We start from the raw sequence: 57,671 nt of genomic DNA on the forward strand, positions 1-57,671 counted from the left end.
GAGCAGAGCGCTGCTCCGACAGGTTGTTGGTAGGTGTCGACCTTGGTCGACACATCTGTCAGACATCGAAATCCATCTGGGATCAGAGCCCGTTGCGGAGCAACGGAATCCGACCCCTGTGTCGACCAAGGTCGACACCTACCAGAGCAGAGCGCTGCTCCGACAGGTTGTTGGTAGGTGTCGACCTTGGTCGACACATCCATCAGACATCGAAATCCACCTGGGGTCAGAGCCCGTTGCGGAGCAACGGGGTCTGACCCCAGAACGCCGTTCCGACAGATCGCGGAAAACTGTCGAAGGCGGGGTGGGTCCGGTTGCGGGGGTGTCCGCGGCATGGATGCCGCGGCCAAGCCTACAAGGACGTACTTGCGGCGTCCCCCGCAACCGGACCCGCCCCGCCAACCCACGGATAGCCCGCTCTTGAATTTGACGTTGCCGTTGCTTCGGCAGGTGCAGGGCTGCAAGCCCTGCAAAAGAGAAACCCCACCCTACGCCTGCGTCGGTTGTGCAATCGCCCCCCGCGCACTACGATCCTGCGGTTCGCGTGCGCCCGCGTGCGCCGCATCTGCCAACCCGAGGTATCCATGGTCATCAAACCGCGCGTCCGCGGCTTCATCTGCGTCACCACCCATCCGACCGGCTGCGAGGCCGCGGTCAAGCAGCAGATCGACTACATCCGCGCCCGCCCGCCCATCCAGAACGGCCCCAAGCGCGTGCTGGTCATCGGCGCATCGACCGGCTATGGCTTGGCGGCACGCATCACCGCCGCCTTCGGCAGCGGCGCGGCCACCCTGGGTATCTTCTTTGAGCGCCCGGGCAGCGAAACCAAGCCGGGCACTGCCGGCTGGTACAACTCGGCCGCCTTCCACAAGTACGCCGACGAAGCCGGCCTGTACGCCAAGAGCATCAACGGCGATGCCTTCTCCGATGAAGTGAAGGCCAGGACCATCGAGATGATCAAGGCCGACCTGGGCCAGGTCGACCAGGTTGTGTACAGCCTGGCCGCGCCGCGCCGCAAGCACCCCAAGACCGGTGAGATCATCAGCTCCACGCTGAAGCCGATCGGCGAACAGATCACCCTGCGCGGCCTGGACACCGACAAGGAAGTGATCACCGAAACCACCCTGCAGCCGGCCACCCCGGAAGAAATCGCCGGCACCGTGGCGGTGATGGGTGGCGAAGACTGGCAGATGTGGATCGACGCTCTGGCCGATGCCGGCGTGCTGGCCGACGGCTGCACCACCACCGCCTTCACCTACGTGGGCGAGGAGATCACCCAGGCCATCTACTGGAACGGCTCGATTGGTGCCGCCAAGAAGGACCTGGACAACAAGGTGCTGGGCCTGCGCGAATCGCTGGCAAAAATTGGTGGCGACGCGCGCGTTTCGGTGCTCAAGGCCGTGGTGACTCAGGCCAGCTCGGCCATTCCGACCATGCCGCTGTACCTGTCGCTGCTGTTCAAGGTGATGAAGGCGCAGGGCACGCACGAAGGCTGCATCGAGCAGCTCGATGTGCTGTACGACATCCTGTACGGCGGCAAGGCTGACGGCGTGGCCGTCGACCGCCTGCGCCACGATCTGGTCGATGGCCAGGGCCGCAAGGTTACGCTGGTGGACGAGGAAGGCCGCCTGCGTGCCGACTACAAGGAAATGGCGCCGGAAGTGCAGGGCAAGGTGCTGGAACTGTGGCCGCAGGTGACCAACGAGAACCTGTACGAGATCAGCGATCTGGCCGGCTACAAGGCCGATTTCCTGCGCCTGTTCGGTTTTGGCGTGGAAGGCGTGGACTACGAGGCCGACGTCAATCCGGACGTGAAGATCGCCAACCTGGTCGATCTGACCTGAAATCGAAGGTAACGCCGGGCCATGCCATGCCCGGCGGATTCCTACCGGTCCAGCTCTAACGGTAGCGCCGGGCCACGCCCGGCGCATGCCGCTCAACCGAACTCGAAATTCATCACCGGCAGGGCAGGGCCGACGAAATCACCCTGCACGTAATCCACGCCCGCACTGAACAGCAGGGTCATGGAATTGGCGTCGCTGACGAACTCGGCGACGGTGCGGATGCCGGCTTCCTGCGCACGCGCGGTGATCTGGCTGATCAGGTCGATGTTCTCGCGGGTCGACACCAGGTCGCTGGTGAAGCTGCGGTCCAGCTTCAGCACCTGCGGCTGGAAGTGCGCCAGCAGCTGGAACGAATCCAGCCCCGAGCCGAACTGTTCCAGGCCGATGCGGCAGCCCAGTGGGGCCACCTCGGCCAGGAACTGCTGTGCGGCGCGCAGATGGGTGAACACCTTGGCCTCGGGCGCGTGCAGCCACAGGCGCTCGCCCGGCACCCCGTGCGCCTGCAGTTCGCGGCGCAGGGTAGCGATCATCTTCGGATCATCGAAGGATTCGGGCGTCACCTTCACCAGCATCTGCGTGGCATGGCCCTCGCGCGCGCGCGCGCCGAGCACGCTGATCGCGCGTGACACCACCCAGCGGTTGATGTCGGCCAGCAGGCCATGTTCCTCGGCGATGCCGAGGAAGGCCGTGGGGCTGAGCAGCTCGCCGTTGTGTTCCAGCCGCAGGTAGGCCTCGTACAGTTCCAGCGATTCACCCTGCAGGTTCAGCACCGGCTGGTAGTGCAGCTGGAAGCCTTCACCGGCCAGTGCTTCGCGGATGCGCGCCACCCAGCGCTGCACGCGCTCTTCTTCAACGCGGTCGACAGCAGCCGGGTCGAAGATGCGGCAGGTATTGCCCAGCGCGGCGGCGGCCTGGGTGCATTCGCTGGCGCGGGCCAGCACCTGGCCGATGCTGGCGATCTTCTCGCCCACCTGCACGCCGCCCACGCTGACCGTGACCGTGGCCGAGCGCGCACCAATACTGAACACATGCGCGGCATAGGCGGCGCGGATGCGTTCGGCCAGCGCTTCGGTGTGCGCATACGGGCCCGACTGCAGCACGGCAAAGCTGTGTTCGCCGAAGCGCGCCAGCTGCGCCTGGTCACCCACCACCTCGGCCAGCAGCCCGGCCAGGGCGCCGATCAGGGTGTCGGCCGAGTCCAGGCCGATATCGGGGATCAGGCGGGCGTAGTGGTCCGGCTCGACCAGCAGCAGGCCGAACTGGCCTTCGCTGCGGCCGGCCTGGGCCACCGCATCTTCCACCTGCAGCATGAACGTCGGGCGGTTCAGCAGGCCGGTGACCTGGTCGCGCTGGCGCAGGTCTTCCACTTCGCGCGCCAGTTCGGTGTCCAGTTCCAGGCGGCGGCGGAACACCACCTGCAGGCAGGCCTCGCCTTCATAGGTGGCGGCGGTGAATTCCATGGTGGCCGGGAATGCGCTGCCGTCCTGGTGACGGGCATCCAGCTGGTACTGCGGCGGCGGTGCTTCGCCGCGGCTGAGCGACTTCAGCAGCTGCTTGAAGCCATCCACGTGCTGTGCGGCCACCATGTCCAGCAGCGAGATGCCTTCGATATCGTCGAATTCGTCGTAGCCGAACATGCCCAGGTAGGCGTCGTTGGCGCGGATGTGCATGCCTTCATGCACGTAGGCGATGGGGTCGCGGGACGAGGCGATGAGCGCGTCGCAGCGGCGTTCGGTCTCGCGCATCTGTGCTTCGATGCGGCGCAGGCCGCGCCGTGCCTGCAGGTCCACCCACTGGTCACGCACCACGGCCAGCAGGTGCTCGTTGCGCTGGCGCAGGGCCAGGGCCCGCACGCCGTTGCTGCTGGCCTGAACCAGTTCGTCTTCGTCGATGCGGTCGGCCAGCAGCACCAGCGGAATGTCCTTGCCGCTGGCGGCAATGTGCTGGGCCACCAGCGGCAGGGGGATGCCCTGCGACGGCGAGGCCAGCACCAAGTCGATGGCCTGGCTGGCCAGCACCTGGGATAGTTCGGCCGAATCCTGTGGGCGCCACGGGCGAACGGCAATGCCGCTGTTGCGCAGGGTGCTGACGATGGCTTCTGCGTTTTCGCCGCTGTCGTCCACGATCAGCAGGCGGATGGTGATGTCGTTCGCGTTCTGCATGCACTGCTCCCCAATCTGCGAACCTAGATACACGATGCGCGGCGGCACGTCCATGCGCTGGCCCCGGGCGAGCGCCGAACGGCGATGCGGTTCACACCACGCTGCCGGCGGCGTGACCGCTGGCCCAGGCCCACTGGAAGTTGTAACCGCCCAGCCAGCCGGTCACATCCAACACCTCGCCGACGAAGTGCAGGCCGGGCACGCGCTTGGATTCGAACGTGGAAGACGACACTTCGGCCGTATCCACCCCGCCCAGGGTGACTTCGGCGGTGCGGTAGCCTTCGGTGCCGCTGGCCACCAGCGGGAACGCGCCCAGCACCTGCGCGGCCTGGCGCAGCACCGGTTCGTCGAGCTGGCGCACCGGCCGGTCCGGCAGCCAGTGCTCGCACAGGCGCTGCGCCAGCCGCTTGGGCAGTACCTCGCCCAGCACCGTGCGCAGTTCGGCCGCAGGGCGCTCGCGCTTCATCTGCCGCAGCCACTCGCCGGCGTCCTGGCCGGGCAGCAGGTCGATTTCCAGGGTGTCGCCGGGCTGCCAGAACGAGGAGATCTGCAGGATGGCCGGCCCGCTGACGCCGCGATGGGTGAGCAGCATGAAGTTCTGGAAGCTCTTGCCATTGCAGCGCGCCTGCACCGGCAAGGCCACCCCGCTCAGCTCGGCCAGGCGTTCCTGGTGCTTGCCGCTGAGGGTGAGCGGCACCAGGCCTGCGCGGGTGGGCAGCACGTTGTGGCCGAACTGGCGGGCCAGTTCGTAGCCGAAGCCGGTGGCACCCAGGCTGGGAATGGATAGCCCGCCGGTGGCCACCACCAGCGATGCGCAATGGAACAGCCCCTGCGTGGTGTGCACGCGGAAGCCATCGCTGCCGTGTTCGATGCGCTCGATGCTGCACTGGGTGCGGATCTGCGCGCCGGCGGCCTGGCATTCCTCCACCAGCATCTTCACGATCAGCTTCGATGAGACATCGCAGAACAGCTGGCCCAGTTCCTTTTCGTGATAGGCGATGCCGTGCTTCTCCACCATGTCGATGAAGTGCCACGGCGAATAGCGGGCCAGCGCCGATTTGCAGAAATGGGGGTTGGCCGACAGGAAGTTGGCCGGGGTCGTACCCGTGTTGGTGAAGTTGCAGCGGCCGCCACCGGACATCAGGATCTTCTTGCCCACCTTGTTGGCGTGGTCGAGCACCTGCACCTGGCGCCCGCGGCGGCCGGCGGTGAGGGCGGTCATCAGCCCGGCGGCACCGGCGCCGATGACCACCACGTCGCAGCGGGTGATGCTCATGCCTTGGCGCGCTTGCGCCAGCTGGGAATCACGTCCAGCTGGATCTGGTCGTTGAGGATCTGCACTTCGCCATCCTGGATGAGTACGCTGAAACGCATGGCGCGCTGGATCTGCTGGCCCCACTGTTCAACGAAGGCGCCGTCCAGGTCGACCACCGACAGGTTGTCGAAACGGGCCAGACCCTTGCCCTGCTTGTTCCACCAGATATCGGACGCGTTGCCGCCGTAGTTCACCACCTGCACCGAACGGCTGCGGTTGCTGGCCTTGCGGATGCGCGATTCGTCGGGGTGGCCCAGGTCGATCCATTGCAGGATGTCGCCGGTGTAGTCGTGCTGCCACAGGTCCGGCTCGTCGTCGGTGCTGAGGCCGCGGCCGAACTCCAGGCGGTCGTCGGCGTTCACGGCGAAGGCCAGCAGGCGCACCATCAGGCGCTCGTCGGTTTCGGACGGGTGCTGGGCCAGGGTCAGGTTGTGGGTCGCGTAGTAGCCGCGGTCCATGTCGCTGATCTGCAGTTCGGCCTTGCGGATGGTGGCGGTGAGGGCCATGGGCGTTCCGGGGGCAAAGACCGCCCATGATAGAGGTTTGCTGGCGGGGTGTCCGTGGCAGGGGTGTCTGCGCGGTGTCAACGATGGCACTCTGGCTTCGTCTTTCCTTCATGTGTGTCCGATGAGCCTGCCCAGCCGCCTGCAGCTGCCCCCCGGTGACTGGCCGAGCCTGCTGGACGGCCTGTGCGCGCGTTTTCCGCGCATTGACCGCGGCCAGTGGCGGGACCGTTTCGCACGTGGGCGGGTGCAGGATGTGCAGGGCAGGGCGCTTGCGGCCGACCAGCCGTGGCAGGTCGGGCTGGAGATCGTCTATTTCCGCGAAGTCTGCGATGAGCCGGTCATTCCGTTCAGCGAGACCGTGCTGTACCAGGATGCGCACCTGCTGGTGGCTGACAAACCGCACTATCTGCCGGTCACCCCGGCCGGGGGCTACGTGCGCGAGACCCTGCTGGCACGCTTGGTGGCACGCACTGGTAATCCCGACCTGGTGCCCCTTCATCGGCTGGATCGGCTGACGGCCGGGCTGGTGCTGTTCTCGCAACGGCCCGATTCGCGCGACGCCTACCAGCGCCTGTTCCGTGAACGGCGCATCGAAAAGATCTACGAGGCGCTGGCGCCGGCCTTGCCAGGCCTGCCGTTCCCGCAGCAGCGAGCGAGCCGGATCGTGCCGGGTGAGCCCTTCTTCCGCATGGCCGAAGTGGCGGGCGAGCCGAATGCGCGCACGCAGGTGGAGGTGATCGCCGACGATGGCGCGGTATGGCACTACCGGCTGCGCCCGCAGACCGGGCGCAAGCACCAGCTGCGCGTGCACATGGCCGCGCTGGGGGCGCCGATCCTGGGCGATGACCTGTATCCACGGCTGCAGCCGTCGACCGACCCGCTGCAGCCGCCGCCGCTGCAACTGCTGGCGCGGGCCTTGGCCTTCCAGGATCCACTCAGCGGGGAGCCGCGTGTGTTCCGCAGCGAGCGTTCGCTGCACTGGTCGGCCGACCCGGTGCCCGGCGCCTGATCAGCGCGGCCTGGTCACCGTGACTTGGTCACCGTGGCTTGATCACCGTGGCTTGGCCCGGGCCAGCCAGCGATCCAGTTCCGCGGCGAACAGCTGCCGGTCGCGCGCGCCCAGCGGCGGTGGGCCACCGGTCTGCACGCCTGCACCGCGCAGTTCCTCCATGAAATTGCGCATGGACAGGCGCTCGGCCATGTTGTTGGTGGTGTACAGCTGGCCGCGCGGGTTCAGCGCCACGGCCTTCTTATCCAGTACCAGCGCCGCCAGCGGGATGTCCTGGGTGACTACCAGGTCACCGGCGGCCACCCGTTCGACGATGGCGCTGTCGGCCACGTCCAGGCCCTGCGGCACCTGCAGCGAGCGGATCCAGCGCGAGGGTGGGGTGCGCAGCCACTGGTTGGCGACCAGGGTCAGCTCCAGCCCGACCCGTTCGGCGGCCCGGAAAAGGATGTCGCGAATGACCGTCGGGCAGGCGTCGGCATCGACCCAGATACGTGGGCGGGCGTGTTCAGCGGGGGTTTCAGCTTCAGTCATCAGCCCAGTGTAGGGTAGGAAAAACCTGAATAGGGACTCGGGTTTAGCCCCGATCTGGGCCCAGCCCTTGTCACGCCTGGCGGGCGGGGCCCTGCCGCTGAATGCCGGGGCTATCGCTTTTTGCTGAAAACACGCGTATCGTTCGATCCACTGTGTTTGCTAGGGTCACCGTGAATCGTGGCCTGGTGCAGTTGATCTCACGATCCGCTCATCGATCCGCTTTACCAACGCCTGCAACTCAGTCTCGGCCCCGATTCCCGGTGGCTGCGATTTTTTCAACATGTGTTTCAGGAGTTAGTCAAATGTCTGATCGTCAGACCGGCACCGTCAAGTGGTTCAACGACGCCAAGGGCTTCGGCTTCATCACCCCGGAAAGCGGCCCGGACCTGTTCGTGCACTTCCGTGCCATCCAGGGCACCGGCTTCAAGACCCTGCAGGAAGGCCAGAAGGTTACCTTCATCGCCGTCCAGGGCCAGAAGGGTATGCAGGCTGACCAGGTGCAGGCGGTCTAATCCGTCTGCTACCGTTTGGTAGCCAGAACGCCGGAAGCGAAAGCTTCCGGCGTTTTTTTTGCTTGTTGTAGAGTCGAGCCATGCTCGACTGCCCTTCGCATTGCGCCAACAGCAGTCGAGCATGGCTCGACTCTACAATGGGTCATGTCCCTCAGGAGTCTCCGCATGCGCACCGTCCACCACCTGGAAAACTCGCGTTCGCTGCGTGTGCTGTGGATGCTGGAAGAACTCGGGCTGGACTACGAACTGCGGCGCTACCCGCGCGATCCGAAGACGCTGCTGGCGCCGCCGGAGCTTCGGCAGATCCATCCGCTGGGCAAGGCGCCGGTGCTGCAGGACGGTGACCATGTGCTGGCCGAATCCGGCGCGATCCTGGACTACCTGGTCGACCGCTACGACACCCAGCGCGTGCTGTCGCCGTCGCCGGTGCCGGCCGACAGTGCCGAGCGCATTGCCTATCGCTACTGGCTGCATTACGCCGAAGGGTCGGCCATGCCGCCGCTGCTGCTGACCCTGGTGGTCGGGCGCATCCGCAGTGCGCCGATGCCGTTCTTTGCCCGGCCGATTGCACGCAGCATCGCCGACAAGGCCGAGCGCAGCTTCATCGGCCCGCAGCGCCGCCTGCACCTGGACTGGATGGAGCGGCGCCTGGCCGAAAGCCCGTGGTTCGCCGGTGAACGCTTCAGTGCGGCCGATATCCAGATGAGTTTCCCGATCCAGGCTGCTGCCGCCCGTGGCGGCGGGCTGGACGACAAGCCGGCGTTGCGGGGCTTCCTGGAACGCATCGGCCAGCGCCCGGCCTACCAGCGCGCCGAGGCCCATGGTGGCGCACTGCAGGCCCTGCGCGGCGATTGAGGCCGGGGCCGACCGCCCCCATCCTGCTGGCATGGATACCCACGCCCCCCGTTTCGACAACCGCCTGTTGACCGCCCTGCCGGGCGACCCCGAATCCGGCCCACGCCGCCGCGAGGTGCGCGAGGCGGCATGGTCATCGGTGCTGCCGACCCCGGTCGCGGCGCCGACCGTGCTGGCCTGGTCGCCGCAGGTTGCCGCGCTGCTCGGCTTTGATGCCGCCGATGTGCAGGGCGCCGACTTCGCCCAGGTGTTCGGCGGCAACGCGCTGTACGACGGCATGCAGCCGTGGGCGGCCAACTACGGTGGCCACCAGTTCGGCCATTGGGCCGGGCAGCTGGGCGACGGGCGCGCGATATCGCTGGGTGAGCTGGTGGCCGCCGACGGGCGCCACTGGGAACTGCAGTTGAAGGGCGCGGGGCCCACGCCCTATTCGCGCGGCGCCGATGGTCGCGCCGTGCTGCGCTCGTCCATCCGCGAATTCCTGTGCAGCGAAGCCATGCATCACCTGGGCGTGCCGACCACGCGTGCGCTGTCGCTGGTCGGCACCGGCGAAGACGTGGTGCGCGACATGTTCTACGACGGCCACCCGCGTGCCGAGCCCGGCGCGATCGTCTGCCGCGTGGCGCCGTCGTTCATGCGCTTCGGTACCTTTGAACTACCTGCCTCGCGCGGGGAGACCACGCTGCTGAAACAACTGGCCGACGTCTGCATCGCCCGCGATTTCCCTGAACTGCAGGGGGAAGGTGAGGCGCTGTACGGCGACTGGTTCGCGCAGATTGCCGTGCGCACTGCCGAACTGATGGCGCACTGGATGCGCGTCGGCTTCGTGCACGGGGTGATGAACACCGACAACCTGTCCGTGCTCGGTCTGACCATCGATTACGGCCCCTACGGCTGGGTGGAGGATTACGACCCGGACTGGACGCCCAACACCACCGACGCGCAGGGGCGCCGCTACCGCTTCGGCACCCAGCCGCAGGTGGCGTACTGGAATCTCAACCGGCTGGCGCAGGCACTGTCGCCATTGTTCGCCGATGTGCAGCCGCTGCAGGCGGGGCTGGCGGCGTTCCAGTCCACCTTCGTGGCCTGCACCCGGCGTGATGCGGCGGCCAAACTGGGGCTGGCTGCGGCCGACGATGAGGACCTGCAGCTGTACCTGCGCTGGCAGCAGCTGCTGCAGGAAGGCGGCATGGACATGACCCTGGCGTGGCGTGCGTTGATGCAGGTGGATGTGGCCGCGCCGGACGTGGCCGCGCTGGGCGATGTGTACTACGACCAGGCGCGCCGGCAGGCGGTGCAGGCGCCGTTGCAGCGGTGGCTGCAGGACTACGCGGCGCGGTTGCGTGTGGACCCGCTGTCGGCCGAAGCGCGGCGGGCGAAGATGGCCGCAGCCAATCCGCTGTACGTGCTGCGCAACTGGCTGGCGCAGGAGGCCATCGAACGCGCCGAGCAGGGCGACCTGGGGGGCGTGCATGCGCTGCAGGAGGTCCTGCGCGATCCGTACACGCAGCGGCCGGGGCTGGAACATTACGCAGGCAAGCGGCCGGCCTGGGCCGAGCACCGCGCCGGCTGCTCGATGCTGTCCTGCAGTTCGTAGGGGTGTTCTTTTGCAGGGCTTGCAGCCCTGCACCCGCTCAATGCAACGGCAACGGCAACGGCAACGTCAAAAGCGGCATTCCGTGGGATGGCGGGGCGGTGTCGGATCGCGGGGACGCCGCAAGTACGTCATTGTAGGCCTGGCAGCCGCATCCATGCGGCTGACACCCCGCAATCCGACACCGCCCCACCTTCGACAGTTTGCCGCGATCTGCCGGTACTGCACGGGGTCGGATCCCGTTGCTGCGCAACGGGTTCTGACCCCGGATTTATTCGATATCCGACACATTCATCCACGCATGGCGTGGATCTACTGTGTCGACCAAGGTCGACACCTACCAACAGCCGGCGCCGACCCCGGAATTGCTTCGGTATTCGTCAGTAAATCCACGCCATGCGTGGATGATTCATTCGATCCGTATACGCAGCGGCCGGGGCTGGAACATTTCGCGGGCAAGCGGCCGGCCTGGGCCGAGCACCGCGCCGGCTGCTCGATGCTGTCCTGCAGTTCTTAGGGGTGTTCTTTTGCAGGGCTTGCAGCCCTGCACCCGCTCAACGTCAAAAGCGGGCTATCCGTGGGATGGAGGGGCGGTGTCGGATCGCGGGGACGCCGCAAGTACGTCATTGTAGGCCTGGCAGCCGCATCCATGCGGCTGACACCCCGCAATCCGACACCGCCCCACCTTCGACAGTTTGCCGCGATCTGCCGGTACTGCACGGGGTCGGATCCCGTTGCTGCGCAACGGGCTCTGACCCCGGATTTATTCGATATCCGACACATTCATCCACGCATGGCGTGGATCTACTGTGTCGACCAAGGTCGACACCTACCAACAGCCGGCGCCGACCCCGGAATTGCTTCGGTATTCGTCAGTAAATCCACGCCATGCGTGGATGATTCATTCGATATCTGACAGATGTGTCGACCAAGGTCGACACCTACCAACAGCCGCGCGGAACAAGGGGCGCCGTTACCAACAGCCGCGTGAACCTGTCGAAGGCGGGGCGGTGTCGGATTGCGGGGTGTCAGCCGCATGGATGCGGCTGCCAAGCCTACAAGGACGTACTTGCGGCGTCCCCGCAATCCGACACCGCCCCGCCATCCCACGGAATGCCGCTGTTGCTGTTTGCTTTCGCCGTTGCCGTTGCATTGAGCGGGTGCAGGGCTGCAAGCCCTGAAAAGACCCCCTACAACCAACGTATTACCTGTTCAGTGCGATATTCGCACGCGTAGTCGATTACCGCACTTGAATGGTGCAGTGCGATAAACCTAATTTCACTTCCGCAGTTTCATAGCAGTCCAAGCGATCCACCCCTGGCGGGGCGAGGGCAGCATCGGCAACGGTGTTGAAGCCAGGTGCAGGGGAAGACCGTTGGATCTCTTTCACCTGTGCGGAGTGATCGCATGTGCCGTCGTCTGTCTGTCGTTTCCCTGTCCCTGCTTGCCGTGCTGCCGTCGCTGGCGCTGGCCTACCAGGCCGAACCGCCGCGTGAAGCGCTGCAGGTGCTGCGTGTCGATCGCTACGCCGACGACAGCAACGCCGGCTCGCTGCGCTGGGCCATCAACACCGCCAACGCCACGCCGGGCCGCTACCGCATTGAAATCGATGCGGTAGGCGCTGCGCCGTACGTGATCAAGCCGGCCTCGCCGCTGCCGGAAATCAAGGGCCCGGTGCAGATTGTCGGCACGCCGTGGGCACGCGACGGCCAGTTCGTGGCCATCGATGGCTCGGCCTACGTGACCGGCACCGGCACCGATGCCTGCCCGGGCGCCGAGCCGGGCCAGTCCGGCACCAATGTGCGCACCACCACGCTGCCAGGCCTGGTGCTGCGCGATACCCAGGGCGTTGAACTGGCCGGCCTGGAAATCCGCAACTTCTGCATCGGCGTGCTGATCAACCGCGCCAGCCACAGCGAAATCCATGACAACCGCATCGTCGCCAACAAGGGCGGTGCCGGCATCATGCTCACCGGCGACGATGGCAAGGGCCAGTCCACTGCCACCACCACGGTGCACAACCGCATCGTGCGCAACGTGTTCCTGGACAACGGCGATGGCCTGGAACTGACCCGCGGCGCGGCCTGGAACCTGGTGGCCGACAACCTGTTCCAGTCCACCAAGGCCAACCCGGAACCGTCGCAGGGCATCGAAATCCTGTGGGGCAACGACAACAACGTGGTGCACAACCGCTTCGTCGATTACTCCGATGGCCTGCAGATCAACTGGGGCAACCGCAACTACATCGCGGCCAACACCTTCACCGGCAACTCGATCGGGCTCAGCATCACCGGCAGCGGCAACGTGGTCGATGGCAACACCATCACCGGCAACGGCATCGGCATTGGCGTGCGCCCGCAGCCGGTCAGCGCGCCGAACCGCTTCAGCGCCAACCGCATCTTCGGCAACGGTCTGCCGATCGAGCGCTGCGAAGCCGGCGGTGCCTGCGTGAAGGGCCAGCTGCGCGGCGCCATCGTGTTCGGTGTGCCGGGGCTGGAACATGCCAGCTTCGTCGGCTCGCGCGGGCGCGGCGTGGACACCGATCCGGCCAAGCGTGCGCGCATCTGCAGCGCCGCCGGCCAGGCCGACTGCCAGCCGCTGGCCAACCTGGGCCAGGCGGCGCCGCAGCTGATGGCGGTGCAGGGCAAGGGCGCACAGCGCGCCGTGACCGGCAGCTTCCACGGCCAGCCGGACAGCCACTACCAGGTGGAAGTGTTCGGCAACCGTGCGGCCAACGGCAGCGAAGCCGAGCGCGTGCTGGGCACCGTGCAGGCGCGTACCGACAGCCAGGGCAACGGCACCTTCACCTTCCCCTTGGGCAATGGCGCCGATGCTGCGGATCTGGGCGGTGTGACCGCCACGGTCACCTCGCCGCAGGGCGCCACGTCCCCCCTGAGCGCGCCGCTGTCGCTGCGCTGATCACCTTTCCGAGACCCTGACCATGATTCCTGCAAAGCCTGTTTCCCTGACCGTGCTGGCCGCGATGGCCCTGCTGCCGGCCGTCGCCAGCGCGCAATCCAGCAACCGCTATGCGGGCAAGACCCTCACCGGTGACTGGGGCGGTACCCGCACCGATCTGTACGAGCGCGGCATCGCCTTCCGCGGCGACTACGTGGGCGAGGCCATGGGCGTGGTGGACGGCGGCTACGGTGAAACCGGCGCGCGCTACGCGCAGCAGGTGCGAGTGGGCATGGACCTGGACATGGGCAAGCTGGCCGGCTGGGACGGCGGTGCCTTCCACTTCACCCTCAACGACCGTCGCGGCCGCAGCACCTCGGTGGACTTCGTCGGCAACCGCTTCCCGATCCAGGAAGCCTACGGCGGCCAGTACACGCGGCTGACCGAACTGAGCTACGACCAGACCTTCAACGGTGGCCAGTCGTACTACAAGCTGGGCTACTACGCGATGGGCAACCAGTTCGGCCTGCACAGCCTGCTGACCCATTTCGTCAACGCGGCGTTCTGCGCGCACCCGCTGGCGATGTCGGGCAACAGCGGCTGGTACAACTACCCGGTGGCGCGCTGGGGCGGTGAAGTGGCGCAGCAGGTCAGCCCGGCGTTGAACGTGCGCACCGGCTGGTTCCAGGTCAACCCGAACCTGGGTGGCAACATCGAACGCAATGCGTTCCGCCCGTTCGCTTCGGGCACCACCGGTTCGCTGTTCCCGGTGGAAGTGACCTGGACCCCGGCCAAGGGCAGCCGCTACGCCGGCGTGTACAAGTTCGGCGGCTACTACGACACCTCGCGCGTGGACCAGCGCGGCCTGGATACCTCGCCCACCACCGGACGCCACGGCGCCTACGTGCTGGCCGAGCAGCGCCTGACCCAGGAGTCGGCCGACCCCAGCCGCGGCCTGACGGCCTTCGCACAGTACATGGTGTCCGACGCCGATACCGCGCAGATCAAGCGCTGGTATGCCGTGGGTGGCGTGTACCAGGGCATCGGTTCGCGCGCGCAGGACAGCATCGCGCTGGGTTACGTGGGCGCCGATATCAACGACCGTCTGGTGGATGCGCGCCGCGCCTCGCTGGCCGCCGGTGGCGTGCCGGTGGATTCGCCGCTGTACAACCTGAGCCAGGCCGAGGAGCTGTTCGAACTGTCCTACAGCTTCCAGGTCAACCCGTGGCTGATGATCCGCCCCGACGTGCAGTACATCGTCAATCCCGGCACGTTCAATTACAGCGGCACCGACAACGCATGGGCCGTGGGTGTCCAGGCCAAGGTGACCTTCTGATGGCCGCGCGCTCCTTCCACGCCCTGGTGACCGCCATGCGTCTTCCGTTTGCTTCCTTTGTCCTCGCCGGTGCGCTGTGCACCTCCCCCGTACTGGCCCTGGCCGCACCTCCGCCGGCGGTGCTGCAGGTGGGCTCGCTGCGCATCGGCGAGGGCAGCCCGCGCACCATCGTGCCGATCACCGGTGCCAGTGCCGAACTGGCTCTGCAGCAGGCCGCGGCCATCGCCGCCAGCACGCACACCGACCTGGCCGAATGGCGCATCGACTACCTGGATATCGCCACCGATGGCGGCAAGCTGGTGGCGCTGGGCAAGCGCATCCAGGCCACGCTGGGCGGCAAGCCGATGATCGTCACCTTCCGTACCAAGGCCGAAGGCGGTGCGAAGGCGATCAGTGACCGCGACTACGGTGCGCTGTACGCCACGCTGCTGCGCGGTGGCTTTGCCCAATTGATCGATGTGGAAATGTTCCGCGACCCGAACGTGGTGCAGGCGCTGGTGGCGCAGGCGCACAAGGCGGGGGTGAAGGTGGTGATGTCCAACCACGATTTCCAGGCCACGCCGCCGCGCGAGGAGATCGTCGCGCGCCTGCTGAAACAGCAGGCGATGGGCGCGGACGTGCTGAAGATCGCGGTGATGCCGCGCGACGCCGGCGATGTGCTGGCCCTGCTCGATGCCACCTGGCAGGTGCGCCAGCGCAGTGACAAGCCGCTGCTGACCATGTCGATGGGCGGCACCGGCGTGGTCTCGCGTCTGGCCGGGGAAACCTTCGGCCAGGCCCTGACCTTCGGCATGATCGGCACGCCGTCGGCGCCGGGCCAGGTTGAAGTCGAACAACTGCAGGACGTCCTGCAGGTCATCCACGCTTCCAGCCAGGCCGGTCGCTGAGACCACCCCGCCGGATGTTCCGCCGCTTCACGCTGTTGCAGGAAACCGCACCATGAGCCACGCCTCCGCCGCCGCACCGCCGCTCGTCCTGGAACGGATGAGTCCCTTCCAGTGGACTGCCATCGCCATCTGCGTGCTGCTGAACATGCTCGATGGCTTCGACGTGATGGTCATGGCCTTCACCGCGCCGCACGTGTCGGCGGACTGGGAACTGTCGGGCAAGGTGCTGGGGCTGATGCTCAGTGCCGGCCTGGTCGGCATGGCGCTGGGCTCGTTCCTGCTGGCGCCGCTGGCTGACCGCTGGGGCCGGCGCCCGATGATCGTGTGCTGCCTGCTGATCCTGACCACGGGCATGGCGCTGTCGGCGCTGGCCGGCAACGCGTGGCAGCTGGGCGCGCTGCGGGTGTTCACCGGCATCGGCATTGGCGGCATGCTGGCCGGTGTGGGGGTGATCACCGCCGAATATGCCAACGCCAAATGGCGCAGCACCGCCGTGGCCCTGCAGGCAACCGGTTATCCCATTGGCGCCACTGCCGGTGGCGTGCTGGCGGCGTGGATGCTGCAGCACTGGTCCTGGCACAGCGTGTTCCTGATCGGCGCTGCAGCCTCGATGCTGTGCATTCCGCTGGTGCTCAAGTGCCTGCCCGAATCGCTGGATTTCCTGGTGGCACGGCGCCCGGCCGATGCGCTGCCGCGCTTGAACGCGCTGCTGCAGCGCATGCAGATGCCTGCGCTGCAGGCGCTGCCGCCGGCACCGGTGCGTGAGGGTCAGCCGCAAGGCTACGCCGCGCTGTTCGTGGGTGATCTGCGCCGGGTCGCGCTGCTGATCGCGCTGGCGTTCTTCCTGCACATGTTCGCGTTCTACTTCGTGCTGAGCTGGACCCCGAAGCTGCTGGTGTCTGCGGGTGTTTCGGCGCAGCAGGGCATTACCGGTGGCGTGCTGCTGAACCTGGGCGGCATCGTCGGCGGCAGTCTGTTCGGCTGGCTGGCCTCGCGCTGGTCGCTGTCCCGCCTGACCGCCGGCGCACTGCTGTTGGCGATGGTGGCAATGCTGGGCTTCGCTGCGTTCAACACGCAGTTGAACGTGGCCTTCCCGTTGGCATTCGTGATTGGCGCCGCGCTGTTTGCTGCCATGGCAGGGCTGTACGCCGCCGCACCGGTGGTGTTCGCCGCACAGGTGCGCACCACCGGCCTGGGTTGGGCCATCGGCATCGGCCGGGTCGGCGCCATTCTGTCGCCGCTCACCGTGGGCGTGCTGGTGGATGGCCATTGGCCGCCGTCGGCGCTGTACGTGCTGTGCGCACTGCCGCTGCTGCTGGCCGCCTGGGCGTGCCTGGGCCTGCGCGTGGGCGTGGGCCAGAACCGGCGTTGAACCGCCTCCCGTAGCAATGCAGGCAATGTGCGATTATCGGATTGAATGGCCGAATATCGGATTGACCGGGCAGGGGCCTGTGCGCACCATGTCCACGTCAAGTTTTCCCGTCGCAGTGGCCGTGCGCCGCGCTGGTCGGTACCAGCGAAGGGCAGGGCAAGGAGCAATGCAGTGATCAACAAGACCGTGGCCAGCGCCGAAGCAGCGGTGGCCGATATCCACGATGGGGCCACCGTGATGATCGGTGGCTTCGGCACCGCCGGCATGCCCGACGAGCTGATCGATGCGCTGATCGCGCAGGGCGCGCGCGAGCTGACCATCATCAACAACAATGCGGGCAACGGCGATACCGGCCTGGCCGCGCTGATCAAGCACAAGCGGGTGCGCCGCATCGTCTGTTCGTTCCCGCGCCAGTCCGATTCGCAGCATTTCGATGCGGCCTACCGCGCCGGTGAAATCGAGCTGGAACTGGTGCCGCAGGGCAACCTGGCCGCGCGCATCCACGCGGCCGGTTCCGGCCTGGGTGCCATCTTCACCCCCACCGGTTACGGCACCGAACTTGCCCAGGGCAAGGAAACGCGCGAGATCGATGGCCGCCACTACGTGCTGGAATATCCGCTGCCCGCCGACTTCGCGCTGATCAAGGCCGACCGCGGCGACCGCTGGGGCAACCTGGTCTACCGCAAGACCGCGCGCAACTTCGGCCCGCTGATGGCGATGGCCGCGCGCTGCGCCATCGTGCAGGTGCGCGAGGTGGTGGCGCTGGGCGAACTGGACCCGGAAGCGGTGGTGACGCCCGGCATCTTCGTGCAGCGCGTGGTGCCGGTGGCCGCAGCAGGAGTGCAGGCATGAACAAGCTCAGCCGCGAACAGATGGCCGCGCGCGTGGCCCGCGATATTCCCGAAGGTGCCTACGTGAACCTGGGCATCGGCCTGCCGACCACGGTGGCCAACTTCCTGCCGGCCGACAAGGAGATCTTCCTGCAGTCGGAAAACGGCCTGCTGGGCATGGGCCCGGCGCCGGCCGCCGGCCAGGAAGACCCGGACCTGATCAACGCCGGCAAGCAGCCGGTCACCCTGCTCACCGGTGGCTGCTATTTCCACCATGCTGATTCGTTCGCGATGATGCGCGGCGGCCACCTCGACATCTGCGTGCTCGGCGCCTTCCAGGTGTCGGCGCACGGTGACCTGGCCAACTGGAGCACCGGTGCGCCCGACGCGATTCCCGCCGTGGGCGGCGCGATGGACCTGGCCATCGGTGCCAAGCAGGTCTTCGTGATGATGGACCTGTTCACCAAGAAGGGTGAGAGCAAGCTGGTGGCCGAATGCAGCTACCCGCTGACCGGCCTGCGCTGCGTATCGCGCGTGTATACCGATGTGGCCGTGTTCGACCTCGGCGCCAACGGCGCCACCGTGCTGGAAATGGTGGAGGGCATGGACATCGCACAACTGCGTGAACTGACCGGCCTGCCGCTGGCACTGGCCGAAGGAGCCTGAGATGAGCCTGCACGAGACCTACATCGTCGATGGCATCCGTACCCCGATCGGCCGCTACGGCGGCGCGCTGTCCGGCGTGCGTGCCGATGACCTGGGCGCGATTCCGCTGAAGGCCCTGCTGGCGCGGCATCCGCAGCTGGACCCGGCGCTGATCGAGGATGTCTACCTGGGCTGCGCCAACCAGGCCGGCGAAGACAACCGCAATGTGGCGCGCATGAGCCTGCTGCTGGCCGGCCTGCCGGTAAGCGTGCCGGGCAGCACGATCAACCGCCTGTGTGGTTCGGGCCTGGATGCGATCGGCACCGTGGCCCGCGGCATCGCGGCTGGCGAGCTGGGCCTGGCCATCGCCGGCGGCGTCGAATCGATGTCGCGCGCACCGTTCGTGATGGGCAAGGCGGCCTCACCGTTCGCCCGCGACCAGCAGATCGAAGACACCACCATGGGCTGGCGCTTCATCAACCCGCGCCTGCGTGAACTGCATGGCGTGGAAACGATGGGCCAGACCGCCGAGAACGTGGCTGAGCGCTACGGCATCAGCCGCGACGACCAGGATGCGTTCGCCCTGCGCAGCCAGCAGCGCACTGCCGCGGCGCAGGCGCGTGGCTTCTTCGACGGCGAGATCGTGGCGGTGGACGTGCCGGGCCGCAAGCGCGGCGAGACCGTGACCGTCGACCGCGATGAACACCCGCGCGGCGATACCACCGCCGAAGCACTGGCCAAACTGAAGCCGTTGTTCCGCCAGCCGGGCACGGTGACCGCCGGCAACGCGTCGGGCATCAACGATGGCGCGGCCGCACTGCTGCTGGCGTCGGGCGCACAGGTCAAGGCGCTCGGGCTGACCCCGCGCGCGCGTATCCTCGGCTTCGCCAGCGCGGGCGTGGAGCCGGCCATCATGGGCATGGGCCCGGTGCCGGCCAGCCAGAAGCTGATGGCACGGTTGGGCCTGTCGATCACCGATTTCGATGCCATCGAACTGAACGAAGCCTTCGCCTCGCAGGGCCTGGCCTGCATGCGCCAGCTGGGCCTGGCCGACGATGCCGCACATGTGAACCCCAATGGCGGTGCCATCGCGCTGGGCCATCCGCTGGGCATGAGCGGCGCGCGCCTGGCGCTGACCCTGCTGCGCCAGCTGGAAGCCAGCGGCGGCCGGCGCGGCCTGGCCACCATGTGCATCGGCGTGGGGCAGGGCGTGGCCCTGGCCATCGAGCGCGTGTGAGCCCTCGCATTCCGTAATCTGCCCGTAACCAGCATGACAGCCGCGGCCCTCGGGCCGCTCGCCAACAGGAGTACGCCATGAGCGATCCCACCGAACTGCGCGGCTACCGCAAGCCGTATCCCGGCAGCCAGCCGCCGCGCATCCACCTGCCGTACGCCAGCACCGCCAAGCGCGGCCCCGGCACCGACCCGATTGCCATTCCGGTCACCCTCTCCGAAGTGACTGGCCCGAGCATCAACCGCATCACCCTGGGCGCGCATGCTGCCGATCTGACCGCTGGCTTCCCCGGCCAACCGCAGGGTGAGCGCATCATCGTCAGTGGCCGCGTGCTGGACGAGAACGGGCGGCCGGTGCGCAATTCGGTGGTCGAGGTGTGGCAGTGCAACGCCGCCGGGCGCTACCTGCACAAGGGCGACCAGCACGACGCGCCCCTGGATCCGAACTTCAAGGGCACCGGCCAGGTGCTGACCGACAGCGAAGGCCGCTACCGCTTCACCACCATCAAGCCGGGTGCGTACCCGTGGCGCAACCACTACAACGCCTGGCGCCCGGCGCATATCCATTTTTCGCTGCATGGCGAAGGCATCGGCCAGCGCCTGGTCACGCAGATGTACTTCCCCAATGACCCGCTGCTGGCGTTCGATCCGATCTACAACTGCGTGGATGACGCCAAGGTCCGCGAGCGCATGGTGTCCTCGTTCGACTGGGAAACCACCGCGAATGAATTCGCGCTGGGCTATCGTTTCGACATCGTATTGCGCGGTCGCAAGATGACCGTGTGGGAGTAAGACCATGAGCTTCCAATCCACTCCGTGGCAGACCGTCGGCCCGTACTACCGCCTGGGCCTGGAACCGCTGTACCGCGTCGAGATCGCGCCGGCGCAGGCGCAGGGCGAACGCGTGCAGGTGCAGGGCCAGGTGTTCGATGGCGAGGGCGTGCCGGTGTCCGATGCCGTGCTGGAAATCTGGCAGGCCGACGCGCAGGGCATCTACGCGCACGCCGAAGACCCGCGCCGCGACGACCACGATCCCAGCTTCGATGGCTGGGGTCGCGTGCCGACCGACGACCAGGGCCGCTTTGCCTTCACCACCGTCAAGCCGGGCCGCGTGCCCGGACTGCGCGGTGAAGCGCAGGCGCCGCACCTGGTGGTGCTGGTGTTCATGCGCGGCCTGCTGCAGGCCACCCGCGGCCGCATCTACTTCAGTGACGAAGCCAGCAATGGCGACGATGCCATCCTGGCGCTGGTGCCGGCCGAGCGCCGCCACACCCTGGTCGCGCAGGCGCAGGGCCAGGGCGTGTACCACTGGGACGTGCGCATGCAGGGCCCCGATGAAACCGTGTTCTTTGCCTACTGAACGCCCGGGCTGTCGCTTGCCCACGCCGGTCACCGCCGGCGCGGGTAAGCTGGTGCAACCCCGGAAGGATCTTCCTTGATGAACCAGACTCCTTCGCTGCTTGGCGGCCTGTTCGGCGAGCCTGCCGTGGACGCGGCGTTCACCGATGCGGCGCGGCTGCAGGCCATGCTGGACGTGGAAGCAGCGCTGGCACGCGCACAGGGGCGCTGCGGGGTGATTCCGCAGGCGGCAGTAGCGCCGATCGAGGCGGCCTGCAATGCAGCCCATTACGATGTGAGCGCGCTGTCGGCTGCCACCGCGCTGTCCGGCAACCCGGCCATCCCGCTGGTGAAGGCACTGACCGCGCAGGTCAAGGCGAACGACGCCGAGGCGGCGCGCTGGGTGCATTGGGGCGCGACCAGCCAGGACATCATCGACACCGGTGCGGTGCTGCAGTTGCGCGCCGCGCGTGAGCACGTGCTGTCGCGCCTGCAGACGCTGTGTACGGCGCTGGTGCAGCTGGCCGACGCCGAGCGTGGTACCGGCCTGCCGGGCCGCACCTTGTTGCAGCAGGCGGTGCCGGTCACCTTCGGGCTGAAGGCCGCCGGCTGGCTCGATGCCCTGCAGCGCAGCCAGCGCCGCCTGCAGGCCTTGGGCGAAGAAACCCTGGTGCTGCAGTTCGGTGGTGCCGCCGGCACCCTGGCCTCGCTGCAGCACCGTGGCCTGGACGTTGCCCAGGCGCTGGGCGAGGAACTGCAGTTGCCGGTGCCGGCACTGCCCTGGCACACCGCACGCGATCGGGTGGCCGAGCTGGGCAGCGCGTTCGCATTGCTGACCGGCAGCCTGGGCAAGATCGCCACCGACATCGTGCTGCTGATGCAGTCCGAAGTGGCCGAAGCCTTCGAGCCGGCAGGCGAGGGCAAGGGCGGATCGTCGGCCATGCCGCACAAGCGCAACCCGGTGGGCTGCGTGGCCGCCATCGCCGCTGCCACTCGTGTGCCGGGCCTGCTGTCCACGCTGTACAGCGCCATGCCGCAACCGCACGAACGTGCGGCCGGGCAGTGGCATGCCGAATGGGAAACCGTGCCGGAGATCGTGCGCCTGTGTGCCGGCAGCCTGGCCCAGGTCACCGTGGTGGTGTCGGGGCTGCAGCTGGATCGCGCGCGCATGCTGCAGCACCTGGACAGCCATGGCGGCCTGCTCTACGCCGAAGCCGTGGCGGTCACTCTGGGCGAGTGCATCGGCAAGGCCGCCGCGCATGCGCTGGTGGAACAGGCGGCGCAGCGCGCGCTGGGCCAATCGCAGCACCTGCGCACGGTACTGGCGCAGATGCCCGAGGTCACCGCGCAGCTTTCCGCTGCACAACTCGATGCCTTGTTCGCCGCCGACAGTTGGCGTGGCATGGCCGATACCTGGATCGACCGCGTGCTTGCACGCGCCTGATCCCCACGCACTTCGCTGGAGCCAGCATGCCGTTTCTCGAGCTTCCGCAGCATCGACTGCACTACCAGACCGAGGGCCGTGAAGACGGCCCCTGGCTGACCTTCTGCAACTCGCTGGGCACCGACCTGGGCATGTGGGCGCCGCAGGTACAGGCGCTGTCGGCGCAATACCGCATCCTGCGCTATGACCGTCGCGGCCATGGCCAGTCCAGCGCGCCGCCCGGCCTGTACAGCGTGGCCGACCTGGGCGCCGACGTGCTGGCGTTGTGGGATCACCTGGGTATCGAGCGCAGCCACTTCTGCGGGCTGTCCATCGGCGGGCTGACCGGTCAGTGGCTGGGCGTGCATGCCGGCAACCGCCTGCGCACGCTCACCGTGGCCGCCACCGCCGCGAAGATCGGCAGCGCCGAAAGCTGGCAGGCGCGCATCGCCCAGGTGCAGCACGACGGCCTGCTGCCGCTGGTCGACGGTACGCGCGAGCGCTGGTTCACGGCCCGCTTCGCGCAGACCCATGCCAGCCTGGTGGAAGACATCCTGCAGCGCTTCCTGGCCACGTCGGTGGAAGGCTATGTGGGCTGCTGCAACGCGGTGGGCACTGCCGACTTCCGCGAGGTGCTGGCGCGCATCCAGGTGCCGCTGCTGGCCGTCGCCGGGGATGACGATCCGGTCTGCGTGCCGGCCGATCTGCAGGCCATTGCCAGCGGCGCAGCGCAGGGCGCGTATGCGCAGGTCGCCGGCCGGCATATCTGCAACCTGGAATCACCGCAGCCCTTCACCGACGCATTGGCCGCGCATCTGGCGCAGGCCACGCACTGACACTTGCACAGGTAGACGACGATGGACGAACAGGAACGCTACGAAGCCGGCTTGGCGGTACGCCGGCAGGTGCTGGGCGAAGCCCATGTGGAACGCTCGCTGCAGGCGCGCACGGACTTCACCACTGAATTCCAGGAATTCATCACCCGCACGGCGTGGGGCACGGTGTGGACCCGCGACGGCCTGCCGCGGCACACCCGCTCGCTGCTGACCATCGTGATGATGGTGGCGCTGGGCCACGACGAAGAGTTCAAGCTGCATATCCGCGCGGCACGCAACAATGGCGTCACGCCGGAAGAGATCAAGGAAGTGCTGCTGCAGGCGGCCATCTACTGCGGCGTGCCTGCGGCCAACCACGCCTTCGCGCTGGCCAAGCCGATCCTGGAAGAGCAGGCGGCCGACTGAGGGCGGGGTCGGATCCCTTTGCAACGCAAAGGGCTCTGCCCCCGCTCACGACTGGGGTCAGAGCCCTTTCCTGCGGAAAGGAATCCGACCCCGGGGCTTGGCTCAATGCAGCAACGACCCCAGCTGCTGCGCGGCCTCGCGCAGGCGCGGCAGCAACTGCGACTGCATCACGCCCAGGTTCACGCGGCCGGCCTGGGTGCCGATGTTCAACGCGGCAATCACCTCGCCACTGCGCGAACGCACCGGCACGGCGATCGAACGCAGGCCGATCTCCAGCTCCTGGTCCACCAGCGAAACGCCTTCGCGGCGGACCTTCTCCAGCGTTTCCAGGAAATCATCCATGCGGGTGATCGTGCGCTCGGTGCGCGGGCGCAGGGGCGTGCGTTCCAGATAGCCTTCCAGCGTGTCGCGCGGCAGGGCCGCCAGCAGCACCCGGCCCATCGAGGTGCAGTACGCCGGCAGGCGGCTGCCGGCACGCAGGCCGATGGACATGATGCGCACGGTCTCGGCACGCGCGATGTACAGGATGTCATCGCCATCGAGCACGCCCAGGGAACACGATTCGTGCACGTCGTCGCGCAGCGCATCCAGCACCGGCTGTGCGGCGGCGGTCATCGACGAGGACGCCACGTAAGCGCCGCCCAGGCCCAGCACGCGCGGCAGCAGCACATACCCGCGGCCCTGTTCGCCCACGTAGCCCAGCTTTTCCAGCGTGTACAGCACGCGGCGCACCGCCGCACGCGAGATCCCGGTGTCGCTGCTGATCTGTGACATGGTCACTTCGCGCGGATGCTGCGAAAACACGCTCAGCACGGCCAGGCCGCGGCCGAGCGACGTCATGAAATCCGGATCGCCCTGGTTGCCCTGGATCTGCTGCATCAACTCATGGGCCAGCCCGCGCTCCTGTGGCGGGGCCGGGGAACGCTTGGGGCGGCGGCTGGGAGGAACAGCAGGCATGGCAACCGGTTTCATCTACGTAAGCCCTGCATGGTAAGCGCTGGGCAGCAGGATCGGTACCCGCACGCCGTGGCCACGATGGGCCACGGCGTGGGCACGGTTCACTTGCTCTGCGGCAACGCGTAGGCGATCACGTAATCGCCGCGGTCCGGCGACTGGCGCGCGCCACCGGCGGAAATGACCACGTACTGGCGGCCGGTCTTCGGCGAGACATAGGTCATCGGCGTGCCCTGGCTGCCCACCGGCATGCGGGCCTTCCACACTTCCTTGCCGCTGCGGCTGTCATAGGCGCGCAGGTAGTAATCCTGGGTGCCGGCGAAGAACAGCAGGCCCGACTGGGTGGCCAGCGAACCGCCCAGCGTCGGCATGCCGATCGGAATGGGCAGGTGCATCTTGATGCCCATCGGCCCGGTGTCCTGCACCGTGCCCACCGGCACCTGCCAGACCAGCTTGTGGGTGGCCAGGTTGATGGCCGACATCGTGCCGAACGGCGGCTGCTGGCAGGGAATGCCCAGCTTGGACAGGAAGCGGTCGCGCAGAGAGCCGTACGGCGTGCCGGTCTGCGAAGCGGCGCCCATTTCCACGCCACCATCGCCGCTGGTCATCTGCGCACGCGGAATCAGCTTGGTCCACAGGCCCAGGCGCATGTCATTCACGAACAGGTAGCCCGTGGTCGGGTCGACCGAAGCGCTGCCCCAGTTCATGCCGCCCAGCGAGCCGGGCCACTGCAGGGCCAGGTCTTCGCCCGGCGGGGTGTACATGCCGTCGTAGCGGAACTGCTTGAACTGGATGCGGCACAGCATCTGGTCGATCGGTGTGGCGCCCCACATGTCCGATTCGGTCAGCGTCTGCGCGCCGATCTGCGGCAGGCCCACCGACAGCGGCTGGGTGGCGGCGTAGCGTTCGCCCTGGGCGTTGCCCTGCGGTGCGGGAATCTCGCGCACTTCGGTGATCGGCTGGCCGGTCTGGCGGTTCAGCATGAAGATCTGGCCGGCCTTGGTGATCTGCAGCAGGGCCGGCAGGGTGCCGCCCTTGCCGTCGGGCACATCGGTCAGGGTCGGCTGCGCGGGCAGGTCGTAATCCCACAGGTCGTGGCGCACGGTCTGGTAGACCCAGCGCTCCTTGCCCGTGGCCACGTCCAGCGCGACCACGGCCGAGCTGTACTTGTCGTCCTGCGGTGTACGCTCGCCGGCCCACTGGTCCGGCGTGGTGTTGCCGGTGGGCAGGTAGACCAGGCCCAGCTGCGGATCGTAGGCCATCGAGGTCCACACGTTCGGCGTGGCGCGGGTGTAGTGGATCGACGGATCCAGCGGCACGTCCGGGGTTTCCTTGGACAGATCCCAGACCCAGGCCAGCGCGCCGGTGCGCACGTTGTATGCACGCACCACGCCGGACGGTTCGCCTACCTCGATGTTGTCGGCCACGCGGCCGCCGACCACGATCAGGTCACCGGCCACCAGCGGTGCGGCGGTCAGCGTGTAGAAACCGGGCTTGATCTCGCCCATGCCCACCTTCAGGTCGACCACGCCGTTGCTGCCGAAATCCGGGCAGAGCGCGCCGGTCTTGGCATCCAGCGCGAACAGGCGGGCATCGATGGAGGTCATCAGGATGCGCTTTTCGCAGATCGCCGGCTGGCCGACTGCAGCCGCGACGCTGGGGGCCGGTGCAGACGGCTCGACCGTAGCGGCGGGCGCGGCGACGGCGGTGCTGCTGTCGAAGTAGCCCAGGCCGCGGCAGCGCTGCCAGTTCGGTGCCGTGGCCTTGGGATCGAAGGCCCAGCGCTGCGTTCCCGAATCGGCATCGATGGCGATCACCTGGTTGTGCGGGGTGCACAGGTACAGGGTGTCGCCGATCTGCAGCGGGGTGTTCTGGTCTTCTGCGCCGAAGCCGTTGCTTTCCGGCACATCGCCGGTGCGCGCGGTCCAGGCCACCTGCAGCTGCTGCACGTTGTCCGGGGTGATCTGGTCCAGCGCGGCGAAGCGGGTGCCGGCGGTGGTATTACCCCAATGCATCCAGTCACGCTGCTCGCTGCCCTTGGCCACCGGCACTACCGGTGGCACATCGCCGGCGGCGGACACCACCGGGCGTGGCTGGAAGGCCGATACCGCGGTGGCCAGCAGGCCCACCAGCAGCACGGCGGCAACGCCGTAGGCACCGCGGCCGGCCGCTGCGCCACGGCTGCGCCGCAGCACCGGCCAGGCCAGTGCCACCAGCAGGGCCAGCACGGCCGGCATCACCAGGCGCGATACCAGCGGCCAGAAATTCCAGCCGGCATCGACCAGTGCCCACACCACGGTGGCCACGAAGGCGGCGCCGTACAGCAGCGCACCGGCCGGGCGGCGCGCCAGCAGCAGGGCACCGGCCAGTGCCGATGCCAGACCCATCAGCAGGAAATACCAACTACCCCCCAGCAGAGCCAGGCGCACACCGCCGACCAGCAGGGCCAGGCCGAACAGTGCCACCAGAATGCCGAGCAGGACCAGCAGCACCCGGCACAGGGCCGGAACTTTCGTCGTCTCGTCCACGTTGCATGAACCTCGTATCGAAAAACCCCACGGCCGTGGGGGAAGGCCCGCGCGCGCCAGGCGTGGCGGGGACCGTTCGGCATCCCTGGCTGCGGGCCGTCCAGCGGGCGGGCAGGCAGTGACCTGCTTATGGCGCAGGCGGAGTGAATGGCCGGTTAGGGCGATTATCGCACGAGTGTGCGATTTTGGTGTGAGATCGGGCAGGCCACCGATGGAACGTTGCGGCGCGCCAGTGCCGGGAACGGGCAGCGTTCAGGCGAACCGGTTACCCTATGCCGCCATACAAGCTGGTAGCTGCAATGACCGACGCCACCGTGGCCGTCCCCGCCTGGGCCTCGCGCCTGCGCGATATCGCTGATTTCCCCAAGCCCGGCATCCTGTTCAAGGACATCATGCCGCTGCTCGCGCACGGCGAAGACTTCCGCGGCGCGATCACGGCCATGGCCGATCGTTGGCGCGGCCAGAAGCTGGATGCGGTGGTCGGTATCGAATCGCGCGGTTTCATCCTGGGCGCGGCCATGGCGCTGGAACTGGGCGTGGGCTTCGTGCCGGTGCGCAAGCCGGGCAAGCTGCCGGGCAAGGTGCTGCGCGAGGAATACACGCTGGAATACCGCAGCGACTGCATTGAAGTGCACGCCGATGCGCTGCAGGCCGGTGCGCGCGTGGCCATCATCGATGACGTACTGGCGACGGGCGGTACGCTGGTCGCCGCGCTGTCGCTGGTGCGCCGCCTGGGCGTGGACGTGGTCGGCGCTGGCGTGCTGGTGGAACTGGACGGCCTGGGCGGCCGTGGCCGCTGGGAAGCGGATCTGCCGCTGCACACCGAACTGGTGTTCTGAGCGGGGAGCCTGAGCCGGTAGGTGCCGCCCTGATCCGGTAGGTGCCAACCTTGGTTGGCACTGCTGTTCGCGCGACCTGTGGAGCGCCAACCAAGGTTGGCGCCTACCAGATCGCGTTGATTTGCTTTGGTCGGCACCGGTTGGCGCCTACCAGATCACGGTGATCTGCTGTGGTAGGTGCCAACCTTGGTTGGCACTGCTGTTCGCGCGACCCGTGGAGCGCCAACCAAGGTTGGCGCCTACCAGATCGCGGCGACTTGCTCTGGTTGGCACCGGTCGGCGATCACCAGATCGCGGTGATCTGCTTTGGTAGGTGCCAACCTTGGTCGGCACTGCTGTCATCAGCAGCCTACGAAGCGCCAACCAAGGTTGGCGACTACCAGATCGCGGCGACTTGCTTTGGTTGGCACCGGTCGGCGATCACCAGATCGCGGTGATCTGCTTTGGTAGGTGCCAACCTTGGTCGGCACTGCTGTCCGCAGCAGCCTACGAAGCGCCAACCAAGGTTGGCGACTACCAGATCGTGGCGATTTGCTCTGGTTGGCACCGGTTGGCGATCACCAGATCACGGTGATCTGCTGTGGTAGGTGCCAACCTTGGTCGGCACTGCTGTCCGCAGCAGCCTATGAAGCGCCAACCAAGGTTGGCGACTACCAGATCGTGGCGATTTGCTCTGGTTGGCACCGGTCGGCGATCACCAGATCGCGGTGATCTGCTTTGGTAGGTGCCAACCTTGGTTGGCACTGCTGTCCGCAGCAGCCTACGAAGCGCCAACCAAGGTTGGCGACTACCAGATCGCGGCGATTTGCTCTGGTTGGCACCGGTCGGCGATCACCAGATCACGGTGATCTGCTTTGGTAGGTGCCAACCTTGGTTGGCACAGCTGTTCGCGCGACCCGTGGAGCGCCAACCAAGGTTGGCGCCTACCAGATCGCGGTGTTTCGCTTTGGCGGGCACCGGTTGGCGCCTACCAGATCACATCATCCGCACGCGGAAGCGGCGGCCCTTGATCTTGCCGGCTTCCAGCTTGGCCACGGCCTTGTTTGCCTGTTCGCGGGCAATGGCCACGTACGAGCGGGTGGGGAAGATCGCGATCTTGCCGATGTGCTTGCCCGACAGGCCGGCATCGCCGGTCAGCGCACCCAGGATGTCGCCGGGGCGCAGCTTGTCGGTCTTGCCGCCATCGATGCGCAGCGTGCGCATGGCCGCCTGCGGCAGCTCGGCCGGGCGCGAGGTCGCCAACGGGGTCTTCTGCCAATCCAGCGGCTGGCCCATCTGTGCCTCGATCGCCTCGGCACGGGTCTTCTCGCGGCCGGCCACCAAGCTGATCGCCAGACCGCTGGCACCGGCGCGGCCGGTGCGGCCCACGCGGTGCTGGTAGCTTTCCACGTCGGTCGGCAGTTCGTAGTTGATCACCGCCGCCAGTTCTTCCACGTCCAGGCCACGGGCGGCCACGTCGCTGGCCACCAGCACGTTGCAGCTGCGATTGGCCAGGCGCAGCAGCACTTCTTCGCGGTCACGCTGTTCCATGTCGCCATGCAGGGCGAGTGCGGAGAAGCCGAACTGCTGCAGCGAGTTGGCCACTTCGTCCACGTCCTTGCGGGTGTTGCAGAACACCACCGCCGATTCGGGCGTGTACTTCAGCAGCAGGCCGGCCAGTGCCTTCTGCCGGTGCGCCGGTTCCACCTCGCAGAACAGGTGGCGGATGGCCGGGGCCTGGTCGGCGCCCTCCACGGTGACTTCCACCGCCTCGCGCAGCAGGTCGCGGGCGATGGCGCGGATGCTGTCTGGGAAGGTGGCCGAGAACAGCAGGCTCTGGCGGTCCTTGTGGGTGCGGCCGGCGATCTCGCGGATCGGCTCTTCAAAACCCATGTCCAGCATGCGGTCGGCTTCGTCCAGCACCAGCGTGCGCACCGCGCCCAGGTTCAACGCACGCTTGCGTGCCAGTTCCTGCACGCGGCCGGGCGTGCCCACCACCACATGCGGGTCGTGGCCTTCCAGCGATGCCAGCTGCGGGCCCAGCGGCACGCCACCGACCAGGGTCAGCAGCTTCAGGTTGGGAATGCCGGTGGCCAGCTTGCGGACCTGCTTGCCGACCTGGTCGGCCAGTTCGCGGGTCGGGCACAGCACCAGCGCCTGCACGCGGATCAGGCTGGGGTCGATGGCCTGCAGCAGGCCCAGGCCGAAGGCGGCGGTCTTGCCGCTGCCGGTCGGCGCCTGCGCAATCACATCGCGGCGATCGAGGATCGCGGGCAGGCTCTGCGCCTGGATGGGCGTAAGCGTGGTGTAGCCGAGGGCGTCCAGGCCGGGCTGCAGGGCCGGGCTCAGCGGCAGGGTCGAAAAGTCAGTCATGGCGCATTGTACCTGTCTGCGCGGCAGGGCCCGTGGTGCAGCCGTCATCCACGCATGGCGTGGATCTTCCGTCGCCCCCGCTCTGGTGGGTGCCGACCTTGGTCGGCACGCTCTCGCTCAGCCCAGCACCGCCAGCACACCCTGGTGGATCGCCAGCCCGCCGAACAGCAGCCACGCAAACAGGATCAGCGCCAGCAGCAGCGGCTTCAGTCCGGCCTGGCGCAGCGCCGAAACGTGGGTGGTCAGGCCCAGCGCGGCCATCGCCATCGCCAGCAGCACGGTATCCAGCTGCACCAGCCCCGCTTGAAGGCCGGCCGGCAGCAGATGCAGCGAGTTGAACCCGGCCACCGCCACGAAACCAAAAGCGAACCACGGCACCACGATGCGCGCCTTGCTGCCATCGGCGCTGGCCTTGCCGCCCCGCGCCAGCCACAGCGACAGTGCCACCAGGAACGGTGCCAGCAGCATCACCCGCACCATCTTGGTAATCACCGCGGTATCGGCAGCGGCTTCGCTCACCGCGCGGCCGGCGGCCACCACCTGCGCCACTTCGTGCACCGTCGCACCGGTGAACAAGCCGTACTGGCGCGCGTCCATCGCCAGCCACCCATGCGACTGCACCAGCGCATACAGCGCCGGGTACAGGAACATCGCCAGCGTGCCGAACACCACCACCGTCGACACCGCCACCGTGACCTGTGCCGCGCGGCCACGCACCACCGGTTCGGCGGCCATCACCGCCGCCGCGCCGCAGATCGCGCTGCCGGCACCGATCAGCATCGCCGCCTCGCGCTCCATCTTGAACACGCGCATGCCCAGCCAGCAGGCCAGTCCGAAGGTGCTGGCGACCACCAGCACGTCCATCAGCACGCCGGTGACGCCGACATGGCCGATGTCCTGGAAGGTCAGGCGCAGGCCGTAGAGCACGATGCCGGCGCGCAGCAGCCAGTGCTTGGAAAACCCCACGCCGGCTGCGCTGCTCGGCGCCAGCCGCGGGTAGAGGGTGTTGCCGACCACGATGCCGGCGACGATGGCCACGGTCAGCGCACTCAGACCGTGCGCCTGCAGCCAGGGCAGCTCGGCCAGGTACAGCGACGCCGCCGCGATCAGGCCCACCAGCAGCAGGCCGGGCAGGCGCGGCTGCCAGCGCTGGCGCAGGGCGGGCAGGAACCAGGGGGAGAGAGCAGGGGCGTTCATGGCAGGGCAGGGCTGGAGTGATGGGGCAAGCGTGCGCCTCTGTATCTGACCTGTAAAACGAATAATATGGGTGAAACCTACCTATCAAGCGGGTAAATGCCATGCGCCTGACCTTGCGCCAGCTGCAGGTCTTCGTCGCCATCGCCGATCATGGCAGCACCACCGCCGCCGGCCAGGCCATCGCGCTTTCACAGTCGGCCAGCAGCGCCGCACTACAGGAACTGGAGGCGCACTTCGGCACGCCGTTGTTCGACCGCATCGGCCGCCGCCTGGCCCTGAACGGCCATGGCCGCGCCCTGCTGGAACCGGCCCGCGCGCTGCTGGTCAACGCCGCCGACCTCGAGCGCCAGCTCGCTGCCGGTGGCGACCCGGGCCGGGGCGCGCCCTTGCGGCTGGTGCTGGCCGCCAGTACCACCATCGGCAATTACCTGCTGCCGCCACGCATTGCCGAGCTGCTGCGGCAGGCCCCGCAGGCGCAGGTCGATCTGCGCATCGACAACAGTGTCGGGGTGGTCGCCGCCGTGCAGCGGCTGGATGTCGACGCCGGCCTGATCGAAGGCCCGTGCCACGAGCGTGGCCTGCAGGTCACGCCCTGGCAGCAGGACCCGCTGGTGATGGTCGCCGCCGCAGACGCCCCCGCGCGCTGGTCGCTGGACGAACTGCGCGCCGCCCGCTGGCTGCTGCGCGAGCCGGGCTCAGGCACCCGCGAAGCCGTGGAGCAGGCCCTGCTGCCGCACCTGCACGGTTTCGCCCAGACCCTGCAACTGGGCAATACCGAAGCCATCAAGCAGGCCGCGATTGCCGGGCTGGGCGTGGCCTGCCTGTCGCGCCATGCGGTGGAAGAGCCGCTGGCGCTGCGCCGCCTGCAGGTGCTGGACACTCCGCTACCGGCCCTGCAGCGCACCCTTTGGCTGGTACGTCACCCTGGCAAGCAATGGCTGCCGGGACTGCAGGCGTTGTTGGGAGCGGTGGGATAACCACGCTTCACGATGCGGTCAGAGCCCGTTGCGCAGCAACGGGATCCGACCCCGACATGCCTGTTCGCCGGCGAGATTCCGGCTGACCTCCCCAACGCTTACACTATGGGGATGCCTCTGATTACTCTGCAGAACGTCGACTTCAGCGTCGGCGGCCCGTTGTTGCTGGAAAAGGCCGAACTGTCGATCGAGCCGGGCGAACGCATCGCCCTGATCGGCCGCAACGGCGCCGGCAAATCCACCCTGCTCAAGCTGCTGTCCGGCGACCACAAGCCAGATGACGGCGAAGTGCGCGTGCAGCAGGGCGTGCGCGTCACCCGCCTGGAACAGGAAGTGCCGCATGGCGCCGCCGGTTCGGTGTTCGACGTCGTGGCCGACGGCCTGGGCGAACTGGGCCAGTGGCTGGCCGAATTCCACCACCTCAGCCATGCCGAGGAATTCGACGGCGAAGCGCTGGGCAACGTGCAGGCCAAGATCGACGCCGCCAACGGCTGGGGCCTGGACCAGCGCGTGAGCGAAACCCTGACCAAGCTCGACCTGGACGGCGATGCCGAATTCGGCCGCCTGTCCGGCGGCATGAAGCGCCGCGTACTATTGGCCCGCGCGCTGGTGTCCAGCCCGGATGTGCTGCTGCTGGACGAACCGACCAACCACCTGGACATCGAAGCCATCGACTGGCTCGAAGCCTTCCTGAAGGGCTGGAGCGGCAGCGTGGTGTTCGTCACCCATGACCGCCGCTTCCTGCGCGCGCTGGCCACCCGCATCGTCGAGATCGACCGCGGCCAGGTCACCAGCTGGCTGGGCGACTGGGCCAACTACGAGCGCCGCCGCGAGGAACGCCTGAACGCGCAGGCGCAGGAAAATGCCCGCTTCGACAAGCTGCTGGCGCAGGAAGAAGTCTGGATCCGCCAGGGTATCAAGGCCCGCCGCACCCGCGACGAAGGCCGCGTGCGCCGCCTGAAGGCGATGCGCACCGAGCGCTCGCAGCGCCGCGACCTCAGCGGCAACGTCAAGATGGAAGCTGCGCAGGGCGTCAGCTCCGGCAAGAAGGTCATCGACGTCAAGGACATTTCGTTCGCCTTCGGCGAGCGCACCATGGTCCGCGACTTCACCACCACCATCCTGCGTGGCGACCGCATCGGCCTGATCGGCCCCAACGGCAGTGGCAAGACCACGCTGCTGAAGCTGCTGCTGGGTGAGCTGCAGCCGGCCAAGGGCGAAGTCAACGCCGGCACCAACCTGCAGATTGCCTACTTCGACCAGTACCGTGCGGTGCTGCGTGAAGACTGGAGCGCGATCGAGAACGTGGCCGAAGGCCGGGATTTCCTCGAGTTCAACGGCAAGCGCAAGCACGTGCATGCGTACCTGCAGGACTTCATGTTCACCCCCGAGCGTGCGCGTGCGCCGATCACCCGCCTGTCCGGCGGCGAACGCAACCGCCTGCTGCTGGCCAAGCTGTTCGCGCAGCCGTCCAACCTGCTGGTGATGGACGAACCGACCAACGACCTGGACGTGGAAACCCTGGAGCTGCTGGAAGAGCTGCTGGGCGAATACACCGGCACGCTGCTGCTGGTCAGCCACGACCGTGATTTCATCGACAACGTGGTGACCTCCACGCTGGTGATGGAAGGCGACGGCGTGATCGGCGAATACGTGGGTGGTTACAGCGACTGGCAGCGTTACGCGGCCAGCATCAGCAGCCCGGTGGCACCGGTGGTGGCCAAGCTGGCGCCGGCCGTCGCGCCGGCACCGGCCGCTGCCGAACCGGCCGCCGCCAAGCGCAAGCTCAGCTACAAGGAAGCGCGCGAGCTGGAGCAGCTGCCCAAGACCATTGAAAAGCTGGAAGGCGATGTGGAAGGCCTGACCGCGGCCATGAACGATCCCTCGTTCTACACCCGCAGCAGCGCCGAAGTGACCGCGCACACCCAGCAGCTTGCCAAGGTGCAGGCCGAGCTGGACGCTGCGTACGCACGTTGGGAAGAGCTGGAAGGCTGATCGCCGGGGGTTCGTGCGGACCAAGGTCCGCACCTACCAATCAACGGTCCGCGGGTCATTTCACCCCGTGCAGGTCCCGCAGCTGGCTCGGCCGGCTGCCGAAGTATGCCGCCAGATCCGCAATGTCCTGGTCGCTCAGGTCTTTGGCCTGCGGCGTCATCAGCGCATGTTCGCGGTCGCCGGCGCGGTAGGCCTGCAGTGCATGCGCCAGGTAATCGCCGTACTGGCCGCCCAGCTTGGGGTAGGTCGGGTCGATCGGCGCGTTGCCGTCGGCACCATGGCAATCGATGCAGCTCTGGTTGGTGGCCTTGCCCTTTACCTTGGCGCGGGCTTCGCCGGCGGCTTCGCGCCCGGCCGGCAGGCCGGCCGACGATGAAGAGCCGTGCTCGCCACTGGCATGGCCAGGGTCGGCGGCGGATTTTTCGCTGTTTTCCACCTGCGACTGCGAACAGGCGGCCAGCAGCAGGGCGACGGACAGGGCGATGGCGTGACGCACGGGATGCGCGGCTTTCGACATGGGCGGGCCTTACTTGACGGTGGACAGGTAAACAGCGAGATCGGCGATCTCCTGTTCGCTGAAGCTCATCGACTGCGCCTGCATCGTCGGATGCCGGCGCTTGCCCTGGCGGTACTCGGTCAGGGCCTGGGTCAGGTACTGCTGGCTCTGGCCACCGATCTTGGGCACCCGGTAACTGGGGTAGGCGTTCTTGTAGCCGGTGATGCCATGGCACCCCTGGCAGGTGTAGGCCAGCACCCGGCCATTGTCGAAGTTGCCGCTGGGCGCGGCAGGCGCCGGCGTGGCGGCAGGTGCCGGGGCCGGTGTGGCAGGTGCAGAAGCAGGAGCGGGCTGTGCGGCGGCCCCAAGGGGCAGGAGGACGGCCAGAGCGAGACAAGCGGCGAGCGGCTGCGGGCGCATGATGTCGTTTCCGGGGTTCGGGTCTGGTCGTTCCGGCGTGGGGTACGGAACGGTCCCGAGTATAGCCTCAGGTTTCATCTAGCTGAAATGGGGGCGGTCCGACCAGCGGCGTGAAGGCACCATGACCTTTGGGATATGGTGTGGCCGTGAAGTGGTGCATTACTTTGGTAGCACACCTGCCCACACCCCCGTCCACGCATCTTCCAGGGACCTGACGATGTCGTACTCCATCTTGCTGCCGGGCCGCCGCAGCGCAACCTGTGCTGCCGCGCTGCTGCTCACCACCACCCTGCTGCTGAGCGGTTGCGCCGCGGGGCCCAACGCCGAGGCCAAGGCCGAAACCAAGGACGAGAAAAAGGTCGAATCGGTACCGGTGGAAGTGGCCGTGGCCAGCCATCGCGCCGTGGCCGCCAGCTACACCGGCACGGCCGCGCTGGAACCGCGCGCCGAATCGCAGGTGGTGGCCAAGACCTCCGGCGTTGCGCTGGCGGTGCTGGTGGAAGAGGGCCAGCGGGTTTCCGCCGGACAACCCCTGGTGCGCCTGGACCCGGATCGCGCCCGCCTGGCCGTGGCGCAGAGCGAAGCGCAGCTGCGCAAGCTGGAAAACAACTACCAGCGCGCGCAGAAGCTGGTGGGCCAGCAGATGATCAGCGCCGCCGACGTGGACCAGCTGCGCTACGACCTGGAAAACATGCGTGCGCAGTACCGCCTGGCCACGCTGGAACTGTCCTACACCACGGTGGTGGCGCCGATCTCCGGCGTCATCGCTTCGCGCTCGATCAAGACCGGCAACTTCGTACAGATCAACACGCCCATCTTCCGCATCGTCGACAACTCGCGGCTGGAGGCCACGCTGAACGTGCCTGAGCGCGAGCTGGCCACGCTGCGCGCGGGACAGCCGGTCACGCTGTCGGCCGACGCGCTGCCGGGGCAGAGCTTCACCGGCACGGTGGACCGCATCGCACCGGTGGTCGATTCGGGCAGCGGCACCTTCCGCGTGGTCAGTGCCTTCGATGGCGCCGCGCACGCCCTGCAGCCGGGCATGTTCGGCCGCATCCGCATCGACTACGACCAGCGCGCCGACGCACTGGTGGTGCCGCGCCTGTCGCTGCTGGACGATGGCGAACCGGCAGTGTTCCGCGTGCGCGCCGGCAAGGTGTCCCGCGTGCCGGTGAAGCTGGGCTATGCCGAAGGCCCGTGGGTGGAGATCCGCGAAGGCCTGGCCGCCGGTGACCAGGTGGTCACGGCCGGCAAGGTGGCGCTGCGCGACGGTACTGCGGTGCAGGTCATCGCCGATCCCAACGCCAAGGCCAAGGCCAAGCCGGCCACGGTGGCCGCGGCCAAGCCCGCAGACAAGGCCGGGAGCCAGCAATGACCGCCCCGGGCCACGACCACGGTGCCTCGCCGGCGAGCGACGGCGCCGCCTCCGGCATGCGCGGCGGCCTGGTGGAATTCGCCACCCGCCGCCGCGTCACCATCGCCATGTGCACGGTCACCCTGCTGCTGTTCGGCCTGATCGCGCTGGGCAACCTGAAGGTGAACCTGCTGCCGGACCTGAGCTATCCCACGCTCACCGTGCGCACCGAATACACCGGCGCGGCACCGACCGAAATCGAAAGTCTGATCAGCCAGCCGGTGGAAGAAGCGGTGGGCGTGGTCAAGAACCTGCGCAAGCTGAAGTCGGTCTCGCGCACCGGGCAGAGCGATGTGGTGCTCGAGTTCGCCTGGGGCACCAACATGGACCAGGCCAGCCTGGAAGTGCGCGACAAGATGGAAGCGCTGAACCTGCCGCTGGAGGCAAAAGCCCCGGTGCTGCTGCGCTTCAATCCGTCCACCGAGCCGATCATGCGCCTGGTGCTGTCGACCAAGGCCGCGCCGGCCAGCGATGAAGATGCGATCCGCGAACTGACCGGCCTGCGCCGCTATGCCGACGAAGACCTGAAGAAGAAGCTGGAACCGGTGACCGGCGTGGCTGCGGTGAAGGTGGGTGGCGGTCTTGAGGATGAGATCCAGGTGGACATCGACCAGCAGAAGCTGGCCCAGCTCAACCTGCCCATCGATACCGTCATCAAGCGGCTGAAGGAAGAGAACATCAACATCTCCGGCGGCCGCCTGGAGGAGGGCTCGCAGCGCTTCCTGGTGCGTACCGTCAACCAGTTCGCCGATCTGGAAGAGATCCGCAACCTGCTGGTCACCACCCAGTCGTCCAACGGCAGTGCGGCCGATTCGGCCCTGCAGCAGATGTTCACCATTGCCGCTTCCACTGGTTCGGCGGCCGCCGTTGCCGCTGCGTCGGCCGCGCAGAGTGCCTCTTCGGGCAGCTCCAGCGTGGTCGCCAACGGTGTGCCGGTGCGCCTGAAGGACGTGGCCACCGTGCGCCAGGGCTACAAGGAACGCGAAGCGATCATCCGCCTGGGCGGCAAGGAATCGGTGGAGCTGGCCATCTACAAGGAAGGCGATGCGAATACCGTTGCCACCGCGCAGGCCCTGCGCACGCGCCTGGAACAGATCAAGAGCACCTTCCCGTCCGACGCCGAACTGACCACCATCGAGGACCAGTCGCGCTTCATCGAACACGCCATTGCCGATGTCAAAAAGGACGCGGTGATCGGTGGCCTGCTGGCCATCCTCATCATCTTCCTGTTCCTGCGCGATGGCTGGTCCACCTTCGTCATCAGCCTGTCGCTGCCGGTGTCGATCATCGCCACGTTCTTCTTCATGGGCCAGCTTGGCCTGAGCCTGAACGTGATGTCGCTGGGCGGTCTGGCCCTGGCCACCGGCCTGGTGGTGGACGACTCGATCGTGGTGCTGGAAAGCATCGCCAAGGCGCGCGAACGTGGCCTGGGCATCCTGCAGGCGGCCATCGTCGGCACCCGTGAAGTGAGCATGGCGGTGGTGGCCTCGACCCTGACCACCATCGCCGTGTTCCTGCCGCTGGTGTTCGTCGATGGCATTGCCGGCCAGCTGTTCCGCGACCAGGCGCTGACGGTGGCCATCGCCATTGCCATTTCGCTGCTGGTGTCGATGACCCTGATCCCGATGCTCAGTTCGCTGAAGGGCCGCCCGCCGCTGGCGTTCCCGGAAGAACCCGGCGCCGACGCGTGGCGGCCGGACAGCCGCTGGCAGAAGCCGGTGGCGCTGGGTCGTCGTGGGTTCGTGGCCAGCGTGCGCTGGAGCTTCTTCGCCCTGGCCTGGCTGGTGGTGCGCGTGTGGCGCGGCATCGTGGCCGTGGTTGGCCCGGTCATGCGCAAGGCCAGCGATATCGCCATGAAGCCCTATGCCGGCGCCGAGCGCGGTTATCTGCGCCTGCTGCCCAATGCGCTGGCCCACCCGGGCAAGGTGCTGGGTCTGGCCGGGCTGGCCTTCGTGGCCACCATGGCCATGGTCCCGATGCTGGGCGCGGACCTGATTCCGCAGCTGGCCCAGGACCGCTTCGAAATGACCGTGAAGCTGCCCGCCGGCACGCCGCTGAAGCAGACCGATGCGCTGGTGCGCGAACTGCAGCTGGCCCATGGCCAGAGCCAGCGCGTGGCCTCGCTGTATGGCGTCAGCGGCAGTGGCACCCGGCTGGATGCCAGCCCCACCGAAAGCGGTGAGAACATCGGCAAGCTGACCGTGGTCATGGCCGGCGGCGGCAACGCGAAGACCGAAGCGGAGATCACCGAGCGCCTGCGTGACAGCATGGGCCAGCATCCGGGCGCACAGGTCGACTTCGCGCGGCCGGCCTTGTTCAGTTTCTCCACGCCGCTGGAAATCGAGCTGCGGGGGCAGGACATGGCCACCCTGGAAGTAGCCGGCCAGCGCCTGGCCGCGCTGCTGCGTGGCAACGCGCACTACGCCGACGTCAAATCCACCGTGGAAGAAGGCTTCCCGGAAATCCAGATCCGCTTCGACCAGGAACGCGCCGGTGCGCTGGGCCTGACCACGCGGCAGATCGCCGATGTGGTGGTGAAGAAGGTGCGCGGCGACGTGGCCACGCGCTACAGCTTCCGCGACCGCAAGATCGACGTGCTGGTGCGTGCCCAGGAAGGCGACCGCGCCAGCGTGGACAGCATCCGCCGGCTGATCGTCAATCCGGGCAGCACCCGTCCGGTCACCCTGGATGCAGTGGCCGACGTCATCGCGACCAGCGGCCCCAGCGAGATCCACCGCGCCGACCAGACCCGCGTGGCGGTGGTCTCGGCCAACCTGCGCGACATCGATCTGGGCGCGGCCATGCGCGAAGTGCAGCAGATGGTGGCCGAACAGCCGCTGGGTGCCGGCGTGGGCCTGCATATCGGCGGGCAGGGCGAAGAACTGGCGCAGGCCGCCACCTCGCTCATCTTCGCCTTCGGCCTGGCCATCTTCCTGGTCTACCTGGTGATGGCCTCGCAGTTCGAATCGCTGCTGCACCCGTTCGTCATCCTGTTCACCATTCCGCTGGCGCTGGTCGGGGCGATCCTGGCGCTGATGCTGACCGGAAAACCCATTTCGGTGGTGGTGTTCATCGGCCTGATCCTGCTGGTCGGCCTGGTCACCAAGAACGCGATCATCCTGATCGACAAGGTGAACCAGCTGCGCGAAGCGGGCGTGGCCAAGCACGAAGCCCTGGTGGAAGGGGCGCGCTCGCGCCTGCGGCCGATCATCATGACCACCTTGTGCACCTTGTTCGGCTTCCTGCCGCTGGCGGTGGCGATGGGCGAGGGCGCCGAGGTGCGTGCGCCGATGGCCATCACCGTGATCGGCGGCCTGCTGGTGTCCACCCTGCTCACCCTGCTGGTCATTCCGGTGGTGTACGACCTGATGGACCGCCGCGGCGATGCCTACTACCGCGAACGCGGCCGCAAGCACGCCGGTGAAGGCCTGCACGGCGCCACCGGCAGCGCGGCGGGCGCGGAGGAACCGGCATGAGCGTTGCCGAGTTTTCCATCCGTCGCCCGGTCACCACCATCATGTGTTTCGTGTCGCTGGTTGTGGTCGGCCTGATCGCCTCGTTCCGGCTGCCGCTGGAAGCGCTGCCGGACATCTCCGCGCCGTTCCTGTTCGTGCAGATTCCCTATACCGGCTCCACGCCGGAAGAGGTGGAGCGCACCATCATCCGCCCGGTGGAAGAGTCACTGGCCACCATGACCGGCATCAAGCGCATGCGCTCGTCGGCCACCGCCGAGGCGGCGTCCATCTTCATCGAGTTCAGCGATTGGGACCGCGACATCGCCATCGCGGCCTCCGATGCGCGCGAGCGCATCGATGCGATCCGCAGCGATCTGCCTGACGACCTGCAGCGCTACAACGTGTTCAAGTGGTCCAGCAGCGACCAGCCGGTGCTGAAGGTGCGCCTGGCCAGCACCACCGACCTGACCACCGCGTATGACATGCTGGACCGCGAGTTCAAGCGGCGCATCGAACGCATTCCCGGCGTGGCCCGCGTGGACATCACCGGCGCGCCGCCGAACGAGGTCGAGATCGCCATCGACCCGAACCGGCTGAACGCCCATGGCCTGAGCATCAACGAATTGAGCGAGCGCCTGCGCACGCTGAACTTCTCGATCTCGGCCGGGCAGATCGACGACAACGGCCAGCGTGTGCGCGTGCAGCCAGTGGGCGAGATCACCGACCTGCAGGAAATGCGCGACCTGGTGATCAATGCCACCGGCCTGCGCCTGGGCGATATCGCCGATGTGCGCCTGAAGCCGGCGCGCATGAACTACGGCCGTCGGCTGGACGGCAACCCGGCGGTGGGCCTGGACATCTACAAGGAGCGCAGCGCCAACCTGGTGGAAGTCTCGCGCGCTGCGCTGGCCGAAGTGGAAGCGATCCGCGCGCAGGATTCCATGCGCGATGTGCAGATCAAGGTCATCGACAACCAGGGCAAGGCGGTCACGTCCTCGCTGCTGGAACTGGCCGAAGCCGGTGCGGTCGGTCTGATCCTGTCGGTCACCGTGCTGTTCTTCTTCCTGCGCCACTGGCCGTCCACGCTGATGGTCACCCTGGCCATTCCCATCTGTTTCACCATCACCCTGGGCTTCATGTACTTCGCCGGGGTCACCCTGAACATCCTGACCATGATGGGCCTGCTGCTGGCGGTGGGCATGCTGGTGGACAACGCCGTGGTGGTGGTGGAAAGCATCTACCAGGAACGCGAACGCATGCCGGGACAGCCGCGGCTGGCCTCGATCATCGGCACCCGCAACGTGGCCATCGCGCTCAGCGCCGGCACCCTGTGCCACTGCATCGTGTTCGTGCCCAACCTGTTTGGTGAAACCAACAACATCAGCATCTTCATGGCGCAGATCGCGATCACCATCTCGGTCTCGCTGCTGGCCTCATGGCTGGTGGCCGTCAGCCTGATTCCCATGCTGTCCGCGCGCATGGCCACGCCCAAGCTGGTGCATTCGCAGACCGGCGTGATCGCGCGCCTGCAGCACCGTTACGCGAAGTTGCTGGACTGGTCGCTGCGCCACCGTGGCTGGAGCCTGCTGGGCATCGTGCTGGTGGTGCTGGTCAGCCTGGTGCCGATGAAGCTGACCAAGGTGGACATGTTCGGCGGCGAAGGCGGCAAGGATATCTTCATCGGCTACATGTGGAAGGGCGCGTATACCTATCGGCAGATGTCCGAGGAAGTGGGCCGCGTGGAAGCGTGGATCGAAGAGAACCGCGAGCGCCTGCACGTGCAGCAGGTGTATTCCTGGTACAGCGAACAGGAAGGCAGCTCCACCGTCGTCACCCTGGACGAGAAGCACGCCAAGGACATCAAGGCGCTGCAGGAGGAAATCCGCAAGGGTCTGCCCAAGTCCGCACGCACCGACTATTTCGTTGGCAACCAGGGCGGCGACGGCGGCGGCGGTGGCAACCAGGGCGTGCAGGTGCAGCTGGTGGGCGATTCCAGCACCCTGCTGCAGGAGATCGGCCAGGAAGTGCTGCCGCTGCTGGCACAGCGCAGCGAGCTGCGCGACGTGCGCATCGACAACGGCGAAAAGGGCGGCGAGCTGAAGGTACACGTCGACCGCGAACGTGCCGCCGCGTTCGGCTTCAATGCCGAACAGGTGGCCAGCTTCGTCGGCCTGGCCCTGCGTGGCGCACCCATGCGCGAGTTCCGCCGTGGCGACAACGAAGTGCCGGTCTGGGTGCGTTTTGCCGGTGCCGAGCAGAGCAGCCCGGAAGACCTGGCCGGCTTCAGCGTGCGCACCGGTGATGGCCGCAGCGTGCCGCTGTTGAGCCTGGTCAGCGTGGATGTCGGTTCGTCGGCCACCCAGATCGGCCGGACCAACCGCCAGACCACGCTCACCATCAAGGCCAACCTGGCCGAGAAGATCACCGCACCCGATGGCCGCAAGGCGATCGAAGCCGTGCTCAAGCCGATGAACTTCCCGGCCGGCTATGGCTACAGCTTCGATGGCGGCGACTACGGCAACGACGATGAAGCCATGCAGCAGATGGTGTTCAACCTGCTCATCGCGCTGGTGATGATCTACGTGGTGATGGCCGCGGTGTTCGAATCGCTGCTGTTCCCGGCGGCGATCATGAGCGGCGTGCTGTTCTCGATCTTCGGCGTGTTCTGGTTGTTCTGGATCACCGGCACCTCGTTCGGCATCATGTCCTTCATCGGCATCCTGGTGCTGATGGGCGTGGTGGTGAACAACGGCATCGTGATGATCGAGCACATCAACAACCTGCGGCGTGGCGGCATGGGCCGTACCCAGGCGTTGGTGGAAGGCTCACGCGAGCGCCTGCGCCCGATCATGATGACCATGGGTACGGCGATCCTGGCGATGGTGCCGATCTCGCTGACCAGCACGCAGATGTTCGGCGATGGCCCGGAGTACGCCCCGATGGCACGCGCGATTGCCGGCGGCCTGGCGTTCTCCACCGTGGTCAGCCTGCTGTTCCTGCCCACGATCTACGCCCTGCTGGACGACCTGCGCAACGCCGCCGTGCGCCTGATCCGCCGCGCCCGCGGCCTCGACAAAACCGCGGCCACCGCTGCGTAGCGTCGAGCTTGCTCGACTGCCGCCAATGGCGGCCACACCGTGTGTAGTGGTGGGGGGAGACCGGTCGTAGTGGGGCGGTCTCCCCTTTTTTTGCCGGGGCGATCAGGCCTTGCGCAGGAACCAGGTCCGGCGCGTGTATTCGTGACCGAAATCGACATGGCCAAACCGCGCGATCTCGCGCTGGCCACGGCGGTAGTAGCGCCACGGGGCTTTCTCCGGCAGCGCGGTCTGGCCGTAGAACACGTCCATGTGGCCCACCGGCATCGACTTGGGCGTCACGTGCATCACCACGCTGCGGCGGGTACCAGCCGAAGGGTGCGGCGCACCGCCGTGGAACAGCTGCGGGTGCCAGACAATCACATCGCCCGGCTGCACATGCACCGCCTGCGCCTGCAGCCCGGCTTCCTCGCACTGGCGCGCCACCGCTTCCTGGTAGCCCGCCCAGCCTTCGCCGGCCATCGGGCTGACCGGGCCGTCACCAAACACTTGCTTTCGCAGTGCCTGCAGGTCGATGGGCGGCAGCAGGTGGCTGCCCGGCACCACGCGCAGTGGACCGTTGCTGTCGTCCACCGCGTCCAGCGCCGTCCACACACCCATGTAGCGCTCGCCCGGCGAAGTGCAGAACACGGGCGTGTCGCGGTGCAGTGACTGCTCCGATCCGCGCTCGTAGTACAGGCTGGTGTAGAGCGTGGTGGGCTCACCGAAGAAGCGGTCGCAGACATCGATGGCCGCGTTGTCGGTCAGCAGCGCGGTCATTGCATCCACCACCAGGTGCAGGTTGACGATCCGGTACAGCCGCTGGTGGTCATCCAGGTTGCGCGTCACCGCTTTCACGTTGCGCTGCTTGAACCGCGCGATGCGCTGGTTGATGTCCTCCACCAGCGCCGGCGCGATCGCCTGGCGCACCACCACGTAGCCATCGCGCATCAGTGCTTCATATGCATCCATTGCTCATTCGTCTCCTCGATACGCATGCCTGCCGCGCAGGCCGTGGTTTCAGCCTGCCACCTTGCCCCATATCCGGCCGGCGGTCAGCCACAGGCCCAGCATGCTGCCCAGGTTGGTCAGCATGAAGGTCAGCACCACCCGGGTCACCCGGTTGCGGTACCAGCCCTTCAGGCTCTGCGCATCGTCGCGCAGCTTCAGGAAATCCTCGTACGCCGGCTTGCGCAGGCGCGCTTCCACCAGCGCCGAGAACGCGCCGGTGGGAATGCTCAGGCGGAACGGCTTGAACGGTGCCACCACGATGGCAGTCAGGATGCTCAGCGGGTGGCTGCCGGCCAGCAGGCAGCCCAGGCCCGCCAGGCCGCCGGTGTACATCGCCCAGGTCGCCAGCAGTTCGGTGCCCACGCCCAGCCCGCCGCGGTAGAAGCCCACGCCAATGCCGGTCACCACGATGGCCAGGATGGCCAGGGTGAACCAGGGAATGTTGCGCTTCTTCGGCACCGCTTCCAGCTCGGCACGCAGCGCTGCCGGTGCGTCGTTGTCGGTTTCCAGGTAGCGCGCCAGGCCGGCCAGGTGGCCGGCGCCGACCACGGCCAGCACCTCGCGCTGCAGCGGGGTGTGTTCCTCGCGCAGGCGGGTGGCCATGTAGCGGTCGCGCTCGCCAATGATGGTTTCGTACAGCGCCGGGCTTTCGCTGGCGAACTCGCCGAAGCTCGATTCCAGCATGTCGCCCTGCTTCAGCTTCTCGATCTCGTTCTCGCCCACTTCTTCGGACGAGAACAGACCGGCGCCGAGCCCGGCCACCAGCTTCAGCTTGCCGAAGAAGCCCAGCCGCTGCGAGGCGCGGCGGAAGGTCAGGCCCACCTCGCGGTCGATCAGGTGCACCGGTAGGTTGCGCTCGCGCGCCAGGTCCACGGCACGCTTCAGCTCGGCGCCGGGTTCGATGCCCAGCTGCTCGGCCAGGCGGCGCTGGTAGGCCGACAAGGCCAGGTTGGCGGCGAACAGGGCCACGCGGCCCTTGCGGATCACTTCCACCAGGTCCAGCTTGGCCAGCGTGTCCGGATCGCTCAGGGCCTGCAGGCGCTGCGGGTCCAGTTCCACGGCCACCGCATCGAAGCGGCCGCTGTCGATGGCCTTTTCCACGGCCTCCACGCTGGCGTGGGAAACGTGGGCGGTGCCCAGCAGGGTGTAGCGCACGCCGTCGCGCTCGACAACGCGCACCGGCTGGCCGGCGAACAGATCGTCGCCGGTTTCGGGAAGGGTTTCAGTCATGGGGTCATTCATTGGAAGGGGCGGTGTCGGCGCCGTCGCCGAGCGCGCGCTGCATCTGCACGGTGTCCAGCCAGCGGCCGTGCTTGCGGCCCAGGCCCTGGAACACGCCCACCAGGTGGAAGCCGAAGCGTTCGTGCAGCTTGATGGAGGCAGTGTTGGTGGGTTCGCCGATCACCGCCACCATCTGCCGGTAACCGCGCGCGGTGCAGGCATCGATCAGCGCCTGCAGCAGGTTCGTACCCACGCCTTTGCCCTGGAAGGCGGCATCGACATAGACCGAGTTTTCCACGGTCCACTGGTAGGCCACGCGGGTGCGATAGGTGTTGGCGTAGGCATAGCCTGCCACCTGGCCGTCGATCTCGGCGACCAGATAGGGGAAGCCGCGGTCGATGATGTCGTGCATGCGGCGCAGCATCTCGACCGCATCCGGAATGTCGTACTCGTAAGTGTTGACGAAATCGGTCACTTCCACCGCGTAGATCGCGGTGATCGCAGCGATGTCGGCCGGGCCGGCATCACGGATGAGGACGGCCATGCCGGGTCTCCGGATCAGTCGATGTAGCGCTTCAGCAGATCACCGTACGCATCGATGCGACGGTCGCGCAGGAACGGCCAGATGCGACGCACGTGCTCGCTGCGCTGCAGGTCCACGTCGCACACCAATACGGTGGCATCAGTGCCGGCTTCGGCCAGGAATTCACCCTGCGGGCCCAGCACGTGGCTGTTGCCCCAGAACTGGATGCCCGACGCGCCCAGCGGCGAGGCTTCGTGGCCCACGCGGTTGCAGCTGAGCACGGGCAGGCCGTTGGCCACGGCATGGCCGCGGTGGCTGAGCACCCAAGCGTCGCGCTGGCGGGTCTTTTCATCCTGCACATCGTCCGGGTCCCAGCCGATGGCGGTGGGGTAGAGCAGCAGTTCGGCACCGGCCAGCGCCATCAGGCGTGCCGCTTCCGGGTACCACTGGTCCCAGCACACCAGCACGCCCAGGCGGCCCACCGAGGTATCGATCGGCTTGAAGCCGATGTCGCCCGGGGTGAAGTAGAACTTCTCGTAGAAGCCCGGGTCATCGGGGATGTGCATCTTGCGGTACTTGCCCAGCAGGGTGCCGTCCTTTTCGAACACCACGGCGGTGTTGTGGTACAGGCCGGCGGCGCGGCGCTCGAACAGCGAGCCGACCAGCACCACGCCATGCTTCCTGGCCAGCGCGCCCAGGCGTTCGGTGCTGGGGCCGGGAATCGGCTCGGCCAGGTCGAACTCGTCCACCGATTCGTGCTGGCAGAAGTACGGGCCGTTGTGCAGTTCCTGCAGCAGCACCAGTTTCGCGCCCTGCGCAGCCGCCTCGGCCACACGCGCTTCGATCACCGCCAGATTGGCGGCGGCATCGCCGTGGTTGCGCTCCTGGATCAGGGCGACGGTAAGGGGGCTGCGCGAGTTCATGCGGGGCGTTCCTGCGGGGGAAAACCTGCATGTTAGCGCGGATGGCGTGCCGCGGCGTGTTGGCCGCTGAATGGGCCGCCTTTGTAGAGTCGAGCCATGCTCGACTGCTCTTGGATCACGCCGCGCGCGAAAGCCGTAGCGTCGAGCTTGCTTGACTGGCGCTTCGCGTGGTCTACGTGGAAAGCCAGTCGAGCATGGCTCGACTCTACAAGGCGGTGCCGGGCGCGGAGCCCGGCGATGGTGCATCAGGCCTTCAGCAGGCCCTGCGGCAACTGCATGGTGATGCAGTGCAGGCTGCCGTTCTGCCAGATCAGCGAGCGGCAGGGCACCTGCACGATCTCGCGGCCCGGGTGGGCCAGGGCCAGCACGTCGCGGGCCAGGTCGTCGGCCGGATCGCCGTAGGCCGGCATCAGCACCGCACCATTGACGATCAGGTAGTTGGCGTACGACGCGGCCAGGCGGCGGCCTTCGTCGATCACCGGCTGCGCCCACGGCAGCGGGAACAGGCGGTACGGCTTGCCGTCCTTGGTGCGCAGCGCGGCCAGTTCGTTGCCCATCGCCTGCAGTTCGGCGTAGTGCGAATCGCTCTGGTCGTCGCAGGCCTGGTAGACGATGCTGTCAGCCGAGGCGAAGCGGGCCAGGGTATCGATGTGGGCGTCGGTGTCGTCGCCTTCCAGGTAACCATGGTCCAGCCACAGCACGCGGTCCTGCTGCAGCCAGTCGGCCAGGTCTGCGCTCAGGCTCTCGCGGTCGCGGTCCGGGTGGCGTTCGTGCAGGCACTTCCAGGTGGTCAGCAGGGTGCCTTCGCCATCGGTTTCAATGCCGCCGCCTTCCAGCGCGAAGGGAATGCTGCGCACCGGTGCGTCGTTGAACACACCGGCCTGGTCCAGCACGCCCACCAGCTGGTCGTCCAGGGTGGCGTCGAACTTGCCGCCCCAGCCGGTGAAGCGGAAGTCCAGCAGCTGGAAACCGCCGTCGGCGCGGCGCAGGGTGATCGGGCCCGAATCGCGCAGCCAGGTATCGTCGTAGGCCGCCGTGGTGAAGCGCACCTTGTCCATGTCGATGCGGTTGGAGCGCAGCCGCATTTCGGCATAGGTCTCCACATCGTCATCGGTCACGCAGATCAGCACCGGCTGGAAGCGGGTGATGGCCGCAACCAGGGCGATGTAGGTCTCCTCCACCTGGCCCAGGCGGTCGGCCCAGTCGGTGTCGGCGGTGGGCCAGGCAATCAGGACGCCGCTCTGGGCTTCCCATTCGGCAGGAAAACGAAGGTTCTGGTTCATGGTCTCGCTACACGGGCCCGCCACGGGCGGGGTGGGGGATCAACGGATCGGCGGTTTCGGGCCGATTTCGTTCGGGTCGGCCTGGTTGGCCACCACATCGATCACCTTCTGCTTTTCAAAGTAGACGGTGAACTGCGGGTAGACCCAGCGGTGGATGGTCGGCCACTGGCGCTTCTGGCCGCCGCGCGGCTGCAGCTGCTCGCTCGGCGCGCCGAACTGCGACTGCACCTGCTGCATGCTCTGGCCGCGGACGGGCAGGGCGGTGGCCGGCTTTTCACGGGCGCGGTCGATCAGCAGGGTGTCGGCCAGCGCCGGCGTGGCGGCGGCCAGGGTGGCCAGTACGGCCAGGGTGGACAGGTAACGCTTCATCTCGAACTACTCCCCAGTGGTCAAGAAAGGCGATTACAGCAAAAACGGCGGAAAAAAGCCGCATAAACAAAAAACCGCCCGAAGGCGGTTTTTTGCATCGGGTCGCCCCGCGTGGGGCAGCCTGGGCCCGAAGGCCGGAAGGCTTAGCGCTGGCGCGCCTTGAAACGCGGGTTCGACTTGCAGATGACGAAGATCTTGCCACGACGACGCACGACCTTGCAGTCACGGTGACGGGCCTTCGCCGACTTCAGGGAGGACAGGACTTTCATGGCATACCTCGGCGTAAACAGTAGTTGTTCGGGTGGAGCGTGGCCGCGATATGCGAAAGACAATCGGCAGTTGACGCTCGTTCAAGCCCGCCATTCTACCGGGCTTTTCTCCGTGGTTTCAAGTGGTTGCACGAAAGTCGCCGCGCAGGGCCTGTGGCAGGGGCTAGAATGGCCCCTTCACACGCGCAAGGACCCCCATGAATCCACTCGCTCCCGTCCTGACCATCGACGGCCCGTCCGGGGCTGGCAAGGGTACCATCAGCCGCATCGTGGCGCGCCGCATGGGCTGGCATTACCTGGATTCGGGCGCGTTGTACCGGGCGGTGGGCGTGGCGGCCAGCTGGGCCGATATCGACACCTCCGACGCCTCGGCTTTGGTGCGCTGCACCTTCGACACCCGCGTTCAGTTTGTTGAACAGGGCGATGCCATGCGCGTGCTGGTCAACGGCACCGATGCCACCGACGAGCTGCGCCTGGAGACCACCGGCGCGCTGGCCTCAGCCATTGCCGCCATTCCCGAGGTGCGTTCGGCGCTGAAAGAGCGCCAGCGCGCATTCAGGGAGCTGCCGGGCCTGGTCGCCGACGGCCGCGACATGGGCACCGTCATCTTTGCCGACGCCCCCTACAAGGTGTTCCTGACCGCCAGTGCCGAGGAGCGCGCCGAGCGCAGGCATAAGCAGTTGAAAGACAAGGGGGTTTCTGTTAGCTTTGATGACCTCCTGCGTGAGATCATGGCCCGCGACGCCCGTGATGCTCAGCGTACCGTGGCGCCCCTGAAGCCGGCAGACGATGCCGTCCTCATCGACACCACAGGCATCGGCATCGCAGATGTCGTTGCCAGAGTGATGGATCTGCTTCCGGTTCCGGCTGCCTGATCCGTTCGCGCAGGAGCGCTGCCAGCAACACCGGTGGTGGTCGCGCAATGCAGTGCTGTACAAGCTCCGTCGCGCAATGATGCGTGGCGGTTTTCCTACTACACACGACCTGCGTTTCCGGGGTCGACCAACAGGCGGGCGGTCGCCATTCCCCTGAAGGGGACGCCACCGACCCATGTGTCCAACAGAGTAAATCTAATGACCGAATCATTTGCCGAACTGTTTGAAGCCAGCCAGGCCAACCTGGCCAAGCTGAAGCCGGGCGCCATCGTCAGCGGTACCGTTGTTGAAGTCCGCGGCGACGTCGTGGTGATCAACGCTGGCCTGAAGTCCGAAGGCATCGTGCCGATCGAACAGTTCCGTAACGACGCTGGCGAAATCGACGTCGCCGAAGGCGACATCGTCAAGGTCGCCCTCGACTCGATCGAGAACGGCTTCGGCGAAACCGTCCTGTCGCGCGAGAAGGCCAAGCGCGCGATGGTGTGGGACGAGCTGGAAGAAGCGTTGGAAAAGAACGAAACCATCACCGGCCGCATCAGCGGCAAGGTCAAGGGTGGTTTCACCGTGGACATCAAGGATGTCCGCGCCTTCCTGCCGGGTTCCCTGGTCGATGTGCGCCCGGTGCGCGATCCGGCCTACCTGGAAGGCAAGGAGCTGGAATTCAAGCTCATCAAGCTGGACCGCAAGCGTAACAACGTCGTGGTCTCGCGCCGCGCTGTCGTCGAAAGCGAGCACTCGGAAGAGCGCGAGCAGCTGATGGACAAGCTGCAGGAAGGCGCGATCCTGAAGGGTGTCGTCAAGAACCTGACCGATTACGGCGCGTTCGTGGACCTGGGCGGTATCGACGGCCTGCTGCACATCACCGACATGGCATGGAAGCGCGTGCGCCATCCGTCCGAAGTCGTGAACGTCGGCGACGAGCTGGACGTGCGCGTGCTGAAGTTCGACCGCGAGCGCAACCGCGTTTCGCTGGGCCTGAAGCAGCTGGGCGAAGATCCGTGGGATAACATCGCCCGTCGTTACCCGGCCAACAGCCGCGTCTTCGGCAAGGTCTCCAACGTCACCGATTACGGCGCGTTCGTTGAGATCGAGCCGGGCGTCGAAGGCCTGGTGCACGTCTCCGAGATGGATTGGACCAACAAGAACGTCAACCCGTCCAAGGTTGTGCAGGTTGGTGACGAAGTCGAAGTGATGGTGCTGGACGTCGATGAAGAGCGTCGTCGTATCTCGCTGGGCATGAAGCAGGTTGCCGCCAATCCGTGGGAAACCTTCGCTGCCACCCACAAGAAGGGTGACAAGGTGTCGGGCCAGATCAAGTCGATCACCGACTTCGGCATCTTCATCGGTCTGGACGGCGGCATCGACGGCCTGGTCCACCTGTCCGACATCAGCTGGAACACCACCGGCGAAGACGTCGTTCGCAACTTCAAGAAGGGCGACACCCTGGACGCCGTTGTCCTGGCCGTCGATCCGGAACGCGAGCGCATCTCCCTGGGCGTGAAGCAGCTGGAGCAGGATCCGTTCGGCCAGTACATGGCTGCCAATCCGAAGGGCTCCAAGGTCGAAGGCGTGGTGAAGGAAGTCGACGCCAAGGGCGCGATCATCGAGCTGGCTGACGGCATCGAAGGTTACGTCTCGGCGCGCGACATCGCCAACGAGCGCGTTGACGACGCCACCCAGCACCTGAAGGTCGGCGACAAGGTCGAAGCCAAGTTCGTGGGCATGGACCGCAAGGGCCGCACCCTGCAGCTGTCGATCAAGGCCAAGGACGACGCTGAAATGCGCGAAGTGCTGGAGGAATACCAGTCCTCTTCGGCTTCCAGCGGCACCACCCAGCTGGGCGCGCTGCTGCGTGCACAGCTGAACGGCAACAAGTCCGAGTAATATCGGCCTGTAGCTGTTCGTTGTTTCCTGGACGGCCCGGGCATTGCCCGGGCCGTTTCAGGCTGAGTGACCCCTGATGTGAGCCGGCGATGACCAAATCCGAACTGATCGAAATCCTTGCGCGCCGCCAGGCGCACCTGAAGGCCGATGATGTCGATCTGGCGGTGAAGTCGTTGCTGGAAATGATGGGCGGTTCCCTCTCTGCCGGGGATCGCATCGAAATCCGTGGCTTTGGCAGCTTCTCGCTGCACTACCGGCCGCCGCGCCTGGGTCGCAACCCGAAGACCGGCGAATCGGTGGCCCTGCCGGGCAAGCACGTTCCCCATTTCAAGCCGGGCAAGGAACTGCGCGAGCGGGTCAGCAGCGTGCTGCCGCTGGACGCCGATCCGGCCTGAAGGTCCTGTCGCGCGACGACGTGCGATTTTTCCCGCCAGTCGGATAAGCTACAGGCTCCTGCCATTGGAGCTGTCGCATGAAGGTTTTCCGTCTGCTGGTGCTGCTGGCAGTCCTGATCCTTGGCCTGATCATCGGCGCGGTCAACATGACCGACATGTCGATCAACCTGTTGTTCACCCAGTTGCATACGTCGGTTGGCGTGGCGTTGATCGCCGCACTGCTGGTCGGCGTGGTCGTCGGTGCCGGGCTGGTGCTGGTAAGCGTGGTCATTCCGCTCTACAGCCAGTTGCGCCGCGCCAACAAGTCGGTGGCCGCCACGTCGGCCCCGGTCACTTCCCCCCAATCTTTTGATGGACGCTGATCGAAGATGGATTTCGTCACCGAGTGGTTCTGGTTTTTCCTGTTCGTGCCGCTGGCTGCTGTTGCAGGCTGGGTGATCGGCCGGCGTGGCGGTCAACGCCACGGTGACAACCAGGTCAGCCGCCTGTCCAGCACCTATTTCCGTGGCCTGAACTACCTGCTGAACGAGCAGCCGGACAAGGCCATCGAACTGTTCCTGCATATCGCCGAACTGGACAAGGAAACCTTCGAGACCCAGGTCGCGCTGGGCCATCTGTTCCGCCGCCGTGGCGAAGTCGACCGCGCCATCCGCCTGCACCAGGGGCTGGTGAACCGCAACGACCTGAGCGATGCGCAGCGCGTGCAGGCGCTGCTGGCACTCGGCGAGGACTACATGAAGTCCGGCCTGCTGGACCGTGCCGAAACCGTGTTCACCGAACTGGCGCAGCTGGACCAGCGTGCGCCGCAGGCGCTCAAGCACCTGATCGGCATCTACCAGGCCGAGCGCGATTGGGAAAAGGCGATCGACAACGCCACCCGCTTCGAAGAGGTGACCGGCGAGCCGATGGGCAAGCTGATCGGGCAGTTCGAATGCGAACTGGCCGAGCGCTTCCGTGGCGCCGGCAAGCTGGACGAGGCGAGGGCGGCCATCGCCCGCGCCTACCAGGCCGATGCCATGTCGGTGCGCGCCGGCATCATTGAAGGCCGTCTGGAAACGGATGCAGGCAATGCCGAAGCCGCCGTGCGCGCGTTCGAACGCGCCGCCCGCAACGACCCCGAATACCTGCCCGAGCTGCTGCCGGCGCTGATGGAGAACTACCGCAAGGTGGGCGACCTCGGCGGCGCACGTGCGTTCCTGTCGGAAATGACCGAACACTACCGTGGCATCGCCCCGGTTTTGGCGCTCACCCGCCTGATGGAAGAACAGGAAGGCGTGGCCCCGGCGCGTGCCTACCTGGGCCGCCAGTTGAAGGACCGCCCGTCGGTGCGTGGCGAATCGGCGCTGATCGATCTGACCCTGGCCGAAGGGGCCGATTCCACCGCCACCCTGCATGATCTGAAGCACATCACCGATCAGTTGCTGGTGCGCAACCCGGCCTACCGCTGCACGCGCTGCGGCTTCGGTGCGCGTACCCACCACTGGCAGTGCCCGAGCTGCAAGGAATGGGGCACCGTGAAGCCGCTGCTGAACTACGCGGTGCTCTGAGCCATGCCGTGGCTGGTGATGGGCGCGTTGCTGGGCCTGGCCCTGCTCAGCGCCGGTTTGACGTGGGCCGCAAGGGGCTACGCCCTGCGCCGGCAGTTGCTGGACCAGCCGGGCGAACGCCGCAGCCATAGCGTGGCCACCCCACGCGGTGGCGGCATCGCCATCGTCATCAGCCTGCTGGTGGCCGCCGGTGCCGCGATGTGGGCCTGGCCCGAAGCCGCAGGCAGTGTGCTGATCGCCAGCCTCGGGCTGGTGCTGGTGGCAGGCATCGGCTGGTGGGATGACCATCGCCCGCTGCCGGCGGTGCGTCGCCTGTGCGTGCACGTGGTCGCCGCCGCGCTGTTGGCCGGGCTGGTGAAGCTGCATGGCGGCAGCTGGCTGCTGGCCGCGCTGGTGCTGTTCTTCACTACCTCGCTCATCAACATCTGGAACTTCATGGATGGCATCAACGGCATCGCCAGCAGCCAGGCGGTGATCGCCGCGTTGGGGCTGGCGCCGTTGCTGCCATGGCCCTATTCATTGGCCGCGATTGCTCTGGGCCTGGCCTGCCTGGGTTTCCTGCCGTTCAATTTCCCGAAAGCGAAGATCTTCATGGGCGATGTTGGCAGCGGCGCCTTGGGCTATGCGGTGTCCGTGGTGCTGGCCATCGCCAGTCTGAAGACCAACATCCAGTGGATGCTGCTGCTGGTGCCGATTTCACCTTTCCTTGTGGACGCAGGCTTCACACTGTTGGCGCGCATGCTTTCCGGGCAACGCTGGATGGAACCCCACACCCAGCATGTCTACCAGCGCGCAGTGCAGGCAGGAGCCAGCCACGCACAGGTCACAGGGATGTACTTTGTTTTGGGCCTGTTCAGTATTACAGTGTTCAATGTCTGCTCCAGTTTGCAGCCGAGGTGGGAGGCTGTCGTAGCGGTCGCGTGGTTTGCCGCGCTGACTCTGCTCTGGCTCCTCCTGCGCAATGGATTGCGCAATCGATAAGGAATTAAGCGAAATATGTCTTCACCTTGGCGGGACAGAATCCTCGGTCTTTTGCCGCGCACGGCCATCGTCTGCCACGACCTGTTCATGGTCTGGGCCTGCTGGCAGCTGCTGCATGCCGGTCGCTACTCGATCCTGGCTGACGCCCCGGCGTTGCCGCTGTGGAATGTCGACACCACGCTGGTGCTGGCGCTGCAGGGCATCGTGTTCTGGCGCGTGGGCCTGTACCGCGGTCTGTGGCGTTTCGCCAGCGTCAGCGACCTGCTGAACATCTTCAAGGCCAGCTTCATCGGCCTGGTCGCCATCGTGCTGGTGCTGGCCTGGAAGCGCTTCAACGGCGTGCCCATGTCGGTGCTGGTCATCTATCCCTTCGCACTGTCGGCCCTGCTGGGTGCGCCGCGCCTGCTGTACCGCGCATGGAAGGACTACCAGTCGCTGCAGTCCGATTCGACCGCGCGGCGGGTGCTGATCCTCGGCGCCGGCCAGGCCGCCGAAACGCTGGTGCGCGACCTGCGCCGTTCCGGCAACTTCGAACCGGTGGGCCTGCTCGATGATGCCCCGCACCTGCGCGGCGCCAAGCTGCAGGGCCTGCCGATCCTGGGCACCCTGGACGATGCCCCGGCGGTGGTGCGCGAAAGCGCGGCCAAGCTGCTGGTCATCGCCATTCCCTCGCTCGATGCGGTGGGCATGCAGCGCGTGGTCGCCATCTGCGAAAGCACCGGCGTGCCGTTCCGCACCGTGCCCAAACTGAGCGACATCCTGCAGGGCCAGTCGCTGCCGGGCCAGTTGAAGGAAGTGGCGATCGAGGACCTGCTGGGTCGCAAGCCGATCATGCCCGACTGGAACCTGATCCGCGGCTGGCTGGGCGGGCGTACCGTCATGGTCACCGGCGCCGGTGGTTCCATCGGCTCGGAACTGTGCCGCCAGTGCGCGCGCCATGGCGCCGGCCGCATCGTGCTGGTGGAAATCAGCGAGCTGCTGCTGCTGACCATCGAAGGTGAGCTGCGCCGCAGCTTCCCCGATATCGAAGTGGAGGCCGTGCTTGGCGACTGTGGCGACCCGGCGGTGATGCGCCACGCGCTGTCGCTGCACCCGGTCGATACCGCCTTCCATGCCGCCGCGTACAAGCACGTGCCGGTGCTGGAACGGCAGCTGCGCGAAGCCGTGCGCAACAACATCCTGGCCACCGAGAACGTGGCACGCGCCTGCCTGGAAGCGCGCGTGGAGCATTTCGTGTTCATTTCCACCGACAAGGCGGTCGACCCGGTCAATGCGCTGGGCGCCAGCAAGCGCTATGCGGAAATGATCTGCCAGAGCCTGGACCAGAAGTCCACGCACACCCGTTTCGTGACCGTGCGCTTCGGCAACGTGCTGGCCTCGGCCGGCAGCGTGGTGCCGCTGTTCCGCGAACAGATCCTGCGCGGCGGCCCGGTCACGGTGACCGATCCGGAAGTGACCCGTTACTTCATGACCATTCCCGAGGCCTGCCAGCTGATCCTGCAGGCGGCCGCGTCGGCATCGCACGGTGCCATCTACACCCTGGACATGGGCGAGCCGGTGCCGATCCGCGTGCTGGCAGAGCAGATGATCCGCCTGGCCGGCAAGCAGCCGTACAAGGACATTCCGATCATCTACACCGGGCTGCGCCCGGGCGAGAAGCTGCACGAGACGCTGTTCTATTCCGACGAAGACTACCGCCCGACCTCGCACCCGAAGGTGCTGGAGGCCGGCGTGCGTACCTTCTCGCGTGATCTGGTGCTGGGCAACGTGCCCAAGCTGCGCGAGGCAACGGTGAGCTATGACACCGGCGCCATCCAGGAAATCCTGTTCGCGACCATGCCCGAGTTCTCGCCAATCGAACAAGATGCATACATCTCGTCCGCTAAAGTCGTGCCATTCCCCGCACGAGAGGCCAGCAGGCACTAATGAGCAAGCGCATTCGCAAGGCAGTTTTCCCGGTGGCAGGCCTGGGCACCCGTTTCCTGCCCGCTACCAAGACGGTTCCCAAGGAAATGCTGCCGATCATCGATCGGCCCCTCATCCAGTACGCGGTGGACGAGGCGATCGAAGCGGGCTGTGACACCCTGGTGTTCATCACCAACCGCTACAAGCACGCCGTGGCCGATTACTTCGACAAGGCCTACGAGCTGGAGCAGAAGCTGGAGCGCGCCGGCAAGCAGGAACAGCTGGAGCTGATCCGCCACGTGCTGCCTGAAGGCGTGCGCGCCATCTTCGTCACCCAGGCCGAGGCACTGGGCCTGGGCCATGCGGTGCTGTGCGCCAAGGCGGTGATCGGCGACGAGCCTTTCGCCGTGCTGCTGCCCGACGATCTGATCTGGAACCGCGGCGCCGGTGCGCTGAAGCAGATGGCCGATCTGAACGAGGCCAGCGGTGCCAGCGTCATTGCGGTGGAAGACGTGCCGCACGAGAAAACCGCCAGCTACGGCATCGTCGCCACCGAGGCGTTCGATGGCCGCAAGGGCCGTATTTCGCAGATCGTGGAAAAGCCCAAGCCGGAAGACGCGCCGAGCGATCTTGCGGTGGTGGGGCGCTACGTGCTGAGCCCGAAGATCTTCGATCTGCTGGAACAGACCGGCAGCGGTGCCGGTGGTGAGATCCAGCTGACCGATGCGATTGCCGCGCTGCTGGCGCAGGAGCCAGTGGATGCCTACCGCTTCGAGGGCACGCGGTTTGACTGCGGTACGCACCTGGGCCTGGTGGAAGCGACGATCCGCTTCGCGCTGGACAACCCGAAGCTGGCCGGTCCGGCCCGCGAGAAGCTGGCAGCGATGCTGGCGGAGTAAGGTTTTTCGAGCGCTCCGTCAGCGCCTTCCTGCCAAAGTGGGGAGCCGTGGGCAGTCCGCTGCAGGACACGCCGTAAACCCATCCCTGGGGCTCGATGGCGCCATCCATGGCGCCAACGGTCCTGCAGCGGACTGCCCACGCCTCTCGACAGTTTCCTGCGAGCGCGGACGGGAAGGGCGGAATCAAGGGCAAGAGCAAAAGCAAAAAGGCAGCCGATGGCTGCCTTTTCTGTTTCCGCGAGCGTCGAGTCGGGGTCAGATCGCTTTGCGCAGCAAAGGGCTCTGACCCCAGCTCTTGCCTTGCCTTTGCTCATCCCTCCGCCGCGCGGAATGATGGATGGCGCGGGTGGGTGA

The 57,671-nt window shown here is 66.9% G+C and carries 47 protein-coding genes and 1 pseudogene; 31 read left to right on the forward strand and 17 right to left on the reverse strand.

Annotated elements, in window-relative coordinates; genetic code table 11:
• The first annotated feature begins 584 nt into the window (after positions 1-584).
• Positions 585-1,844, forward strand: coding sequence for an enoyl-ACP reductase FabV (fabV, locus tag C1922_RS08505; RefSeq protein WP_108749356.1), 1,260 nt, complete (start codon positions 585-587; stop codon positions 1,842-1,844).
• Between the two features lie 92 nt (positions 1,845-1,936).
• Here the strand turns inward: fabV and C1922_RS08510 are convergent, their stop codons facing one another.
• The 3 genes from C1922_RS08510 to C1922_RS08520 all read right to left on the reverse strand — a co-directional run bounded on the left by C1922_RS08510 (position 1,937) and on the right by C1922_RS08520 (position 5,827).
• Entirely contained in the window at positions 1,937-4,006 is a 2,070-nt protein-coding gene (locus C1922_RS08510) for an EAL domain-containing protein (RefSeq protein WP_108751530.1), read from the reverse strand.
• Between the two features lie 91 nt (positions 4,007-4,097).
• Positions 4,098-5,282, reverse strand: coding sequence for an NAD(P)/FAD-dependent oxidoreductase (locus tag C1922_RS08515; RefSeq protein WP_108749357.1), 1,185 nt, complete (start codon positions 5,280-5,282; stop codon positions 4,098-4,100).
• Positions 5,279-5,827: a YaeQ family protein gene (locus tag C1922_RS08520; RefSeq protein WP_108749358.1), complete on the reverse strand. Its 549-nt coding sequence runs from the start codon at positions 5,825-5,827 to the stop codon at positions 5,279-5,281. The genes C1922_RS08515 and C1922_RS08520 overlap by 4 nt, the downstream gene beginning before the upstream one ends.
• 121 nt (positions 5,828-5,948) lie before the next feature.
• Here C1922_RS08520 and C1922_RS08525 point away from each other — a divergent pair, with 121 nt between their 5' ends.
• The gene (locus C1922_RS08525) at positions 5,949-6,836 is read left to right on the forward strand and encodes a pseudouridine synthase (protein WP_108749359.1); all 888 of its coding nucleotides are present in this window, start codon (positions 5,949-5,951) and stop codon (positions 6,834-6,836) included.
• Positions 6,837-6,878: 42 nt separating this feature from the next.
• Here the strand turns inward: C1922_RS08525 and C1922_RS08530 are convergent, their stop codons facing one another.
• Positions 6,879-7,367 carry a YaiI/YqxD family protein gene (locus C1922_RS08530; protein ID WP_108749360.1) on the reverse strand — a complete coding sequence of 163 codons (489 nt, stop codon included), beginning with the start codon at positions 7,365-7,367 and terminating at the stop codon, positions 6,879-6,881.
• A 302-nt stretch (positions 7,368-7,669) separates the two neighbouring features.
• On the opposite strand from C1922_RS08530, the gene C1922_RS08535 reads away from it, so the two are divergent.
• The 15 genes from C1922_RS08535 to pcaC all read left to right on the forward strand — a co-directional run bounded on the left by C1922_RS08535 (position 7,670) and on the right by pcaC (position 23,531).
• The gene (locus C1922_RS08535; protein ID WP_004153307.1) at positions 7,670-7,879 is read left to right on the forward strand and encodes a cold-shock protein; all 210 of its coding nucleotides are present in this window, start codon (positions 7,670-7,672) and stop codon (positions 7,877-7,879) included.
• Positions 7,880-8,044: 165 nt separating this feature from the next.
• The gene (locus C1922_RS08540) at positions 8,045-8,734 is read left to right on the forward strand and encodes a glutathione S-transferase (RefSeq protein ID WP_108749361.1); all 690 of its coding nucleotides are present in this window, start codon (positions 8,045-8,047) and stop codon (positions 8,732-8,734) included.
• Positions 8,735-8,765: 31 nt separating this feature from the next.
• Positions 8,766-10,331: a YdiU family protein gene (locus C1922_RS08545; RefSeq protein ID WP_108749362.1), complete on the forward strand. Its 1,566-nt coding sequence runs from the start codon at positions 8,766-8,768 to the stop codon at positions 10,329-10,331.
• Positions 10,332-11,735: 1,404 nt separating this feature from the next.
• Complete coding sequence (locus C1922_RS08550; RefSeq protein ID WP_108749363.1) at positions 11,736-13,247, forward strand: right-handed parallel beta-helix repeat-containing protein; 1,512 nt, start codon at positions 11,736-11,738, stop codon at positions 13,245-13,247.
• A gap of 22 nt (positions 13,248-13,269) precedes the next feature.
• A complete protein-coding gene (locus C1922_RS08555) occupies positions 13,270-14,562 on the forward strand; it encodes a carbohydrate porin (protein WP_108749364.1) in 1,293 nt (430 codons plus the stop codon).
• Complete coding sequence (gene aroD, locus C1922_RS08560; RefSeq protein ID WP_108749365.1) at positions 14,562-15,449, forward strand: type I 3-dehydroquinate dehydratase; 888 nt, start codon at positions 14,562-14,564, stop codon at positions 15,447-15,449. The genes C1922_RS08555 and aroD overlap by 1 nt, the downstream gene beginning before the upstream one ends.
• A gap of 52 nt (positions 15,450-15,501) precedes the next feature.
• Entirely contained in the window at positions 15,502-16,821 is a 1,320-nt protein-coding gene (locus C1922_RS08565) for an MFS transporter (RefSeq protein WP_199912239.1), read from the forward strand.
• A 171-nt stretch (positions 16,822-16,992) separates the two neighbouring features.
• A complete protein-coding gene (locus C1922_RS08570; protein ID WP_108749366.1) occupies positions 16,993-17,673 on the forward strand; it encodes a 3-oxoacid CoA-transferase subunit A in 681 nt (226 codons plus the stop codon).
• Positions 17,670-18,317 carry a 3-oxoacid CoA-transferase subunit B gene (locus C1922_RS08575; protein WP_108749367.1) on the forward strand — a complete coding sequence of 216 codons (648 nt, stop codon included), beginning with the start codon at positions 17,670-17,672 and terminating at the stop codon, positions 18,315-18,317. The genes C1922_RS08570 and C1922_RS08575 overlap by 4 nt, the downstream gene beginning before the upstream one ends.
• A gap of 7 nt (positions 18,318-18,324) precedes the next feature.
• The gene (pcaF, locus tag C1922_RS08580) at positions 18,325-19,533 is read left to right on the forward strand and encodes a 3-oxoadipyl-CoA thiolase (RefSeq protein WP_108751532.1); all 1,209 of its coding nucleotides are present in this window, start codon (positions 18,325-18,327) and stop codon (positions 19,531-19,533) included.
• A 77-nt stretch (positions 19,534-19,610) separates the two neighbouring features.
• Positions 19,611-20,321: a protocatechuate 3,4-dioxygenase subunit beta gene (gene pcaH, locus C1922_RS08585; RefSeq protein WP_108749368.1), complete on the forward strand. Its 711-nt coding sequence runs from the start codon at positions 19,611-19,613 to the stop codon at positions 20,319-20,321.
• Positions 20,322-20,325: 4 nt separating this feature from the next.
• Entirely contained in the window at positions 20,326-20,889 is a 564-nt protein-coding gene (pcaG, locus tag C1922_RS08590; RefSeq protein WP_108749369.1) for a protocatechuate 3,4-dioxygenase subunit alpha, read from the forward strand.
• Positions 20,890-20,967: 78 nt separating this feature from the next.
• The gene (locus C1922_RS08595) at positions 20,968-22,311 is read left to right on the forward strand and encodes a 3-carboxy-cis,cis-muconate cycloisomerase (protein WP_108749370.1); all 1,344 of its coding nucleotides are present in this window, start codon (positions 20,968-20,970) and stop codon (positions 22,309-22,311) included.
• Positions 22,312-22,337: 26 nt separating this feature from the next.
• Complete coding sequence (pcaD, locus tag C1922_RS08600) at positions 22,338-23,126, forward strand: 3-oxoadipate enol-lactonase (RefSeq protein ID WP_108749371.1); 789 nt, start codon at positions 22,338-22,340, stop codon at positions 23,124-23,126.
• 21 nt (positions 23,127-23,147) lie between these two features.
• Positions 23,148-23,531 (forward strand): 4-carboxymuconolactone decarboxylase, encoded by a 384-nt coding sequence (gene pcaC / locus C1922_RS08605; RefSeq protein WP_108749372.1) that lies wholly within the window; start codon positions 23,148-23,150, stop codon positions 23,529-23,531.
• Positions 23,532-23,633: 102 nt separating this feature from the next.
• On the opposite strand, the gene C1922_RS08610 is transcribed toward pcaC, so the two are convergent.
• Both C1922_RS08610 and C1922_RS08615 read right to left on the reverse strand, forming a co-directional pair.
• Positions 23,634-24,488 (reverse strand): IclR family transcriptional regulator C-terminal domain-containing protein, encoded by an 855-nt coding sequence (locus C1922_RS08610; RefSeq protein WP_108751533.1) that lies wholly within the window; start codon positions 24,486-24,488, stop codon positions 23,634-23,636.
• 101 nt (positions 24,489-24,589) lie between these two features.
• Positions 24,590-27,013 (reverse strand): membrane-bound PQQ-dependent dehydrogenase, glucose/quinate/shikimate family, encoded by a 2,424-nt coding sequence (locus C1922_RS08615; protein WP_108749373.1) that lies wholly within the window; start codon positions 27,011-27,013, stop codon positions 24,590-24,592.
• 299 nt (positions 27,014-27,312) lie between these two features.
• Here C1922_RS08615 and C1922_RS08620 point away from each other — a divergent pair, with 299 nt between their 5' ends.
• Positions 27,313-27,852, forward strand: a complete 540-nt coding sequence (locus tag C1922_RS08620) for an adenine phosphoribosyltransferase (RefSeq protein WP_108749374.1) — start codon at positions 27,313-27,315, stop codon at positions 27,850-27,852.
• Positions 27,853-28,827: 975 nt separating this feature from the next.
• Here C1922_RS08620 and dbpA read toward each other — a convergent pair.
• Both dbpA and C1922_RS08630 read right to left on the reverse strand, forming a co-directional pair.
• Entirely contained in the window at positions 28,828-30,204 is a 1,377-nt protein-coding gene (dbpA, locus tag C1922_RS08625) for an ATP-dependent RNA helicase DbpA (RefSeq protein WP_108749375.1), read from the reverse strand.
• 117 nt (positions 30,205-30,321) lie between these two features.
• Positions 30,322-31,401 carry a YeiH family protein gene (locus tag C1922_RS08630; protein ID WP_108749376.1) on the reverse strand — a complete coding sequence of 360 codons (1,080 nt, stop codon included), beginning with the start codon at positions 31,399-31,401 and terminating at the stop codon, positions 30,322-30,324.
• A 101-nt stretch (positions 31,402-31,502) separates the two neighbouring features.
• On the opposite strand from C1922_RS08630, the gene C1922_RS08635 reads away from it, so the two are divergent.
• Positions 31,503-32,378: a LysR family transcriptional regulator gene (locus C1922_RS08635; RefSeq protein ID WP_108749377.1), complete on the forward strand. Its 876-nt coding sequence runs from the start codon at positions 31,503-31,505 to the stop codon at positions 32,376-32,378.
• A 111-nt stretch (positions 32,379-32,489) separates the two neighbouring features.
• The gene (locus C1922_RS08640) at positions 32,490-34,373 is read left to right on the forward strand and encodes an ATP-binding cassette domain-containing protein (RefSeq protein ID WP_108749378.1); all 1,884 of its coding nucleotides are present in this window, start codon (positions 32,490-32,492) and stop codon (positions 34,371-34,373) included.
• 55 nt (positions 34,374-34,428) lie between these two features.
• On the opposite strand, the gene C1922_RS08645 is transcribed toward C1922_RS08640, so the two are convergent.
• Together C1922_RS08645 and C1922_RS08650 are read right to left on the reverse strand one after the other, a co-directional pair.
• On the reverse strand, positions 34,429-34,890 hold the full coding sequence (locus C1922_RS08645) for a cytochrome c (RefSeq protein ID WP_108749379.1): 462 nt from the start codon (positions 34,888-34,890) through the stop codon (positions 34,429-34,431).
• A gap of 9 nt (positions 34,891-34,899) precedes the next feature.
• A complete protein-coding gene (locus C1922_RS08650; protein WP_108749380.1) occupies positions 34,900-35,289 on the reverse strand; it encodes a c-type cytochrome in 390 nt (129 codons plus the stop codon).
• Positions 35,290-35,506: 217 nt separating this feature from the next.
• Between C1922_RS08650 and C1922_RS08655 the strand changes: the two genes are divergently transcribed.
• The 3 genes and pseudogenes from C1922_RS08655 (at position 35,507) to C1922_RS08665 (ending at position 43,256) form a co-directional block, all read left to right on the forward strand.
• Positions 35,507-36,664, forward strand: a complete 1,158-nt coding sequence (locus tag C1922_RS08655; protein WP_199912240.1) for an efflux RND transporter periplasmic adaptor subunit — start codon at positions 35,507-35,509, stop codon at positions 36,662-36,664.
• 62 nt (positions 36,665-36,726) lie between these two features.
• Positions 36,727-40,179 (forward strand): annotated as a pseudogene (locus C1922_RS08660) (efflux RND transporter permease subunit); the annotation flags it as partial.
• Positions 40,176-43,256: an efflux RND transporter permease subunit gene (locus C1922_RS08665; protein ID WP_108749381.1), complete on the forward strand. Its 3,081-nt coding sequence runs from the start codon at positions 40,176-40,178 to the stop codon at positions 43,254-43,256. The pseudogene C1922_RS08660 and the gene C1922_RS08665, both read left to right, overlap by 4 nt.
• A 102-nt stretch (positions 43,257-43,358) precedes the next feature.
• On the opposite strand, the gene C1922_RS08670 is transcribed toward C1922_RS08665, so the two are convergent.
• From C1922_RS08670 to ykgO, 7 genes are all read right to left on the reverse strand, one after another.
• Positions 43,359-44,204 carry a phytanoyl-CoA dioxygenase family protein gene (locus C1922_RS08670; protein WP_108749382.1) on the reverse strand — a complete coding sequence of 282 codons (846 nt, stop codon included), beginning with the start codon at positions 44,202-44,204 and terminating at the stop codon, positions 43,359-43,361.
• Positions 44,205-44,252: 48 nt separating this feature from the next.
• A complete protein-coding gene (locus C1922_RS08675; protein WP_108749383.1) occupies positions 44,253-45,485 on the reverse strand; it encodes a TraB/GumN family protein in 1,233 nt (410 codons plus the stop codon).
• Entirely contained in the window at positions 45,478-46,008 is a 531-nt protein-coding gene (locus C1922_RS08680; protein WP_108749384.1) for a GNAT family N-acetyltransferase, read from the reverse strand. Before C1922_RS08680 ends, C1922_RS08675 begins: the two co-directional genes overlap by 8 nt.
• A 14-nt stretch (positions 46,009-46,022) precedes the next feature.
• Entirely contained in the window at positions 46,023-46,910 is an 888-nt protein-coding gene (locus tag C1922_RS08685; RefSeq protein ID WP_108749385.1) for a carbon-nitrogen hydrolase, read from the reverse strand.
• Between the two features lie 245 nt (positions 46,911-47,155).
• A complete protein-coding gene (locus C1922_RS08690; protein ID WP_108749386.1) occupies positions 47,156-48,193 on the reverse strand; it encodes an agmatine deiminase family protein in 1,038 nt (345 codons plus the stop codon).
• Positions 48,194-48,232: 39 nt separating this feature from the next.
• Entirely contained in the window at positions 48,233-48,562 is a 330-nt protein-coding gene (locus C1922_RS08695) for a hypothetical protein (protein ID WP_108749387.1), read from the reverse strand.
• 143 nt (positions 48,563-48,705) lie between these two features.
• Positions 48,706-48,831, reverse strand: a complete 126-nt coding sequence (gene ykgO, locus C1922_RS08700) for a type B 50S ribosomal protein L36 (protein WP_005409283.1) — start codon at positions 48,829-48,831, stop codon at positions 48,706-48,708.
• A gap of 197 nt (positions 48,832-49,028) precedes the next feature.
• Between ykgO and cmk the strand changes: the two genes are divergently transcribed.
• The 8 genes from cmk to galU all read left to right on the forward strand — a co-directional run bounded on the left by cmk (position 49,029) and on the right by galU (position 57,317).
• A complete protein-coding gene (cmk, locus tag C1922_RS08705; protein ID WP_108749388.1) occupies positions 49,029-49,706 on the forward strand; it encodes a (d)CMP kinase in 678 nt (225 codons plus the stop codon).
• 198 nt (positions 49,707-49,904) lie between these two features.
• Positions 49,905-51,590, forward strand: a complete 1,686-nt coding sequence (gene rpsA, locus C1922_RS08710; RefSeq protein ID WP_057498113.1) for a 30S ribosomal protein S1 — start codon at positions 49,905-49,907, stop codon at positions 51,588-51,590.
• An 89-nt stretch (positions 51,591-51,679) separates the two neighbouring features.
• Positions 51,680-51,985 (forward strand): integration host factor subunit beta, encoded by a 306-nt coding sequence (locus C1922_RS08715; RefSeq protein WP_005409286.1) that lies wholly within the window; start codon positions 51,680-51,682, stop codon positions 51,983-51,985.
• 77 nt (positions 51,986-52,062) lie between these two features.
• Positions 52,063-52,347: a lipopolysaccharide assembly protein LapA domain-containing protein gene (locus tag C1922_RS08720; RefSeq protein ID WP_108749389.1), complete on the forward strand. Its 285-nt coding sequence runs from the start codon at positions 52,063-52,065 to the stop codon at positions 52,345-52,347.
• Between the two features lie 6 nt (positions 52,348-52,353).
• Entirely contained in the window at positions 52,354-53,532 is a 1,179-nt protein-coding gene (lapB, locus tag C1922_RS08725) for a lipopolysaccharide assembly protein LapB (protein ID WP_108749390.1), read from the forward strand.
• Between the two features lie 3 nt (positions 53,533-53,535).
• The gene (locus tag C1922_RS08730; RefSeq protein WP_108749391.1) at positions 53,536-54,513 is read left to right on the forward strand and encodes a glycosyltransferase family 4 protein; all 978 of its coding nucleotides are present in this window, start codon (positions 53,536-53,538) and stop codon (positions 54,511-54,513) included.
• 15 nt (positions 54,514-54,528) lie between these two features.
• A complete protein-coding gene (locus C1922_RS08735) occupies positions 54,529-56,439 on the forward strand; it encodes a nucleoside-diphosphate sugar epimerase/dehydratase (protein WP_164271348.1) in 1,911 nt (636 codons plus the stop codon).
• Positions 56,439-57,317: a UTP--glucose-1-phosphate uridylyltransferase GalU gene (gene galU / locus C1922_RS08740; protein WP_108749392.1), complete on the forward strand. Its 879-nt coding sequence runs from the start codon at positions 56,439-56,441 to the stop codon at positions 57,315-57,317. Before C1922_RS08735 ends, galU begins: the two co-directional genes overlap by 1 nt.
• Positions 57,318-57,671 lie beyond the last annotated feature (354 nt).

Source organism: Stenotrophomonas sp. ZAC14D2_NAIMI4_7 (genome assembly GCF_003086675.1).
Lineage (GTDB): Bacteria > Pseudomonadota > Gammaproteobacteria > Xanthomonadales > Xanthomonadaceae > Stenotrophomonas.

Excerpts from the sequence above, each read along its gene's own strand:
- C1922_RS08720 (WP_108749389.1), top strand. The coding sequence starts at position 52,063 with ATGAAGGTTTTCCGTCTGCTGGTGCTGCTGGCAGTCCTGATCCTTGGC.
- pcaC (WP_108749372.1), top strand. The coding sequence starts at position 23,148 with ATGGACGAACAGGAACGCTACGAAGCCGGCTTGGCGGTACGCCGGCAG.
- C1922_RS08675 (WP_108749383.1), bottom strand. The coding sequence starts at position 45,485 with ATGAATGACCCCATGACTGAAACCCTTCCCGAAACCGGCGACGATCTG.
- fabV (WP_108749356.1), top strand. The coding sequence starts at position 585 with ATGGTCATCAAACCGCGCGTCCGCGGCTTCATCTGCGTCACCACCCAT.
- lapB (WP_108749390.1), top strand. The coding sequence starts at position 52,354 with ATGGATTTCGTCACCGAGTGGTTCTGGTTTTTCCTGTTCGTGCCGCTG.
- C1922_RS08695 (WP_108749387.1), bottom strand. The coding sequence starts at position 48,562 with ATGAAGCGTTACCTGTCCACCCTGGCCGTACTGGCCACCCTGGCCGCC.
- aroD (WP_108749365.1), top strand. The coding sequence starts at position 14,562 with ATGGCCGCGCGCTCCTTCCACGCCCTGGTGACCGCCATGCGTCTTCCG.
- C1922_RS08610 (WP_108751533.1), bottom strand. The coding sequence starts at position 24,488 with ATGCCTGCTGTTCCTCCCAGCCGCCGCCCCAAGCGTTCCCCGGCCCCG.
- C1922_RS08630 (WP_108749376.1), bottom strand. The coding sequence starts at position 31,401 with ATGAACGCCCCTGCTCTCTCCCCCTGGTTCCTGCCCGCCCTGCGCCAG.
- C1922_RS08575 (WP_108749367.1), top strand. The coding sequence starts at position 17,670 with ATGAACAAGCTCAGCCGCGAACAGATGGCCGCGCGCGTGGCCCGCGAT.
- C1922_RS08525 (WP_108749359.1), top strand. The coding sequence starts at position 5,949 with ATGAGCCTGCCCAGCCGCCTGCAGCTGCCCCCCGGTGACTGGCCGAGC.
- C1922_RS08535 (WP_004153307.1), top strand. The coding sequence starts at position 7,670 with ATGTCTGATCGTCAGACCGGCACCGTCAAGTGGTTCAACGACGCCAAG.
- ykgO (WP_005409283.1), bottom strand. The coding sequence starts at position 48,831 with ATGAAAGTCCTGTCCTCCCTGAAGTCGGCGAAGGCCCGTCACCGTGAC.
- C1922_RS08595 (WP_108749370.1), top strand. The coding sequence starts at position 20,968 with ATGAACCAGACTCCTTCGCTGCTTGGCGGCCTGTTCGGCGAGCCTGCC.
- C1922_RS08665 (WP_108749381.1), top strand. The coding sequence starts at position 40,176 with ATGAGCGTTGCCGAGTTTTCCATCCGTCGCCCGGTCACCACCATCATG.
- C1922_RS08515 (WP_108749357.1), bottom strand. The coding sequence starts at position 5,282 with ATGAGCATCACCCGCTGCGACGTGGTGGTCATCGGCGCCGGTGCCGCC.
- cmk (WP_108749388.1), top strand. The coding sequence starts at position 49,029 with ATGAATCCACTCGCTCCCGTCCTGACCATCGACGGCCCGTCCGGGGCT.
- C1922_RS08520 (WP_108749358.1), bottom strand. The coding sequence starts at position 5,827 with ATGGCCCTCACCGCCACCATCCGCAAGGCCGAACTGCAGATCAGCGAC.
- C1922_RS08510 (WP_108751530.1), bottom strand. The coding sequence starts at position 4,006 with ATGCAGAACGCGAACGACATCACCATCCGCCTGCTGATCGTGGACGAC.
- C1922_RS08640 (WP_108749378.1), top strand. The coding sequence starts at position 32,490 with ATGCCTCTGATTACTCTGCAGAACGTCGACTTCAGCGTCGGCGGCCCG.
- C1922_RS08670 (WP_108749382.1), bottom strand. The coding sequence starts at position 44,204 with ATGGATGCATATGAAGCACTGATGCGCGATGGCTACGTGGTGGTGCGC.
- C1922_RS08685 (WP_108749385.1), bottom strand. The coding sequence starts at position 46,910 with ATGAACTCGCGCAGCCCCCTTACCGTCGCCCTGATCCAGGAGCGCAAC.
- C1922_RS08620 (WP_108749374.1), top strand. The coding sequence starts at position 27,313 with ATGACCGACGCCACCGTGGCCGTCCCCGCCTGGGCCTCGCGCCTGCGC.
- C1922_RS08735 (WP_164271348.1), top strand. The coding sequence starts at position 54,529 with ATGTCTTCACCTTGGCGGGACAGAATCCTCGGTCTTTTGCCGCGCACG.
- C1922_RS08645 (WP_108749379.1), bottom strand. The coding sequence starts at position 34,890 with ATGTCGAAAGCCGCGCATCCCGTGCGTCACGCCATCGCCCTGTCCGTC.
- dbpA (WP_108749375.1), bottom strand. The coding sequence starts at position 30,204 with ATGACTGACTTTTCGACCCTGCCGCTGAGCCCGGCCCTGCAGCCCGGC.
- galU (WP_108749392.1), top strand. The coding sequence starts at position 56,439 with ATGAGCAAGCGCATTCGCAAGGCAGTTTTCCCGGTGGCAGGCCTGGGC.
- C1922_RS08635 (WP_108749377.1), top strand. The coding sequence starts at position 31,503 with ATGCGCCTGACCTTGCGCCAGCTGCAGGTCTTCGTCGCCATCGCCGAT.
- C1922_RS08650 (WP_108749380.1), bottom strand. The coding sequence starts at position 35,289 with ATGCGCCCGCAGCCGCTCGCCGCTTGTCTCGCTCTGGCCGTCCTCCTG.
- pcaD (WP_108749371.1), top strand. The coding sequence starts at position 22,338 with ATGCCGTTTCTCGAGCTTCCGCAGCATCGACTGCACTACCAGACCGAG.
- C1922_RS08565 (WP_199912239.1), top strand. The coding sequence starts at position 15,502 with ATGAGCCACGCCTCCGCCGCCGCACCGCCGCTCGTCCTGGAACGGATG.
- pcaG (WP_108749369.1), top strand. The coding sequence starts at position 20,326 with ATGAGCTTCCAATCCACTCCGTGGCAGACCGTCGGCCCGTACTACCGC.
- C1922_RS08540 (WP_108749361.1), top strand. The coding sequence starts at position 8,045 with ATGCGCACCGTCCACCACCTGGAAAACTCGCGTTCGCTGCGTGTGCTG.
- C1922_RS08655 (WP_199912240.1), top strand. The coding sequence starts at position 35,507 with ATGTCGTACTCCATCTTGCTGCCGGGCCGCCGCAGCGCAACCTGTGCT.
- C1922_RS08680 (WP_108749384.1), bottom strand. The coding sequence starts at position 46,008 with ATGGCCGTCCTCATCCGTGATGCCGGCCCGGCCGACATCGCTGCGATC.
- C1922_RS08730 (WP_108749391.1), top strand. The coding sequence starts at position 53,536 with ATGCCGTGGCTGGTGATGGGCGCGTTGCTGGGCCTGGCCCTGCTCAGC.
- rpsA (WP_057498113.1), top strand. The coding sequence starts at position 49,905 with ATGACCGAATCATTTGCCGAACTGTTTGAAGCCAGCCAGGCCAACCTG.
- C1922_RS08530 (WP_108749360.1), bottom strand. The coding sequence starts at position 7,367 with ATGACTGAAGCTGAAACCCCCGCTGAACACGCCCGCCCACGTATCTGG.
- C1922_RS08555 (WP_108749364.1), top strand. The coding sequence starts at position 13,270 with ATGATTCCTGCAAAGCCTGTTTCCCTGACCGTGCTGGCCGCGATGGCC.
- C1922_RS08545 (WP_108749362.1), top strand. The coding sequence starts at position 8,766 with ATGGATACCCACGCCCCCCGTTTCGACAACCGCCTGTTGACCGCCCTG.
- C1922_RS08715 (WP_005409286.1), top strand. The coding sequence starts at position 51,680 with ATGACCAAATCCGAACTGATCGAAATCCTTGCGCGCCGCCAGGCGCAC.
- C1922_RS08550 (WP_108749363.1), top strand. The coding sequence starts at position 11,736 with ATGTGCCGTCGTCTGTCTGTCGTTTCCCTGTCCCTGCTTGCCGTGCTG.
- pcaH (WP_108749368.1), top strand. The coding sequence starts at position 19,611 with ATGAGCGATCCCACCGAACTGCGCGGCTACCGCAAGCCGTATCCCGGC.
- C1922_RS08690 (WP_108749386.1), bottom strand. The coding sequence starts at position 48,193 with ATGAACCAGAACCTTCGTTTTCCTGCCGAATGGGAAGCCCAGAGCGGC.